We start from the raw sequence: 56958 nt of genomic DNA on the forward strand, positions 1-56958 counted from the left end.
CGCATACGGTTCGAACTGTCCGAGCGCGGCCTTCGCGACGACGATCGCCTGGTTCTGCGCATTCGCCCACGATTCGAGCCGCACGCGGCGCTTGAGCCATGCGCTCGGATGATTCGCGACATCGCCGCACGCGAAGATGCGCGGGTCGTTCGTCATGCCGTGTTCGTCGACGACGATCCCGTCGTTCACGGGCAAGCCCGCTGCTTCCGCAAGCGACGTGTGCGGCGTGAGGCCGATGCCGGCCACGGCGAAATCGGCGTCTATCGTGGAACCGTCCGCCAGCGTCGCGCGCACTTTGTTTGCTTCCTCAGGATGCGTATCGAGCGACGTGAGCGCGGCGGACAGCTTCACGTCCACGCCATTCGCGCGATGCAGGTCGAGCAGAAAGTCCGATACGGCAGGCGGCACCGAACGCGCGCACAGACGCGGCGCGCCTTCCACCACCGTCGCCGCGACGCCGAGCTTGCGCGCCGTCGCCGCCACCTCGAGGCCGATCCATCCGCCGCCGATCACAAGCACATGACTGCTCTCGCGCAGACGTTCGCCAAGCGCCGACGCTTCGTCCAGTGTCCGCAGATACGCGATGCGCTCCGTCTTCACGAGCGATGCGGGCAGCTTGCGCGCCGCGCCGCCCGTTGCGATCACGAGGCGGTCGTATTGCACTTCGCGGTCCGATTGCGTGCGCACGATGCGCCGTTCGCGATCGATCGCAACGGCCACATCCGGCTGCCATGCTTCGACGTTCAGCGACGCGAAATCGTCGGTGGCGAAGAGGCGAACGGTGTCGATACCGGCGTCGCCGGAGAGCACTGCTTTCGACAGCGGCGGCCGCTCATACGGCAGATGAATTTCATCCGCGATCATCACGAGACGGCCTGCAAAGCCGGTTTTGCGCAGCGTTTTCACGACCCAGCCCGCCGCCTGCCCGCCGCCGATCACGACGATGGTTTGCGGCGTGTCGGCAGCATCGGGTGCATTCGAGATTGCGGCGTCAGTCATGTTTGCGCTCCGTCATGAATTTGCCTTCCGGCGCCTTTGCGTTCTTCTGACGGCGCGTGTTGCCGTCGATGCCGCCTTCGATCGCCCACTCTGCGAACACGGTCGGGCCCGGTTCGAAATCGCGCGGCTGCCATTCAGGCGTCAACTGGTCTTCGTCCGCGTAGTACTCGATCAGGCCGCCAGCGGGATTCTGGAAATACCAGAAGTACGCTGATGAAACGGGATGACGCCCCGGCCCGAGTTGCGTTTCCCAGCCGCAGCGGCTGATATGCATGCCGCCGCCGAACACTTCGTGTATGTCGCGCACCGTGAACGCAACGTGATTCAGGCCGCGCTTGCCCGTCGGCAGTTGCAGCAGGAAGAGGTCGTGATGGCCACCGTGCGGCGCGCAGCGCATGAACGCGCCGCGGCCCGGATAACGGTCCGACGTTTCGAAGCCGAGACGCTCGTGATAGAACGCTTCCTGCTCCGCGAGACAGTTCGTGAAGAACACGACGTGCCCCACTTCGACGGGCTCGGCGCGTTCGTAGACCGGGCTCGGCGTATCGACGCGCAGCGTTTGGCCCCACACGTTCGACGGCGAGCCATGCACGTCGACGGCACGCTTGCGCGTCACTTCGATGCGGATCGCCATCCCGTTAGGATCGGTGCAGCCGACGGCGTCATCGTTCGAGTAGTAGCCCTTCGCGCCTTTGAGGCTTTCGCGGTACTTGTCGAGATCAGAAGAAGTCGCCACGCCCCACGTCACTTCGCGCAGCGTCGGGCCGTCTTCGAATGCGGGTGGCAGCGACGGATCGTCGGCGATGACTGCGAGCACAGTGCAGCCGTTCAACGTTTCGAAGCGCGCGCGCGTTTCGTCGTGCGCCGTTTCCTTCATGCCCCAATCGGCGAAAAAGCGCCGACAGGTCTCCAGATCCGTCACGCCGTACGTGATCTGTTCAATGCCGAGAATGCTCATATTGCGTGCCTCTTCAGTTCGCCCACGCGAGCGGGGCGTCGTTCAAGCCCCAGTAGAGGCTCTTCTGCTGCATGTATTCACGAATGCCCAGGCGGCCCTTTTCGCGGCCCATGCCGCTTTCCTTCCAGCCCGAGAACGGCGTCGAAATCGAGAACAGCTTGTACGTGTTGATCCATACCGTGCCCGCTTCGATTGCGCGCGCGACGCGCCATGCGCGCTTGTAGTCGCGTGTCCAGATGCCGGCGGCGAGACCGAACACGCTGTCGTTGGCTTCTTCGATCAGCGACGCTTCGTCGTCGAACGGCATCGCGACGAGCACCGGTCCGAAGATTTCTTCCTGGCAGATGCGCGCGCTGTTCGACAGTCCTTCGAGAATCGTCGGCTGATAGAAGAACCCTTGCTCGCGGTCGTTGCCCACGGGCCGCTCGCCGCCGCACAAGAGACGCCCGCCTTCCTCGAGTCCGAGCGCCACATAGCGCTCGACCGACTCGCGATGCTTCGCGGTGATCAGCGGACCCATTTGCGTGTCCTCGCTCGCGGGATCGCCGACGCGCAACTGGCGCGCGTTCTCCGTCAACCGCTTGATGAAATCGGAATAGATCGAGCGCTGCACGAAAAGACGCGAGCCCGCGATGCACGCCTCGCCCGATGAACTGAAAATGCCGTACAGCACGCCGTTGACGGCATGATCGAGATCGGCGTCTTCGAAGACCATCGTCGGCGACTTGCCGCCGAGTTCCAGCGACACAGGCATCAGCTTTTCAGCCGCGATGCGCGCGATGCCACGGCCCACTTCCGTGCCGCCCGTGAACGACACTTTCTTCACGAGGGGATGACGCACCAGCACGTCGCCGATCACCGAGCCCTTGCCCGGCAGCACGCTCAGCACGCCTTTCGGCACGCCTGCTTCCTCGCAGATGCGCGCGAGCGCAAGCGACACGAGCGGCGTCACTTCGGCGGGCTTCAGCACGACGGCATTGCCAGCGGCCAACGCGGGCGCGAGCTTTTGCGCATCCGATGCAATGGGCGAATTCCATGGCGTGATTGCAGCGATCACACCGATCGGCTCGTGCACGCTCATCGTCAGATAGTCGCCGCGCGAAGGCGTCACCTCTTCGTCCAGCGTTTCGAGGCACGCCGCGAAATAGCGGAACGTGTTCGCCGCGCTCGCGACGAGCACGCGCGTTTCGCCGATCGGCTTGCCGTTGTCGAGGCGCTGCAATTGCGCGAGCGCTTCGTGCTTCGCCATGATCAAGTCGGCGATGCGATACAGAATGAGCGCGCGCTGATGCGGCTTCAAACCGGACCAGTCCGGCTTGCGCCATGCGATGTCGGCGGCTTCGATGGCTTCGCGCGCGTCGTCGGGATCGGCCGTCGTAGTCTCGGCATTCACCGAGCCGTCAGCGGGATAGACGCTCGCGTAGAGCGCGCCACGGCCGCGCTTCCACTCGCCGCCGACGAAGATATCGGCGGAAGGCACGAGACGCGAAACGATGTCGGAATGGGGCATGTCGTACTTCCCTGGTTTCAGATCACGCAGCGGGCCGCGCGGTTGCGCAGCGCACGGATCGCGCTGAACGCAGTCAGCGCAGAGGTCTTCGGGTTGTCAGGCAGCGGCTTGCCGCTCATCTCCAGCGACATCTCGCCGAATGCGCCGCGCGCGACGATCCGATGCACGTTGCGCGTGACGGCGGGATCGGCGATCAGACGAACCGTCGTCTGATCGAGGCCGAGGCCCGCGAGCGCGACAGTGGCCGCGACGTTCGCGTTCTTCGGATAGAGATGCGCCGCTTCGCGCGCGCTGCCTTCGAAAATCACGCGCGCTTCCGTCAGCGCGTGCAGATCGCAGACCTGTTCGGCGGGCGTACCGAGCCAGCCCGTGGGCGGCTTTCGGCCGATGTATTGCACTTCGTCGAGACCGCCGAGCTTCGCCGCAGCGAGCGCATCGATGCCGCCGATCGCACCCGACAGCAGTGTCAACGTCGCATGGCCTTCATCCGCGGCGGCATTCAGCGCTTCGAGCAGGCTCAGATCCGACAGCGCGCCGATCGACGCCACCGCGCAATCGGTGCCCGCCTTCAGCAACGGCACGACGTGGCTCACGAGCGCGCCGTGTCCCGCGCATTCCAGTGCGAACTGCGGGCGCGACTTCAATGCATCGACGGACCACACGACATCGACATCCGGTCCCACCTGCTCGCGCACGGCGCTCGCCTGATGCTCGGGCACGATCACATGCGACACATGCACTTGCGGATCGGAAGCCACGGCGCGATACACCGTCTGACCGATTGCGCCGAAACCGATCATCGCGATGTCCATGGACGCGTGATTCATACCGGCACCGTTGGCAGCATGAATGGCATCACGCATGTTCGGGCTCCTGCTTGCGCACGGGAGGACCGGCAAAGGCGGTCGCGAACTGGCCAACCGACAGCATGTCCACTTCGACCATCACGGGGCCCGTCTTCGACATGCCTTCGCGCACGATCTCGTCGGCCTGATCGAGCGACGTGATGCGGTAATGCGTGAGGCCGAAGCTCGCGCAGAACTGCGCGAAATCCGGTTGATGCAGTTGCACGTAGCAACGGCGTCCACCGTAGTGCGCGTCCTGAATGTTGCGGATCACGCCGTAGCATTGATCGTTCATCAGCACGATCATCACGTTCGCGTTTTCCTGCACGGCCGTCACCAGCTCGCCGACGTTGACCATCAGGCCGCCGTCGCCGACGAGGCATACCGTCTTCGATGCCGCGTTCGCGAGCGCCGCACCGATCGCCATCTGAACGCCCTGGCCGATGCCGCCGCCCAACGCATGCACGCCCGCACGCGGCTGGAAGATCTTCAGCATGCGGTTGCCCCACGTGCTGTTTGAGATCGTCACGTCGCGAACCCAGTTGTAGTCGCGGCCGACTGCGTGTTGGAGCACATCGACGAGGCGCTTGTACGGCCCGAGCCCCTTGCCTGTTTCGGCGACGGCCACTTCGCGCGTCGCAGCGAGGTCGCCGGCGAATGCGGGGTCGATCTGTATGCGGCCTTCGAGCAGCGTCGCAAGCTGATCGAGCACGGCCGCCGAGTCGCCATGAACGAAGAGTTCGTTGCGATAGCCGCGATTGTCGGCGAGCGCATCGGCATCGACGCGATACAGCGGTTGCGGCAGCGCGAGCTTGTACTTGAGCGTCTCGTTGCCGCGCAGACGCGAGCCGACCACGAGCAGCGCATCGCACGTCTTGTAGAACTTCTCGACGCCCGGCTGCACGTTGAAGGCACCAAGCGTCGCGGCATGATCTTCGGGCAGCACGCCGCGTCCCTGCACGCTCGTCACGACGCCGAAGCCGAGCTTCACGAGGCGCTCGACCTGCGCGCGTGCGTGACGCGTACCACCGCCGAGCCACAGCAGCGGACGCTTCGCCTTCGCGAGTTCGGCGGCGAGCTGCTCGACGCGCTTTGTGTCGTGCGTCATCGTGTCGATGTGCGGCGCGGCTATATCCGAGGGCCATTCGGTTTCCGCCGCCTGAATGTCGATCGGAATCTCGACGCTGACGGGACCGCTCGGCGCAGTCTGCGCGACGCGCACCGCTTCACGCACGGTCGCCAGTGCGGTTTCGACGGAACGCACGCGGTACGCGGCCTTCGAAATCGACGAGAGCATCGTCAGTTGATCCGGCGCTTCGTGGATGTACGCCAGGTCCTGGTCTAGATACGTCGATTCGATCTGACCGGTGATGTGCACGAGCGCCGTGCCCGCTGTCAGCGCTTCGACCATCGCGCCCGCCGCGTTGCCCGCAGCCGTGCCCGTGCTCGTGAACGCGACGCCGAGGCCGCCTGAAACACGCGCGAGACCATCGGCCATGTTCAGCGCGCCCGCTTCGCCGCGTGCGCCGACATAGCGGATATTGCCGCGCGTGTTGATCGCATCGAGGATCGGCATGTTGTGAATCGAGATCACGCCGAAAGCAGTCTTGACGCCGCACTGCTCGAGAAAAGCGGCGATCAGTTCGCCGACGGTGGTTTTGTTAGACATGACGTGCAACGCCTCCGGAGACATCGATATGGCTTCCCGTCGTGTACGACGACAGGGGTGAAGCGAGATAGAAGAGCGCTTGCGCGGCTTCTTCGGGGCGGCCGAAACGGCCGAGCGGAATGTTCTTCTTGCACGCAAGTTCGCGGGTCCAGTCTTCCCAGCTTTGGCCCGGCTGCGCCTGTGTCTGATAGCGGCGGCGCCATTGACCCGACTCGACGATGCCGATCAGGATCGAGTTCACGCGTATGCGCTGCGGCGCGAACTCGACGGCCAGCGACTTGATGAGGTTCTGCACGCCCGCGCGCGCCGATGAGGTCGCGACCATATGCGGCTCGGGCTGCAATGCGAGCAGCGAATTCACGCAGACGATCGAGCCGTGCCCCTGTTGCGCCGCTTGCGTGAGCATCGGCAAAAATGCGCGCGTCGGACGGATGATGCTGAAGTACTTGAGGTCGAGTTCTTCGCGCCATGCTTCGTCGGTGGTGTCGGCGAACGTCGACACGCGGCCCTGGCCCGCGTTGTTGACGAGCATGTCGGTGCGGCCGAAGCGTTGCTGCACTTCGTTCGCGAACTTCGTGACTTCGTCCGCGTCGAGCACGTTGCAGCGCGCGGCAAGCAGTTGGGCTTGCGGATGTTGCTTGCGCAGCGATGCTTCGGCGCTGGCGAGACGATCGGTATCGCGTCCGCAGATGGCAACCGATGCGCCCGCGCGCAGAAAGAGTTCGGCGGTTGCGAGACCGATGCCGGACGAACCGCCCGTCACGACTGCAACCTGTCCTGTCAAATCGATTTGGATCATCAGAGCCCCAGTGCCTTCATGTATCTGCTTTCCGCGGGCGGCCGGTAATTCAGCCGCAGCGACAGTTGCCCGGCCGCGTCGCGCACCTTGTCGACGAGTCCGCTGTCGAGCAGCGATGCATCGATATGCGAGCGCGGAATCGTCGTCGTGATGACAGCGGCGATCCGGCCCGTGTCGTTGCGCACGGGCGCGCTGATCACGGAGATGCCGTTCTCGAACGACGACTCGCTGATCGCATAGCCGCGCGCGGCGTCGTCCTTCACGCGTTCGTAAAGCTCTTCGACAGTGGCGGGCGTCTGCTTCGTGAAGCGCTCGAGCATCTTCTCGGGATACAGCGCGCGCAGTTCGTCGAGCGACAGATCGCCCATCAGCACGTGGCCGTGCGTCGTCGCATGCGCTGGCAGGCGCGTGCCGACGTTGACCTTCACCGAGCTGAACACATGTGCATGGCTTTGCGCCTTCGCGACGAACACTACGTCGCGGCCGTCGCGGATCACGATGTGCGTGCTCAGGCCCGTCTGATCGCGCAACGCTTCGATCAGCGGCAAGCCGAGATCGGTGAGTTCGAGCGAGCTCAGATATTCGAAGCCGAGTCGCAGCACGGCGACGCCGAGCCGGTAATTGCGATCGCGATCCGCGCGCTCCAGAAAGCCCAGCGATTCGAGCGTCTGCAACAGACGAAACACCGTCGTGCGAGGAATGCCGAGTCGCTTCGACAATTCGGGTGCGCCGAGCACGGGCTCGCGCGGCGAAAATTCCGTGAGAATGCGCAGGCCGCGTTCGAGGCCAGGCACGCGATAGCTCGCGTCGCCGCGGTCCTCTTCCGCTTCGGGCGCGGTGCCCGTCATTTCAGGGGTCATGCTTTGCTCCATTGGCCGTCGCTTGCGCGGCAAAAAGCGTCGATGAGCGCGCTGTACGCAGCGCTCGCTTCGATATAGCCCGCGTGCCCCGCGCGAGGAATGACCTGCAAGCGCGTGCGCGCCGCCTGTGCAATCCGCTCGCATGACGACGGCGGCGTGATCGCGTCTTCCGCGCCGACCGCGACAGCGACACGGCCTGTGTACTTCGCGACATCGCTGGCAAGGTCCGCGTTGGCGAGCAGATGCGTCGCCTGCGCGTAACCTTGCGGGACGATGCGCGACATGTTCCAGCGCACCCACTCGCGCGACGCTTCGTCGGCATGCGGCGATAGCATGTTTGCGCTGCGCTTGTCGGCGAGACCTTGCGGGCCGAGTTCGGCGAGCATCGCAAGACGGCTGTCGCGCTTCGATGTGCGCACGTCTTCGGGCGCTGCGGCATAGCCCGCTGCGGGCGAGATCAGCAGCAAGCCCGCGATACGTTGTGCACGCGCCGCCGCAAACGATCCTGCGATGATCGCGCCGAGCGAATGCCCGACAACGACACAGCGTTCGATGCCGAGCGCGTCGAGCCATTCGTTGAGCGCACTCGCATATTCATGCGCTTGCGGCGACGGCGATGCGACACAAGTCGATTCGCCATAGCCCGGCGCATCCCACGCCAACACGCGGCGCGCAGTGCCGAGCGCTTCGAACTGCTGGACCCACGAAGCCGCGCCCGAGCCGATGCCGTGCAGCAGCACGAGCGGCAACGTGCCGACGCGCGCCGCGCCCGCTTCCCGATAGCCGATCGCGCGTTGCGGCGCAGTCGCGATCCGCTGTGCCGGGAAGTGCGAGAGGCGTGTTTCCAGCGTGGCGGTTCGATCGGCAGTTGTGGGCAAAGCTGCGGACATGGGCGTGACTTCGTGAGTGGTGGATCGTTGGAACGGCAAGTTACTTCGCGAGATCGCGCTTGATCTTCGCGAGCGGCGAATCGGGCGGATAGGTCGGCGTAATCGGCTTCGGCGAACCGAGCATCACGCACATCAGCGCGTCCTCTTCACCGATGTTGATTTCCGTGCGATACACGCCCGGCGGCACCGAGATCAGATCGCGTTCGCCGAGCACGGCTTCCCACGTTTGGCCATCACGCTCGCAGATCACTTTCATCTTGCCGCGCAGCACGAAGAAGATTTCTTCCACGTCCATATGGATGTGGCTCGGGCCGATGTTGCCGGCAGGAATCACCATCGTCGAAAACGTGAAGCCGCCCGCGGGCACGGTGTTCATGTCCTTCGCGACGCCCGTGCCGCCCGTGCCGACATAGCGCATCTGCGCACGGCGGTACTTCGGGTCGTAGTCGGCCTGGAACTTCAGTGCGTCCCAGTCATAGCGGCGCGTTTCGAACCGCGCGACGCGCGAGTCCATCCATTGTTCGAAACTTGCGTCGGCGGGTTGATCCCACGATTTGCTTTCGAGATCGGCGTCGGCCATTGTGTTCTCCATGTGGTTTGCCTGTTCAGGCAAGGTCAATTCATCACGAAGCCGCCGTTCACGGGCAGCAACTGGCCCGTCACGAAGCGGGCGGCGTCCGTGAGCAGGAACAGCACGGGGCCCGTCACGTCGTCGGGCACTTGCGCGCGCGTCAATGCGCGGCCTTTCAGGTAGTACTCGTGGCGCTCGGCGGGGACGTACGCGGTGGCTTCGACTTCCGTGAGGCCCGGCGCAATTGCGTTCACCGTGATGCCGTGCGCGCCGAACTCGCGTGCGAGCGAGCGTGTCATCGCGATCACCGCGCCCTTGCTCGCGACGTAGGCGAGCAGCTTCGGCGCACCCCAGATCGCCGTGTCCGATGCGATGTTCACGATCGCGCCGCGCTTCGAGTCGCGCAGATGCGGCAGGGCTGCCGTGCACATCAGCCACGTGCCGCGCACGTTGACGTTCATCACGGCGTCCCACGTTTGCGTGTCGAGGTCCTGTGCGAAACGTCCACCCGAGTTCGTGATCGCGGCGTTGTTGATCAGCGCGTCGATGCCGCCCATCTGTTGCGCGGCGTGCGCGACGAAAGCGCCGATGCTGTCGGGACTCGCGAGATCGAGCGGAAAGAAGCGCACGTTCGCGCCGAGCTTCTCCGCGAGCGCGCGGCCTTCCGCTTCGAGCACATCGCCGAATACGACCTGTGCCTGCGCTTTCGCGAGCGCTTCGATGAACGCCGCGCCGAGACCGCGCGCGCCGCCCGTCACGACGACGCGCCGTCCGCTCAATCCGCTCGGGCTGAAGGGCGTGACTTCAGGCATGAGCGTGCCCCGTCGACGATTGCGCACCCGCTTCCGCCTGCTTCGCGTTGAATGTGTCGAGATCGGCGATATGCTGTTGCGCGCGTTGACGCAGCATGCGGCGCACGCGCGTCACGCCGACATCGTGCTGATAGAGAAATTCGTGATCGCGTGCATTCGGCGCGAGGCTTTCGAGTACATAGCGATCCTGTTCGAGCACCGCCCAATGCAAACCTTCGAGGCGGTTGCGATACAGGAAGCGCCATGCGTCGCGCTGCCAGCCGCTCACCTTGCGCGTGCGCCAGAAGTAGACCTGGCAGTTGTCGTTATCGACAGGCACCGCAAATCCGACAATGCCGAAGCTGCCACCCGGCCCGAACTTCTTCTTGTACGGAATCGCAAGGCGCATCCACAGGCAGCCCGTCTCGCCGAGTTCGACCCAGTCGAAATTCACGTCGCGCTGATTGACCTTCTCGAACATGAGGCCAGTCTCAGTTTTGCGCACGCGCATGTCGGCCTGCTTGTCGCCTTCCGCCATCGAGTGCGAAGTCGCGTGCAGATACGCGCCATGCATCGGGTCCATCACGTTGTCGATCGCGTACTGATAGTTGCACTTCCAGTTCGACACGCACAGGAACTGCGCGTACTCGGGCGCGACCAGGTCGTCGGGCAGTACGAGAGGCGCCGGCTCCTTGTGCGCGTCGTCGCCGAACCACAGGAAGATCGCGCCCGCATGCTCTTCGACGGGATACGACTTCACGCACTTCCGACCTTCGAGCGGACACGCCGACACGGCAGGCACTTTCTGCACCTTGCCCGACCCGTCGACTTCGACGCCGTGATACCAGCACGCGACGCGATTGCCGAGATTCCAGCCGAGCGACAGACGCGCACCGCGGTGCGGACAGCGATCTTCGAGCGCGTGGACTTTGCCGTCCTGATCGCGCCATAGCACGATCTGCTCGTTCAGACGCGTGAGGCCGATGGGCGCGTTGCTCACCTGCCAGCTCGGCGCAACGGGATACCAGTAGTTCTTCAGGCCGCGGTCCAGATACGCCTGGACGGTATCGGCTGCGGGGCTCGTTGTATTGAGGGACGTCATGGGGAAACTCCGTGTTCGCTTGGGTCGTGCGCCTGGTCGTCGGCTTGCTTGTCGGCGTGGTCGTCCGCGAGGTCGTAACCTCGCGCGGCGCTCATTCGGCGAGCAGCCGCAGTTCCGCAGCGAGACGCTCTTCGCTCCACTGCGCGCCTTCCGGCGTGCGAAAGCCGATCGTGTCGAGCCCGGCCACCACTTCATGCAGTTCGACCGCGCCCGCTTCGAACACCTGCTCCAGCGCATCGCCGAAGTCGTTCTCGTATTGGGTCGGCTCCGCTTTGCGCGTCTGCCAGATCATGTTTTCCACTTCACCCGGCTTCTCGATGACGCCCTTGCCCGCGACATTGTTCGGCTGCGGCGCGAGCCACGGCTTCAGAAAGGGATTGAAGTTCACGACGGCCTCTTTCATGTCATTCCACCTTGATCTGGATTTCTTCACCCGCAAGGCGCACGGCGTACGTCTTCAGGTCGCGGCCGCCCGGCTCTTTCAGACACTTGCCGGTCGGGATATGAAAAACGGCTTCGTGCAGCGGACACTCGACCGTGTCGCCGTCGACGAAGCCTTGCGTCAGCAGCGCATACGCGTGCGGGCAGACGTTCTCGAGCGCATAGACCTCATCGCCCACCTTGTAGATGCCGATTTCCTTGCCGTCGTCGAGCTTGAACTCGACGGGCGAGTCTTCGGAAAGCGCACCGGCATGTCCGGCGCAAAGCCACTGTTCACTCATCTCTCACCTTCTCCCGTCCACTGCATGTTCCATATACGGAACGTCAGTTTATGTATGGTCATTATAGGAGCGCGTTTGGACGAACGAAATAAAAATCGCGCGCCTCCAGGGAAAACACCGAAAGACGTATTTCTACCCGTCAGGGCCCCGTAAAACGGGCCACAACGCCCGCTTGATGCGCATAAAGGTCGCGCGGGTAAGGCATCGATTGCCGTCAGACCAATGAGGGTTTTCACCGTCGCAAAAACTTTTTCGTTCGCTCAATTGACTCTCTATACTTTCCATAGGCGATACATATGCCCATAGATGGAACAAAGACGGAAAGCCTACGCAGTAGAAACCCATCGGGCGATCCACATAGGTGACAGGCAAAGGACGAAAAACCGGCGTGGCCGGCTATCGACCACACGATCAGGAGTACCAAGGGTGAAACGCATCATTGCTGCCGGCGCGGCAGGACTTGTGGTGACATCGACTGCGTGGGCGCAGAGCAGCGTCACGCTGTACGGGAGTCTGGATGCGGGCATTGCTTATGTGAGCAATGTCGGCGGCCATACGAAGTGGATGGAGGAACAGGGCAACATGCAGCCTGACCGCTGGGGCCTGCGCGGCGTCGAAGATCTGGGCGGCGGCCTGCACACGATTTTCCAGCTGGAAAACGGCTTCTATACGAACACGGGCAACTTCGCGAAGGCGGGCACGCTGTTCAACCGCCAGGCGTTCGTCGGCTTGAGTTCCGATCAGTTCGGCCAGGTCACGCTCGGCCATCAGACGCCGTTCAACTTCGACATGCTCGGGCCGCTCAGCACCGGGTATCTCGCGGCGAGCTGGTTTGCGTTCCACCCCGGCAATATCGACGAACTCGCGGACACGGGCGTCGTGCCCTACGACAACTCGGTGAAATACCGCTCGGCCACGTACGCGGGTTTTACGGTCGGCGCAATGATGGGCCTCGGCAATACGACGAACTTCTCGACGGGCAAGACGCTGAGCTTCGGCTTGAGCTACGCGAACGGCCCGTTCAAGGCGGCCGCCGTGTACTCGAACGAGCACAACCGCACGCCGTCGATCGTCACGATGGGCATCAACACGTTCCAGAGGATGCCCGCCGCGACCTATTCCGCCGACAAGGTCGAGAACATGGGCGCGGGTCTGTCGTATCAGTTCGGCAAGCTGCTCGTGCACGGGCTTTACACGCGCGTGAAGCTGCAATCGAACGGCTTCTCGGACACCTATCAGAGCTGGGACGCGGGCGCGAACTACCAGTTCACGCCCGCCAACACGCTCGCGGGCGGCGCTGCGACGACGACGCTCTCAGGCCGCCGCTGGACTCAGTTCGAAATCGGCGATATTTACGCGCTGTCGAAGCGTACGCAGGTCTACGTGAACGTGCTGTACGAGCATGCGAACGACAGCGCGAATGCTGCATTCTTCACGGCGGGCGTTTCGAGCGGACGCAATCAGGCGATCGTGTTGACGGGCATTCACCACTCGTTCTGAGCGGCGACCTACGCATGAAGCGAAACAGGCGGCTCGAGGCCGCCTGTTTTGCGTTGTGCTCGCGCGCGTGTCCGCGCTAGCGATTCGATTTGATCTGCGTCTACCGGCGCGATTGCGCCAACGTGGGATCGTCGGCGGCCGGCCGATAGTTAAGACGCGCCGACAGATCGAGCGCCGCGCTGCACACCATCGCGACGAGCGGCGCGCGCTCTTCGTCGCCGCCGATATCGGAGCGCGGCACGGTCGCCGTCAGCGCCGCGACGACCTTGCCCGACTGATCGCGCACGGGCGCGCTCACCACCGAAATGCCGCGCTCGAACGAGGCCTCGCTGACGGCATAACCTTGCACCGCCGTTTCGCGGATACGTTCATACAGCTCGTCGACGGTCGCGGGCGTGCGATCGGTGAAGCGTTCGAGCTGCGATTCCGGATACAGCTCGCGCAATTGCGTGAGCGTCAGGTCGCCCATCAGCACCTGGCCGTGCACCGTCGCATGCGCGGGCAGCCGTGTGCCGACGTGCACCTTCACCGAACTGAACATCGGATCGTGCGTCTGCGCCTTCGCGACGAACACCACGTCGCGTTCGTCGCGTATCAGCAGATGCGTGCTCAGGCCTGTCTGGTCGCGCAGCCGTTCGAGAATCGGCGTGCCGAAGTCGGTCAGTTCGAGCGAACTCAGATATTCGAAGCCGAGGCGCAGCACGGCAACGCCAAGACGAAAGTGCCGGTCGCCATTTGCGCGCTCGAGAAAGCCGAGCGCTTCGAGCGTTTGCAGCAGACGAAACGTCGTCGTACGCGGAATGCCGATGCGCTTCGACAGTTCGGGCGCGCCGAGCACGGGCTCGCGCGCCGAAAACTCGGAAAGGATGCGCAAGCCGCGTTCGAGGCCCGGAACGAGATAGGTCGAGCTGCCGCCCGACTCCTCGTCGGGAGAATCCGTGACGACCGTGTCCTCGTTGACCGATGCGCGCCCGGCCTGCGGCCCGGCAGCCCGGCGTCCCACTCCTGTCGTATTTTCTCTTGCCATGTCCGGCTGGTGTCGTTGAACTCCGAAGATAGAGATGATAGCGCGAAGGGTTGGAGGCGATGACTCTGCCGTCAGCACGCTACCGCATGTCCAAAGCCTTGCCGGGACGTTACTTGCCGAAGGTCATCCGATGCAAGCGCAATCCAATGCCTCCATGAAGCACAGCAGCGATGACGCCCGACATTGCTTGAGGATTCCTGCTGAGATTCCCGTAAAGAGTCCCGCGCCCCCTCGTGAAAACCCTATCTCCTTGTGAAAATTTATTTTCTCCGTATACATTCGATGTAAATTTACTTACATTCTCGAGCACGCACACAACCAGCACTACCCGATGCCCCGTCACCCGACGCCCTCTGCCGCCTCCGAGCCGGCCATCGCCGCGCGCATCACGGCCGCGATGCCGATCCTCACGCCCGTCCACCGGCGCATGGGCGAATTCGTGCTGGCCAACCAGTTTCGCGCGGCGACCATGCGTATCGACGAACTGGCGACGGCCGTCGGCGCATCCGTCGCGACGGCTAATCGCTTTGCGCGCGCGCTCGGTTTCGACGGCTATCCGGCGTTTCGCGAAGCGCTCGTGCGCGGTTTCGAAGCAACGCTCGCGCCCGTCGAACGCTTGCGCTCGGCGCAGGAGTCGCAGACCAATGGCGACGAACTCTTCAGCGCGTCGCTGGAGCAAGCCGCCACGAATCTCGGCACGACACGCAACGCGATCGACAGCGCAGCCGCCGAAGCCGCCGTCGAAGCGATCATCGGCGCGCGGCGCGTGTTCATCGTCGGCTCGGGCGCGAGCGCGTTTCTCGCGAGCCTGATGGAGCACAACCTGCTGCCCTATCACGACAACGTGCAGTCACTCGCGCTGATCGGCGGACCGACGCACGCGGCGCGCCGCCTCTTCAATGCGCGCAGCGGCGATCTGTTGATCGCGATTGCGTTCCCGCGCTATGTCGACGACACGATCGAGCTCGCGCGCCGCGCCGCCAGCCTCGGCGCCGGCGTGCTCGCGTTGACGGACGGCCCGGCCTCGCCGCTCGCGGCGCTGGCCACGCGCTCGCTTTTCATCCGCGCGGAGCGGCGTCTTGCCGCGACGTCCGAAGCGACCGTGCTCGCGGTGATCGAAGCGCTGTGCGACGCCGTCGCGTATCGCGCGAAGCGTTCGGCCCGGGCCGCCGCCGACATGACGGAGTTCGTGCTGCCCTGGCTCACCGGAACGTCCGCGATGCAGGCCAATCCGAAGACGATCACGCGGGCAAATACGCGGCCGATCCCGCGACCACCCCCTAACCGAGCGAAGAAAAAGCAATGACGTCCAACGCGGTAATCGCGATTCATGGTGGCGCGGGCACGATCGTGCGCGCGTCGATGGCCCCCGATGCGGAAGCCCGCTATCACGCCGAATTGCGCGCGGTGCTCGCCGCCGCGCAGCGCGTGCTCGCCGACGGCGGCAGCGCGCTCGACGCCGTCACGCAAGCCGTGCGGCTGCTCGAAGACTGTCCGCTCTTCAACGCCGGACACGGCGCCGTATTCACATCGGCGGGCACACACGAGCTCGACGCGTCGATCATGGACGGCCGCACGTTGGAAGCGGGCGCCGTGTCGTGCGTGAAGCGCGTGCGCAATCCCATCGTCGCCGCGCGCCACGTGCTCGAATACAGCGAACACGTGATGTTCACGGCCGACGGCGCGGAAGCGTTCGCGCAAGCCCAGGGCCTCGAATTCGTCGACCCGTCGTACTTCCACACCGACGCGCGCCATCGTCAGTGGCAGCTCGCGCACGAACAGCAGCGCGCGATGCTCGACCACGACGGCGCGACGCTCGCCGCGCAAACGCCAGCGGCGCAAGCCAAAGACGATGCGCTGCCCCACGAGCCGATCGACCCGAACAAGAAGTTCGGCACGGTCGGCGCGGTCGCCGTCGATCTGTACGGCCACGTCGCGGCCGCCACATCGACGGGCGGCATCACGAACAAGCAGTTGGGCCGCGTCGGCGACGCACCGCTGATCGGCGCGGGCTGTTATGCCGACGACGCCACCTGCGCCGTGTCGACCACGGGCTCGGGCGAAATGTTCATGCGCATGGTCGCCTCCTACGACGTCGCCGCGCAGATGGCGTATCGCGGCGTCTCGCTGCAAGAAGCCGCGAACGACGTCGTGATGAACCGTCTGCCGCGCATCGACGGACGCGGCGGCCTGATCGCCGTCGACGCGCACGGCAACGTCGTATTGCCGTTCAACACGGAAGGCATGTATCGCGGTTATGCGCGCGTCGGCGAAGCGCCCGTCACGGCGATCTATCGCTAGACACAACTTGCCGCATGCCTTCATTGCCACAGACGCCAGGAGAAATCATCGTGACGAACATGCCGAGCCAGCGACGTCCGCTCGATAGCCTGCCGCCGCAACGCGTCGTCGATATCGACCGCCTGTCGGTCTCGTTCCGTCGCGGCGAAAGCACGTTCGACGCGGTGCGCGACCTGTCGCTCACCGTCGATCGCGGCGAGACGCTCGCGATCGTCGGCGAATCGGGTTCGGGCAAATCGGTGACATCGCTCGCGCTGATGCGCCTCGTCGAACACGGCCGCGGACGCATCGCGAACGGCAGCATCGCGTTCCGCCGCCGCAACGGCAGCGTGCTCGATCTCGCGCAAGCCTCGCAAGCGACGATGCGCGGCATTCGCGGCGCTGACATCGCGATGATCTTCCAGGAACCGATGACGTCGCTCAATCCCGTGTTCACGGTGGGCGACCAGATCGGCGAAGCGATCGCGCTGCATCAGAACATGAGCCGCAGCGACGCGCACGCGGAAACGTTGCGTCTGCTCGATCTCGTGCGCATTCCCGAAGCGCGCCGCGTGGCCGCGCGTTATCCGCATCAACTGTCGGGCGGCATGCGGCAGCGCGTGATGATCGCGATGGCGTTGTCGTGCAAGCCGTCGCTGCTGATCGCCGATGAGCCGACCACCGCGCTCGACGTGACGATCCAGGCGCAAATTCTCCAGTTGATACGCGGCCTGCAGGACGAGATGAACATGGGCGTGATCTTCATCACGCACGACATGGGCGTCGTCGCCGAAGTCGCGGATCGCGTGCTCGTGATGTATCGCGGCGAGAAAGTGGAAGAAGGCGAATCGGGCGCGCTGTTCGCCGCGCCCGCTCATCCTTATACGAGAGCGCTGCTCGCCGCCGTGCCGAAGCTCGGCGCAATGCAGGGCACGAATGCGCCCGCAAAGTTTCCGTTGCTCACACTCGATGGCGAGCACGCGCAGCCTTCGAGCGAAGCACGCGCTGCGCAAGCTGAAGCCACGCACACGCAACACGCACAGCCGATACTCCGCGTGCGCGATCTCGTCACGCGCTTTCCCGTGCGCAGCGGCCTGTTCGGTAAGCTGACGGGCCGCGTGCATGCCGTCGAGCGCGTGAGCTTCGATCTGCATGCGGGCGAAACGCTCGCGCTCGTCGGCGAATCGGGTTGCGGCAAGTCGACGACGGGACGCTCGCTGCTGCGTCTCGTCGAAAGCCAGAGCGGCAGCATCGAATTCGACGGCAAGGACATCAGCTCGCTCAGCGGTCCTTCGTTGCAGGCGTTGCGACGCGATATCCAGTTCATCTTCCAGGACCCGTTCGCATCGCTTAATCCGCGTCTGACGGTCGGCTTCTCGATCATGGAGCCGCTGCTCGTGCACAACGTCGCAAGCGGCAAGGCGGCGCAAGACCGCGTCGCGTGGCTGCTCGACAAGGTCGGCCTGCCCGCCGATGCCGCGCGCCGCTATCCGCACGAATTCTCCGGCGGCCAGCGTCAGCGCATCGCAATTGCGCGCGCGCTCGCGCTCAATCCGAAAGTCGTGATCGCCGACGAATCGGTGTCGGCGCTCGATGTTTCCGTGCAGGCGCAGATCGTCAATCTGATGCTCGATTTGCAGCGCGAACTCGGCGTCGCGTATCTGTTCATCTCGCACGACATGGCCGTTGTCGAGCGCATCAGTCATCGCGTCGCGGTGATGTACCTCGGACAGATCGTCGAGATCGGCCCGCGCCGCGCGGTGTTCGAATCGCCGCAGCATCCGTACACGAAGAAGCTGATGGGCGCCGTGCCCGTCGCCGATCCGGCGCGCCGCCACGCGAAGCGCATGCTCGCCGCCGACGAACTGCCGAGCCCGATTCGCACGCTCGACGACGAACCCATTGTCGCGCCGCTCGTCGCCGTCGGGCCGGATCATTTCGTGGCCGCGCATCGGATCGGCGGCGCTTACTAGCTTATTGATCAGGCAAGCAAGGCCATTCACGCATTACCGCAGCACGCAGAAGCCGCGCGGACCAGCGGCATGACAACAAGCAGTTCCTTTGCTCAGTGGAGTTCAGAACCGATGACTACGCCCTTGATGTTTCAACCGTTGCGCCTGCGTTCGCTCGTGACGAGCGGTGCGCTGGTCTTTGCGATCCTCGCATCCGGTGCCGCGCATGCGGCGCAGACGGCCGTGATGGCCGTCGACTCGACGTTCACGACGCTCGATCCATACGACGCGAACGACACGCTCTCGCAAGCCGTTTCGAAGTCCTTCTACCAGGGCCTGTTCGGCTTCGACAAGGACATGAAGCTCGTCAACGTGCTCGCGACGAGCTACGAAGCGAGCCCGGATGCACGCGTCTACACGTTCAAGCTGCGTCAGGGCGTGAAGTTCCAGGACGGCACCGACTTCAACGCAGCCGCCGTGAAGGCGACGTTCGATCGCGTGACCGACCCGGCGAACAAGCTGAAGCGCTACAACATGTTCAGCCGCATCGAGAAGACGGAAGTGGTCGATCCGTACACGGTGAAGATCACGCTGAAGACGCCGTTCTCCGCGTTCGTCAACGTGCTCGCACATCCGTCGGCCGTGATGATGTCTCCCGACGCGATCAAGAAGTACGGCAAGGACATCGCGTTCCATCCTGTCGGCACGGGCCCGTTCGAGCTGGTGAAGTGGGACCCCGCCGGCGATCTGACCGTGAAGAAATTCGGCGGGTACTGGAAGAAGGGCTATCCGAAGATCGACGAAATCGACTGGAAGCCGGTCGTCGACAACAACACGCGCGCCGCGCTCGTGCGCACGGGCGAAGCGGACTTCGCGTTCCGCATTCCGTTCGAACAGGCAGCGACGCTGCAATCGAGCCCGAAGGTCGACGTCATCGCGACGCCGTCGATCATCAACCGCTACGTCAGCCTGAACACGACGAAGAAGCCGTTCGACAACCCGAAGGTGCGTGAAGCGCTCAACTACGCGATCAACAAGGAAGCGCTCGCGAAGGTCGCGTTCTCCGGTTATGCGATCCCCGCCGACGGCGTGATTCCCGAAGGCGTCGACTACGCGACGAAGCTCGGCCCGTGGCCCTATGACCCCGCTAAAGCGCGTGCGCTGCTGAAGGAGGCAGGCTATCCGAACGGCTTCGAAACGACGCTCTGGTCGGCGTACAACAACTCGACGTCGCAGAAGACCATCCAGTTCGTGCAGCAGCAACTTGCGCAAGTCGGCGTGAAGGCGAGCGTCGAGGCGCTCGAAGCAGGCCAGCGCGTCGCCAAGGTGGAAAGCGCGCAAGACCCGGCGACGGCGCCTGTGCGCATGTACTACATCGGCTGGTCGTCGTCGACGGGCGAAGCGGATTGGGGCATCACGCCGCTGCTCGCGTCGTCGTCGTTCCCGCCGAAGCTCGTAAACACGGCTTACTACAAGAACGATACCGTCGACAGCGATCTGTCGAAGGCGCTCGAAACGACGGACCGCACGCAGAAGGCCGCGCTCTATGGCGACGCGCAAAAGCGCATCTGGGCCGACGCGCCGTGGATCTTCCTCGTCAAGGAGAAGATCGTCTATGCGCGCAGCAAGCGGCTCTCGGGCGCGTATGTCGCGCCGGACGGCTCGTTCAACTTCGATGAAATCGCCGTGAAGTAAGCGCGCGCAACGCGGGTCCCGAAGCGCGCGTTTCGGGACCCATGTTTTCGCTTCACGCCGCGCATGCTCTTCGATAGCGGATCGCTCTCATGCTGAATTTTCTCGTCAAACGCCTGCTGGGCCTGCTGCCGACGCTCGTCATCGTCGCCGGCCTCGTGTTCCTGTTCGTGCACCTGCTGCCCGGCGATCCCGCGCGTCTCGCGGCCGGCCCCGAAGCCGACGATGCGACCGTCGCGCTCGTGCGCGCCGATCTCGGTCTCGACAAGCCGATGCCGCAGCAGTTCGTGAACTTCTTCGTGCGCATCGCGCATGGCGACTTCGGCATGTCGACGCGCAGCAAGCGTCCCGTTGCCGCGGAGATCGGCGAGCGCTTCATGCCGACGCTGATGCTCACGCTCGTCAGCATGGTGTGGGCCGTGATCTTCGGCATGGCGATCGGCATCGTGTCGGCTGTGTGGCGCAACAAGTGGCCCGACAGGCTCGGGATGACGCTCGCCGTGTCGGGCATTTCGTTCCCCGCATTTGCGTTCGGCATGCTGCTGATGGAAGTGTTCTCGGTGCAGCTCGGCTGGCTGCCCATCGTCGGCGACGGGTCGTGGCGCAGCTACGTGCTGCCGTCCGTCACGCTCGGCGCGGCCGTCGCCGCCGTGATGGCGCGCTTCACGCGCGCGTCGTTCGTCGAGGTGCTGAACGAAGACTACGTGCGGACCGCGCGCGCGAAAGGCGTCGCGGAGCAATGGGTCGTCATCAAACACTGCCTGCGCAACGCGATGATTCCCGTCGTCACGATGATGGGCTTGCAGTTCGGCTTTCTGCTCGGCGGCTCGATCGTCGTCGAAGTGGTGTTCAACTGGCCGGGCATGGGACGCCTGCTCGTGGACGCCGTCGCGATGCGCGACTATCCGGTGATTCAGGCTGAAGTGCTGCTGTTCTCGCTGGAATTCATCGTCATCAATCTGGTCGTGGACGTGCTGTATGCCGTCATCAATCCGACCATCCGTTTCAAGTGAGGCACGCATGAGCACGACCGCCGACAACACCCGCGCCGTCGCGTCCCCTCACGGCGAACGCGCGATCCGCACGCCGTGGAGCGAGTTCTGGCGCAAGTTCCGCAAGCAGCATGTCGCCCTCGTGGCGGGCGTGTTCGTGCTGCTGCTCGTCGCCGTTTCGATTGCGGGCCCGCACATCGTGCCCTACGACCCCGAAAACTATTTCGACTATGACGCGCTGAACGCAGGGCCATCCGCTGCGCACTGGTTCGGCGTCGACTCGCTGGGCCGCGATATCTTCAGCCGCATCGTCGCGGGCACGCGCATCTCGCTGGCGGCGGGGTTTGTGTCGGTGGCGATCGGCGCGATCGTCGGCACGTTGTTCGGGCTGCTCGCGGGCTATTACGAAGGCTGGTGGGACCGCATCACGATGCGCGTCGCCGATGTGCTGTTCGCGTTCCCTGGCATCCTGCTCGCGATCGGCATCGTCGCGATTCTCGGCAACGGCATCGTCAACGTGATCTGCGCGGTAGCCGTGTTCAGCATTCCCGCGTTCGCGCGGCTCGTGCGCGGCAATACGCTGATGCTCAAGCATCTGACCTATGTCGAAGCGGCGCGCAGCATCGGCGCGTCGGACTGGACGATCATCATGCGGCACATTCTGCCGGGCACGATCTCGTCCGTCATCGTGTATCTGACGATGCGCATCGGCACGTCGATCATCACGGCCGCGAGCCTGTCGTTTCTCGGACTCGGCGCGCAGCCGCCGACGCCCGAGTGGGGCGCGATGCTCAACGAAGCGCGCGCCGACATGGTCACTGCGCCGCATATCGCGCTCTTCCCGAGTCTCGCGATCTTTCTGACGGTGCTCGCATTCAACCTGCTCGGCGACGGCTTGCGCGACGCGCTCGACCCGAAGCTGGACCGGCCATGAACACGCCGCGGATGCCGCATATCGGCGTGTTGCCTTCGGGTGCGCTTGGCACGATCGCCGATGTGTCCGGTGTGACCGTCGGTCATTGCACGCTCGATCAAGGCGCGATACAGACGGGCGTGACCGTGATCCGCACGCATCGCGACGATCCGTATCGTCACAAGGTGCCGGCTGCCGCAAGCGTGATCAATGGCTTCGGCAAGAGCATCGGCCTCGTGCAGATCGAAGAACTCGGCGTGCTCGAAACGCCGATTGCGCTGACCAACACGTTCGGTGTCGCCGCCGTCGCGCAGGCGCAGATTCGCGCCGCCATCGCGGGCAATCGGCAGATCGGGCGCGAATGGCCGACCGTCAATCCGCTCGTGTTCGAATGCAACGACGGGTATCTCAACGACATTCAGGCGCTCGCGATTCACGAGACGCACTACGCGCAGGCGCTCGATGCGGCGGCCGCTTCGTTCGATCGCGGTTCGGTCGGCGCGGGGCGCGGCATGTCGTGCTTCGATCTCAAAGGCGGGATCGGCTCTTCGTCGCGCGTGGTCAGCGTGGCGGGCCGCGATTTCACGGTCGGCGCATTGGTGCTCGCGAACTTCGGCCGTCTGCCGATGCTGACCATCGACGGCGTGCCGCTTGGGCGTGAACTCGCGCAGCGCAAATCCGCGAGCACTACGGCTTCCGTTTCGAAGCCCGAGCAAGGCTCGATCATCATGATCGTCGCCACCGATGCGCCGCTCGACGCACGCCAGCTCAAGCGTCTTTCGATGCGCGCTGCCGCCGGTCTCGCGCGCACGGGCTCGGTCTATGGACACGGCAGCGGCGACATCGCGCTCGCGTTCTCGACGGCCTGGACCGTTGCGCATGAGGGCGATTACATCGCGACGCCGCCGCTCCTCAACGATGCGCGCCTCGATCCGCTGTTCCATGCGTGCGCCGATAGCGTCGAGCAGGCGATCGTCGATGCGCTATGGTCCGCCACGTCGGTCACGGGCCGCGACGCCCACACACGTCGGTCGCTGCGCGATGCAGTGCCCGATCTCGAACAACGGCTCAAGCAATCCAGCGCATGAAAGTCCTGATCTCCGTCGATATAGAAGGCGTCGCAGGCGTCGTCAATCCCGAGCAGACTCGCGCGGGCAACAGCGAATACGAACACGCCCGCCGCTGGATGACGCTCGAAGCAAACGCCGCGATCGAAGGCGCGTTCGCAGGCGGCGCAACGCACGTGTGGGTCAACGATTCGCATGGCGGCTTTCGCAATCTGCTGCCCGACATGCTCGATGCGCGCGCGAACGTGATACTCGGCAAGCCGCGCACGCTCGGCATGATGGCGGGGCTCGAATACGGTCCGCAGCTCGTGTTCATGATCGGCTATCACGCGATGGCGCAAAGCCGCGGCATGCTCGCTCACACGATCAACAGTTCTGCGTTTGCTCGCGTGACGATGAACGGACGCGACGTAGGCGAAGCGGGACTTTACGGGGCGCTGGCAAGCGAGTACGGCGCGCGCGTCGCGCTGCTTTCCGGCGACGATGTGTTCGCCGAAGAAACGAAGCCGTTGTTTCCCGAAGCGATATTCGTGGTCACGAAGCACGCGACCGGTTATGCGAGCGGCTCGACGCTAACGCCCGAGCGTGCGTGCGCAGCGATCAGGCAAGCAGCGATGGATGTGGTCACGAGCCACGCAGGCCGCGACGCCGCGCAACGCGCGATGCCCCAGCCCGTTGACATCGAACTGCGCGTGCAAACCACTGCGCTCGCGGACCTGTTCGCTCAGATGCCGTCGCTGGAACGCGTGGACGGCGTCACGCTGCGCTTTTCGACGCCATCCGTCGAGCACGCGGTGCGCACGCTGAACTGTCTGTCGGCGATGTCGTTCATGCTGCGCTGAAATCAGCGCCGATGTCGGGCCAGCGCAAACGCGCCTTTCGCCGGCGCTAATCGTAAAACGCCTCGACCTCCTGACGACTGCCAGGCAGAAATGCATCGGCCACAAGCCGCAGCGGACGCACGTTTCGCGCACGAAGTCGTAGCACGCGAGCCCGCTCACGAATTAGCCAAACCCCCTGCGCCGCAGCATCCGGTCGCGGTCTTTGATTTTCAAGAATCAGCCCATATGCAAGCCGGAAGGCAGCGCAGCAACGCAATCCCGCCGATGCAAGCGGTGTCGCGGCTGCGCAACTCACGTCACGCGGTACGCGCCGGTGTCTGCGTGTCGATGCCGAGAATCGTATCGGCGTCGGCGCGCGCGTTTTCGAGCTGCACGAGACTTGCCTGACGCGCGGCGAGGGGATCGCGGTTCTGGATCGCGGTGAGAATCGCTCTATGGCGCGGCAGCGACAGCGCGTATGTGTCGGGATGGCGGCTCGTCAGCTTGATCGACTCCGACAGCGCCAGCGACATCATGTTGCCGATATACCCGAGCATGTCGTTGTGCGTCGCAGCCATGATCGCGCGATGAAACTCCAGGTCCGGCTCGAGCAGATCGCCGGCCGTTTGCGCGCGTTCCATGCGCTCATATGCGCAGCCGATGCGCGCGAGGTCTTCGTCGCTTGCCGCCGTTGCGGCAAGCGCGGCCGCCGCCGGTTCGATGATGCGGCGCACCGTCATCAGCGACAGAAAGAACTCGCCTTCGGGGATGCTGTTGAGCGTCCAGTAAAGCACGTCGGGGTCGAGCATGTGCCACTCTTCGCGCGGCCGCACGACGCTGCCCACACGCGGCTTCGAAATCACGAGGCCCTTTGCCACCAGCACGCGCGTCGCTTCGCGCAGCACGGGGCGGCTCACGCCGTATTTTTCGCAGAGCGTCGCCTCGGCGGGCAACCGTTCGCCCGGCAGCAGCCGGCCGCTGACGATCTCAATGCCGAGCTCCTGCACGATCCGCGCATGCAGGCTTTTGCGTTTCTGAAGATGCCGGTAGTCCATGATCTATTTGTTTTAACCGTGCGTATGCGGATGGCCGGACCGATCCCGTTGCGGCGCGCCATCGACCAAGGCTCGCGCGATCGCTCCGTATGGGCCATGCAAGCATAGCATGGGGGACACGCGCCACACTGTGCTCCGACGATGCTCGCGCGGCGCGCGCCATGTCGACGGGCGCATGTCGTCACACATGCGGTCAATGGGGTTGGGTTCATTTTTTGCTTGATCGTCATCTGCGAGACTGCTTTACTCGAATCGAACGCAAGCAGCGCCAGCGGCCACCCTCAAACCGGGTGACGAGAGGCAACGAGCGCATTCACCTCGACACGGACCACGGCAATGAAGCTGACATCACTCGTCTTCCTTGTTGCATGCGTGGCGGCGGCGAACGGCGGGACGGCTGCCACGCGCGACGAACAGACCAAGGCCTGCAAGCACGACGCGATCAAGTTCTGCGCGATCCACATCCCGAACAGGCAGAAGATCGAAGCGTGCATGAAGGCCCACTACGACAAGCTGTCGCCGCAATGCCAGGCGATGTTCGACGCCCCCGACGAAGGAGACTCGCCCTCTAGCCAAACGGGCTCCGACGGGTCGTAGCGGGTTCTAGCGGACCTTGCTGAGCGGCAACGCCACTTCGACGCGGCCCGTTTCGAGGCCGACCGTATTGCGCATGGTTCGCAGGCGGAACGGATCGAGCGCGCGATGCTGCGCTTCATCGCCGATACCCAGTTGCGTCAGCAGTTGCGCGACGATCGCATAGAGAATCGTCGAGTTGCCGTCCTCCACCTTGACGGCGATGCCCAGCGCGCCCTTCGCGCCGAGCTTCGCCGTCTGCGCCGAAGCCCGCACGCCGATCGCATAGCTCGCGTCGGCGCCGAACTTGCCGACCAGTCCGCCCTCGTATGCGCGCATCAGCGCCGTGCAGAACCGCCCCTCGCCCGCGACCATCTCCGGATGCGATGTCATCGCGCGATAGATGCGGGCGAGCGCCTCGTCTTCGCGCGCACCCGACGACGCCTGCGCGTCGGCCGCGCGCGCGAGCTTCATGTAGAGACGCGCGAGGCGGTCGAGCGCGAAGGCGGGCGTGGGCAGATTGCAGCCGTCGATGGCCCATTGCACGTCGTCGTCGGGCAGATCGCACGCTTGCGCGACGGTGCGCTTCACGCGCTGCTGCAACGGATGTCCGGCGAGGTGATAGTCCGCGAGCGCTGCGCCGATCGCCCGCGCGCCCGCCAGCATGCCCGCGTGCTTGCCCGAGCAGTTGCTGCACACGGGGCCCGGCACGAAGTCGCGCCTGATCCATTCGCGATAGACGTCGTCCGAAATGGGCGGGTGGCCGCCGCAACGCAGATCGGCCTCGGTGGCCTGAGCCTTCGCGAGCATGCTGCGCGCGCGTTCGATGTGCCGCTCCTCGCTGTTATGCGAGCCGCACATCAGCGCGAGGTCCGCTTCGTCGAAGCCGAAGCGTTCGAGCGCGCCCGTTTCGACGACAGCCAGCGCCTGAGCCGGCTTGGCCGCCGACCTCACCAGCGTGACGCGCGACGGGTCGCCGCACGAAGCGAGCAGCCGTCCCTCCGCATCGACGACGGCAACATGCGCGGCATGCGTGTTCTCGACGATGGCGCCGCGATAAACGGTGGCAGCAATGGACATCGGGTCTCCTTTCGATTTCGGTGGTGTCCGCGCAAAAACAGCGCGACAGGTCCGCCCGATTCTACCGGGACGATCAGGGCCCCCTTCCAGGCGCGATCCCTGCGTGTCGGATACATTGGACCAGCCGGATCGGCGTGTCGTCCGACGTGAGAACAGCAACCACCTTCCATGGCACAGGAGAAAGAAATGCACATCGCGAGAAAACTGATCGTCCTCTTCGCCTCGGCCTCGCTGGGAGTCGGCGCGGCCGTGCCTGCGTTCGCGCAAAACACGGACGCCTCGGGCGGCACGGACACGGCGGGCGCAGCCGCGTCGGCCGCGAAGCCGACCAAGGCACAGCAAAAGCAGGCGCGCAAGGAAGCGCGCGCGAAGCGCAACGCCGAATTGAAGAAGCTCGAAGACGCGGGTTATAAGCCGTCTCACAACGATCCGAACTACCCGCAGGATCTGCAAAACGCGCAAAAGAAGGCGGGCATCGGGCAAGGCGCGAGCCAGTAACCGTCGTTCAGTTCACAGGGCCGCACGCGGTACTTTTTGCGTGCGGTCTCGCGATTGCGCGGTGCAACGCTGTCGCAAATCGCATCGCCATCTCTCCTCGTTGCCAGGTTCAACTCCGGCACGTATTTTTCCGTGTGATACTTCGGACGCTTGACCACGCAACAGATTGCGTGCTGAATCATGCACGTAGCCGTGCAGCCGCATGTTCTGGCCAAAATTAAAGACGCCACCGCTTTTCAAGTCAAAAATGCCGAACCCATCTCACGACACCGCCGGCCATCGGGAAAAAATGACCGGCGTCGACGCTGTCGATCGAATCGCCTTTCGTCGCGTCCTCCGCCGCAATATCGCGCTGCCGCTCGCGCTCGGACTCGTCACGATCGCGCTGTTCGTCGGGTTGACCGCCTACCTCGTCAATACGATCAGCTCGGTCGAGCATTCGGAGCGCGTGATTGGCGATGCGAACGAAATGCTGCGGCTCGCCGTCGATCGCGAGTCCGCGATGCGCGGCTTTCTGATCACCGGCGACGAGACCTTTCTCGCGCCGTACCAGCTCGGCAAGCCGCGCTTCCGGGCGCAGATCGATTCGCTGATCCAATCGGTGTCCGACAATGCTTCGGAGGCCGAGCAGCTCAAGCGCATTCGCGCCGTGCAGCAGCGTTGGGACCAGTACGCGGAGGAAATGATCGATCTGCGCCGGCGCAATATGGACTACACGGCCGACGTGAAAAGCGGACGCGGCAAGGTCGAATTCGAAGAGACGCGCCGGCTGTTCGGCGAGTTCCTGTCGGTCGAAGAGACGTTGCGGCAGCAGCGTTCCAGCGACGCGCGCAGTGTCACGGCCGTTCTGGTCGGCGTGTTCCTCCTCGTCAGCCTGTCGATCAGCGGTCTGATCGCTTATCGCGGGCGGCGCGATCTGTTGACCCTGTCCGAGTCGTACGATGCCGTGCTTGCGCGCCAGGCCGAACACACCGACGTGTTGCAGCAGCAGATATGGCTGCGCTCGGGGCAGCGCCTGCTCGCCGAGAAGATCGTCGGCCAGTCGAGCCCCGCGCTCGTCGGCCGCGCGATCCTCGACTTTCTCGCGCAGTATCTCGACGTCGTCGTCGCCGCGTTGTACGTGCGCGAGCGGGCCACGGCCAGCCTGAAGCGCATCGCGACCTATGGCTTCAGCGAGGAGAGCGAGCAGGCTGCGCGCTCGTTCCGCGAACCCGAAAGCCTGATCGGCCAGGCGGCCGTGTCGCGCCGCACGCTCGTGTTGAACGACGTCCCTGACGATTACGTGAAAGTAGTGTCCGGCACGGGCATGAGCCCGCCGCGCAACCTGATCGTGATGCCCATCGAAAACGACGGTGCCGTGAACGGCGTGGTCGAGCTCGGCTTCATGCGCAGCATCTCGGCGCGCGACCACGAGTTCCTGCAACTGATCGCGAACAGCATGGGCGATTTCATCGAGGCCGCGTTGTATCGCGAGCGCCTGCAAGACGCGCTCGCCGAAACGCAGCAACTGAACGAAGAGCTGCAAGTGCAGCAGGAAGAACTGCGCGTGTCGAACGAGGGACTCGAAGAGCGCGGCCGCGCGCTCGTCGAATCGCAAGCGCGCCTCGAAGCGCAGCAGGCCGAACTGGAGCAGACCAACGTGCAGCTCGAAGACTACGCGAAGCGTCTGGAGCGCCAGAAGGCCGATCTGCTCAGGGCGCAGGACGAACTCGCCGCGAACGCCGCGCGTCTCGAACAGTCGAGCCGCTACAAGTCCGAGTTCCTTGCGAATATGTCGCACGAACTGCGCACGCCGCTGAACAGCTCGCTGATCCTCGCGCGTCTGTTGCAGGAGAACCGCTCGGGCAACCTGACGGAAGAACAGGTGCGCTATGCGGAAACGATCCATGCGTCGAACAGCGATCTGCTGGTGCTGATCAACGACATTCTCGATCTGTCGAAAGTCGAAGCCGGGCAGATCACGATCGAAGACGAAACGGTGCGCATCGAATCGATGCTGCAATCGCTGCACGAAATGTTCGAGCCGATGGCGGCCGCGAAGCATCTGAAGTTCTCGGTCGAATGCTCGCCGGGCGTGCCCGATACGATCGTCACCGACAGCCAGCGCGTCACGCAGATTCTGCGCAACCTGCTCGCGAACGCATTGAAATTCACCGGGCACGGCGAAGTCGCGCTGACGGTCGCCGCAGGTGAAGCGGGCACGCTGCGTTTCGACGTGCGCGACACGGGCATCGGCATCGCCGCCGACAAGCTCGAACTGATCTTCGAGGCGTTCCAGCAGGCGGACGGCTCGACGAGCCGCCAGTACGGCGGCAGCGGCCTCGGCCTGTCGATCTCGCGTGAGTTCGCGCGGCTTCTGGGCGGCCACGTGAGCGTCGCGAGCGAGCCCGGCAAGGGCAGCGTGTTCACGTTGTGGCTGCCGGTGCAACGGTCGGGCGACGCGCACGCTGTCGCATCGCCGGCTGCCGAAGCGCTGACTGTTCCGCTGACGCATTCCGCAAGGAGAGCGCCGCCGCCCTCGCCCGTCGCCAGGCCCGCGCAGCAGCGCGTCGAATCGGCGCCGATCAGTACGCCGATCAACAACGCGCCGCAGACGATCGCCGACGACCGCGCGAACCGCCGCCACGAAAATCGCCTGATACTCGCGATCGAAGACGACATCCCGTTCGCAGAAATCCTGCGCGACCTCACGCACGAGCTCGACTTCGATTTCGTGCACGCCGTCGACGGGACGACCGGCCTCGCGCTGGTGCGCGACATGCAGCCCACGGCCGTGCTGCTCGACGTCGGCTTGCCCGACCGCTCGGGGCTGACGGTGCTCGAATGGCTGAAGAACGATCCCGCCACGCGGCACATCCCGATTCACATCGTGTCCGCCACCGATCACGCCGAGAAAGCGCTGCATCTGGGCGCCGTCGGCTACACGCTGAAGCCCACCGCGCGCACGACGCTCGAAGCCGCGATCCGCCGCCTCGAAAGCCGTCTCCAGCAACGGATGAAGCGCGTGCTGGTGATCGAGGACGACGCGGCGATGGGCGAAAGCATCCGCGCGCTGCTGCAAAGCGCGACGACGGAGATCGTCGCCGCCGCGACGCTGGCCGACGCACTCGACCATCTGTCGTCGACGCGCTTCGATTGCGTCGTGACCGATCTCGCGCTGCCCGACGGCACCGGCTACGATCTGCTCGAACAACTCGCCGCCGACGTCACGCATCAGACGATGCCCGTCATCGTCTACACGGGCCGCATGCTGTCGGGCGATGAAGAGCACCGGCTGCGCCGCTACTCGAAATCGATCATCATCAAGGGGGCGAAGTCGCCGGAACGGCTGCTCGACGAAGTGACGCTGTTCCTGCATAGCGTCGAGTCGTCGCTTGCGCCGGAGCAGCAGCGCATGCTGCGCACCGTGCGTCAGCGCGACAACCAGTTCGAGGGCCGCACGATCCTGCTCGCCGAGGACGACGTGCGCAACATCTTCGCGCTCTCGCATGTGATCGAGCCGCTCGGCGCGACGCTCGCCATCGCACGCAACGGCCGCGAGGCGCTCGACGTGCTCGACAACGGACGCGACGTGGATCTCGTTCTGATGGACATCATGATGCCGGAGATGGATGGCCTGACGGCAATCGGCCGCATTCGACGCGACGCGCGCTTCGCGCATCTGCCCATCATCGCGCTGACCGCGAAGGCGATGGCGGAGGACCGCATGCGTTGCCTCGAAGCGGGCGCCGACGACTACATCTCGAAGCCGATCGACGTCGACAAGCTGATCTCGCTGTGCCGCGTGTGGCTGCGGCAGCGATAGCGCGCGGAGCCGCCACGATGAGCCGTTTCTCGTACGACGATTCGCCGCAAAGCGCGCACGACTTCGACATCGAGTTGAAGCTGCTGCTGGAAGCGATCTATCTGAAGTATCAGCATGACTTCCGCCACTATTCGAAGTCTTCACTGCGGCGGCGGGTTGCGCTCGCGCTCGACGAGTTTAGCGTCAGGACGCTGTCGCAGTTGCAGGACAAGATCATGCGCAGCGAGACTGACTTCACGCAGCTCTTTCGCTTCCTGACGGTGCAGGTCAGCGACATGTTCCGCGACCCGCCCTACTTTCTCGCGCTGCGCGACCACGTGCTGCCCGTGTTGCAGACCTATCCGTCGATCAAGGTGTGGGTGGCCGGTTGCAGCACGGGCGAGGAATTGTGGTCGCTCAAGATTCTCTTCGACGAAGCGGGCCTCACCGAGCGCACGCTCTTCTACGCGACCGACATCAATCCCGACGCGCTTTCGCGCGCCGAAGCGGGCATCTACGCGCTTGACCGGATCGCCGGCTTCACGCGCAACTATCTGGCTGCGGGCGGCAAGCGCTCGCTCGCCGACTACTATCACGCGGCGTATGGCAGCGCGCGCTTTGCGGGGTCGCTGAAAGAACGCGTGGTGTTTGCGGATCACAGCCTGTCCACCGACGAAGTCTTTCTCGAAGCCCATCTCGTGTCGTGCCGGAATGTGCTGATCTATTTCGATCGCGGCTTGCAGGACCGCGCGCTCGGCCTCTTCAGGGACACGCTGGTGCGGCGCGGCTTTCTCGGTCTGGGCAGCAAGGAGAGCTTGCGTTTTTCGAACCAGTACGATGCGTTCGACGAATTCTGCGATCGCGAGCGCATTTACCAGAAGCGTTAGCGTGTACACCGTCGCCGTCCAACTTCGATCTATCGACGCCGCATGAACACATCTCGTCCGCCTTCCGCATTCAGCGCAACCGCGCCGACGGATGCCCGCGCGTTCGACGCCGTCGCGATCGGCGCGTCGGCGGGCGGCATCGATGCGTTGAACGTGCTATTGCCCGCGCTGCCTGCCGGGTTCGGCGCGGCAATTCTGATCGTCACGCATGTGCCCGCCGATGCGCCGAGCTATCTGCCCGAAGCATTCGGCTATCGCTGCGCGCTGCCCGTCATCGAGCCCGATGCAGGCGAGACGGTCTTGCCGGGACGCGTGCATCTCGCGCCGCCCGGCTATCACATGCTGGTCGAAGACGACGGCACCATCGCGCTGTCGCTCGATTCGACGGTGTGCTTTTCGCGGCCGTCGATCGACGTGCTGTTCGAATCCGCCGCGCACGTCTATCGCGAGCGGCTGCTCGGCATTCTGCTGTCGGGCGCCAACGACGACGGCGCGCACGGCCTCGAAATCATCCGCGCGATGGGCGGGCTCGCGTGGGTACAGGACCCCGATACGGCCGCCTCCACGCCGATGCCGCTCGCGGCCATCCAGCGCGGCGCGGCCGACGAAGTGCTTTCTCCAACCCTGATGGCCCGGCGACTTGCCGGTTTGCCAGCCACACACTAGAACGATGACATGACGAATTCACCCGTCAACATTCTGATCGTCGACGACATCGCCCATAACATCACGGCGCTCGAAGCGTTGCTCGCGCGTCCGGGCGTCGAGCTGCTGGTCGCGAACTCGGGAACGGCCGCGCTCGATCTGCTGCTCAAGCACGAAGCCGCGCTCGCGATTCTCGACGTCAACATGCCCGGCATGAACGGCTTCGAGCTCGCGTCGCTGATGCGCGGCAGTCCGCGCACGTCGCACGTGCCCATCATCTTCCTGACGGCCACGGCCGAAGACGCATCGCGCACGTTCCGCGGCTACGAAGCGGGCGCCGTCGATTTCCTGCACAAGCCATTCGATCCGCGCATCCTGCAATCGAAGGTCGATGTGTTCGTGCAACTGGAGCAGCACAAGCGGCAGCTTGCCGATCAGCTGCTGACCACGCGCCAGCTGCTCGAAGCAAACGAAATGCTGATGGCCGTGCTCGGCCACGATCTGCGCACGCCGCTGGGCACGGTGCTCGCGTCGGCGGAATATCTGGCGCGCAATGCGCCCGACGAGCAGTCCGCCACGGTCGCGGGCCGCATCAAGAGCAGTTCGATGCGGATGTCGCGGATGGTGCATCAGCTGCTCAATCTCGCGCGCCTGCAAGGCGGACGCATGCAGCTTCAACCGCGCGCGGCCGAACTGACAGCGCTGTGCCGGGGTGTGATCGAGGAGTTCGCGACACACGAGCGTGCCGGCCAGATCACGCTGAACGCACGCGGCAATTCGACGGGAAGCTGGGACACCGATCTGCTTTGGCAGGCTATTTCGAATCTGATCAGCAACGCGTTGCATCACGGCGACGACGACAGCGCGATTGCCGTCGACGTCGACGGCGAAGCGCCGAACTGGATCAAGCTGACGATCAGCAATCGCGGCGTGATTCCCGCGGGCGTGCTGCCGCATCTGTTCGAGGCATTCGGCTCGAACGGCGTCGGCGAACGGTCGCGCGAAGGCCTCGGGCTCGGGCTGCACATCGTCCACAAGATCGTGCACATGCATGGCGGCAAGGTGACGGGCAAGTCGGATGAAATCGTCGGCACGGTGTTCTCGCTCGACCTGCCGCGCGTTGCGCAAAGCTGGGTGCGTTGAACGCTGCGCTCGCGCATCGTGCCGCGCCGCGCGGCTTTCGAAATCGTTCCTCTTGCACTGGCGAACGGCTTGCTGCCTTGTGCGGCGCGGGCAGGCGTCCGCGCCCCGTTTTACGTGCATTGCGTCGTCTGTTGTGGCATGTGTTGCGCACCGCACGATCATCGCTGTCTGTAACAACGGCCTGGCTGAAACCGCACTACAATGCTTGCCGTCCGACGTCTCGTAGTCCGCTTTTTTCGCCCATGTCCAGCCGCCCGTCCCGAGTCGCTCTCGCTCTAACCCTGCCCGCGCTTGCCGTGCTCGCCGCGTGTTCGACGCCGCCCAAAGCGAAGCTTCAGGAAGACTTCGTCGACGGCAGCGCAAGCCCCTATACCCGCACGTTCCAGGTGGGAAGCACGGAAGCCTGCGAAGGCGCGCGCCGCGCGCTGTTGAGCCAGGGCTACATGACGACGCTGGTGCGCCCCGATACCGTCGACGCGACCAAGAACTTCCAGCCCGCCAGCGACTCGCATTTCACCGTCGAATTTCATATCGTCTGCACGGCGGGCGACGATGCGACGAACAGCAGCATCGTCTATGCGAACGCGGTGCAGAACGGCTATGCGCTGAAGAAGAGCGATACGTCGGCGAGCGTGGGGTTGAGCGTGCTCGGCTCGCTGTCGCTGCCGATCCGCTCGAACAGCGACGCGATGGTGAAGATCTCCAGCGAGACGATTCAGTCGGGCAAGTTCTATAACGGCTTCTTCGATCTCGTCGGCCACTATCTTGCCAACGTGGTGCGCAGTTCGCCCGTGCCCGGCGATACCATCAGCGCCACGCCGCTGCCGATGGCCCCCGCTGCGCCCGCGCTCGTCGTCACGCCGATGCCCGCGACGCCGGGCGGCAACGCGGCGCCCGTCATCACGCCTGCGACGCAAGCGCCAGCGGCAGCAACTGCAACACCCGCAGCGCCCGTTGCGGCTCCCATCGCACCCATGACACCCCTTGTCCCCGCCGTCCCGATGATGCCCATGCACGAAACGACGGCACTCGGCAGCACGCCCGCGATTGCAGCGTCGCCGGCATCGGACGCAGCCGCGTCGACGCAGTAGCCGCAAGCGCGCCTTCGCTGCATAAGTCCGAATCGAAAATCGCCGCGGCCACGCGGCGATTTTGTTTCCGATGGCTCGCCTAAGGAAACGATCGCGCATGGCGTTTCACCTTGCGACACACTAACGTCACCCTTTGAAGAATCGCCCATCGTCACGGGTCTCTTCGACGCTATTCACGCGACTGTTTTTCGCAACTTCCGCGCATTTCTGATATTGGTTGAAGCAGCGCGGCTGTCGGGTTTCCGTACGTCTCCACACCCGAACATCCTTCGCTGATGTACCACTTCGATCGACTGTTCCCGATCGTCATGCCAAAGCCACGAGGGTCGAGCGCTTGAGATCAGGAGGACCGCACGCGTGATCGCGAATGCACGCCGCGATGCGCGACGTGTCGCGGGATGCGCGAGATCGCGCGTGCAAATGTGCATTTCCCTCAATGCTTCATACACGGAGAACGACAATGCAAAGAAGACACTTCGTAACAGCAAGTGTTGCTGCCCTCGCGTACGGCGGTCTGATGCTGTCGGGTTGCAGCACCACCACGAGTAGCGGGGAATCGGCCGCTACGGACATGTCCAAGCGCCAGTCGATCGATGCGAGCGTCGACGGCACGATGGCGAAGCTCTATACGAGCGTGCAGGGCTCGCGCGAACTGGTGGCGAAGGCGCGCGGCGTGCTCGTGTTTCCTTCCGTGCTGCAGGTCGGGTTCGTCGTCGGCGGGCAATATGGCGAGGGTGCGCTGCGCGTCGGCGGCAGCACGGCGGGCTACTACAGCACGATCTCCGGATCGTTCGGCCTCACGGCGGGCGCGCAGTCGAAGGCGCTCATCTTCCTGTTCATGACACAGGATGCGCTGGACACATTCCAGAACTCGAAGGGCTGGTCCGCGGGCGCGGATGCATCGGTGGCGCTCATCAAGGTGGGGGCGAATGGCGCAATCGATACCTCGACGGCGACTGCGCCCGTCGAAGCCATCGTGATGACGAACTCGGGGCTGATGGGCGACGTGTCGCTCGCGGGCACCAAGGTCTCGAAGCTGACGATCTGAACGGCTGGATGCGCGCGCCGCGGGCTGTTGGTGCGCAGCGGCGCGCGTGAATATCGATGACGTGATGGCGGGCCATCACTCGATCCCCCGCGTCATCCGTTGAATCGCCTGCGGCGGCTGGCCATACGCACGCAAGAACGCTCGGCGCATGCGCTCGCGATCGCCGAAGCCCGTGTCGCGCGCGACCACATCGACGCCATGCCGTCCCGTCTCGAGCATCAGGCGCGCCGCCTCGACGCGCAAGCGCTCGACCGCTTTAGCCGGCGTCTGCCCCGTTTCCTCCCTGAATGCGCGCGTGAACTGACGCGGGCTCAGATGCGCGGCGTCCGCGAGCTGCTCGACGGAAAGCGGTGTGTGCAGATTGCGCCTCGCGTACGAGAGCGCCGTCTGGATGCGGTCGGACTTCGGCTCCAGTTCCAGCAGCGCGGAGAACTGCGATTGCCCGCCCGCGCGCCGGTGATACAGCACCAGCTTGCGCGCGACATGACGCGCAAGCTCGACGCCCGCGTCCTTTTCGACGAACGCGAGCGCGAGGTCGAAGCACGCCGTCATGCCCGCCGACGTCCACACGTCGTTGTCGATGATGAAGATGCGGTCCTCTTCGACTTTCACCGCGGGGTAACGCTTGCGCAGGTCGTCCGCGTAGAACCAGTGCGTCGTGGCGCGCCGCCCGTCGAGCAGCCCGGCCTCGGCCAGATGGAACGCGCCCGTGCACGCCGCCGCGACGCGCCGCGCGGACGGTGCCACGCGCTTCAGAAACTCGATCAGCGACGGCGTCGACGGCAGCAGGTCGTTGTCGCCGACGATCAGAATCGTGTCGAAGCGGCTGTCGTCGAAAGGCTCGGTCGTCACCGTAAAGCCCGACGAGCAGGGCACCGGCCCGCCGCGCTCGGAGAGCAGCACGAACTCGTACAACGGCTCGCTCACCTCGCGGTTGGTGAACTCGAACACCGTCGTCATGCCCAGATTCATCACCTGAAAACCGGGGAACAGAACGATTCCGACGCGCAGCATGGCTTGACTCCAGCGATGTCCTAAAAAGTGGCATCTATGACATTGAGGCCATGTGAGTATGCACCTAATCTTGCCGACATGCAGCCGACGCGACGTCGAACCTGCTTCCCCATCCTCAGGAGCATTGTTATGTCGAATTCTTCGAATCCGGATTCTTTGAACCCAAGCCTCGGCACGGCCGTTGTCACGGGCGCCTCGTCGGGCATCGGCGCCGTGTACGCGGACCGCCTCGCGCGCCGCGGCTACGATCTGATCGTCGTCGCCCGCAACCGGGCGCGTCTCGAACACCTGGCCCAGCGCATCACGAACGACACCGGCCGCTCGGTCGAAATCATCACCGCCGACCTCAACGACGACGCCGACATCCGTCGCGTCGAGAACGTGCTGCGCACCGACGCGAGCATCACCACGCTGGTGAACAACGCGGGCTTTGGCGCGGCCGCACCGCTGCTGGACACGGACGTCGATACGATGGAATCGATGATCAAGCTGAACGTCGTCGCGCTGACGCGGCTCACCTACGCGATCGCGCCCGCGTTGGTCGCGCGTGGCGGCGGAAACATCATCAACATCGCGTCGATCGTGGCGATTGCGCCGGAGATCCTGAACGGCGTCTATGGCGGCACGAAGGCGTTCGTGCTCGCGTTCACGCAATCGCTGCACCACGAACTGGCGAGCAAGGGTGTCAAGGTGCAAGCCGTGATGCCCGGCGCGACGCGCACCGAGTTCTTCGATGTCGCGGGCGTGCCCATCGGGATGCTCGAAGAGCAAGGCATCGTGATGTCGGCGGAACAGATGGTGGATGCGTCGCTCGTCGGCTTCGACCGTGGCGAACTGGCGACGATCCCGTCGCTGCCTGACTACGCCGACTGGCAGGCGTTCGAATCGGCCCGCGCGGCGCTCGGGCCAAACCTGTCGCGCAGCGTGCCCGCTGAGCGGTTCAAAGTGGCTTGACGCAGTGCCGCGGCACGCGGCGCGAGTCTTTAATCGCGCTGCGTGCCGCGTCCCCCGCACGGCGAGTTAATGCGCCTAAACACTCGCGCCCCGGGATTCGGCAACCTCGCCCGGCAATCGTCGCGACGGTCCAAGGGCTGTTCGAGTCGCTGCATCTCGTGAGCGAAACGGATTGCCTGTCGCTGGAAGCATCGGTGGTCACGAAGCACGGGCCGTTTGCACGCGTGCTGACGACGATCGACGTGCGCGAGCGAGCAGCAAGTGTGCATGCTGCAGCGCGCCGCTCACGCCCGCCGCGCAGGAACTCGCGACGTGGATCGCGTCGTACACGCGCACCGTGCGCGTGCGGAACAGGCACGCGTGATTCGCTTCGAAAGCGCCGCGAAGCTCCCGTAAATCCTCACCTGACGCGCCATCGGCGGACGTTGGCAGAAAACCGCGCGCGGTTGGCAGCATCGCGCGTATCAATGCTTTTGCCGCGCACAAGGGCTCTCCCTACACTTTGGTCACACGCCGCTCGCTCGCATCGGCAAAGCGAACGGCCACCGCCGATCACGTTCTGGAGAACCCGAAATGAGCGAAATCATTGCAGGCATCAAGATCCCCGACAGCAAGATGGCGCGCGAAGCGACGCAGCTCGTGCGCGACACCGAAACCGATCTGCTCTATCACCATTCGCGCCGCGTGTTTCTGTTCGGCGCGCTGACGGGCGAGCGCAAGCAGCTGAAGTACGACCCGGAACTGCTGTATATCGGCGCGATGTTTCATGACATGGGCCTGATGGAGAAGTACAGCAGCAAGCACGATCGCTTCGAAGTCGACGGCGCGAACACTGCGCGCAATTTCCTGCAAGGCTATGGCATCGACGAAAACGACATCGACATGGTGTGGGACGCGATCGCGCTGCATACGACCCCGGGCATTCCCCAGTACAAGAAACCCGTGGTCGCGCTGGTGACGGCAGGCGTCGAGATGGATGTGCTGGGTCTCGCGTACGACGAGTTCTCGTCCGAGGACCGCAAGCTGGTCGTGGCGGCGCATCCGCGCGGCGAGAGCTTCAAGGAGAACATCATCGAAGCATTCGCGAACGGCACGAAGCACAAGCCGCTGACGACGTTCGGCAACGTGAAGGCCGATGTGCTTGCGCTGAAAGACCCGGAATACAAGCGCCTGAACTTCTGCAGCATCATCCTGGGCTCGGCGTGGAACGACTCGAACGTGCAGGTCGGCGCGTGCCGCAATCCGGCGCATAACCATGCCTAAGCGCGTGCCGGCAGCTTAAGCACGAAAGACCGCTCTCTCCTCGTCAAGGTCTGTTGACGATCAAGCCGCTTGCAGTCTCCGCTCAAGCGTGCGTTTGAATCCGCGTTCGTGCGAGCGCGGATTCTTTTTTCGCGCGATCACTTCGCGTTTCGCGCGACCGCTTCGCGCGAGTGGCCGCCGGTGGATTTAACAGCGAGCTAGCGGCTCTTCGCCGCCTTCACAAGACTCTCCGACAGCTTGTCGAAGTGCTTGAGCGCCGCCTGTGTGAGTTCGATCTGCTTGCGGCGCGTGTCTTCTAATCCATAACTATGAGAAGCCGATCGCGTAAACCGGATTGCGCCATTTCGTGTGCGTTCATGCGCTCTGCTTCGACGTTTTGCAAAGGCTCCGAAGGCCCGAAAAGGAACGGGCCAACGTCATCGCGTGATGGACGCGCGTGACGATCGCCGCGCCGTCTGCGAAGGCAATTCGCCGAACTGCGCCTTGTACGCATTGGCGAAATGCCCGAGGTGCACGAACCCCCATTGCACGGCGGCGTCGCTGACCGACAAATCGGCCTGCCGCGTATCGAGCAGCAGACGCCGCACCTGCGAGAGACGCAGCGAGCGCACATACGTCAACGGGTTCGTCTGCACGACGGCCTGAAAACTGTTCTGCACCGTGCGACGGCTCACGCGCAATTGCGTGCAGAGGCTTTGAATGTCGAAGGGCTCTTCGGGATGCTCGATCACGAAGTCGTGAATGCGCCGCACGATATCGGACTGGCATGCGTGCGTGAGCCGGTTCGTCGATGCCGGCACGTGATACGCGAGCAGATCGACGAGCACCTCGCCGACACGGCTGCGCAGCGCTTGTTGTGCGCGCGCGTCGTCGAATGCATCGGGCTGCGCGAGCACGCTTTCGAGCAGCGCCGCGATCTGCAAGCCCGCGCGTGCGCAGGCGGCGTTCGGAATATCGACGACGGTGCGTCGAAAGAGAGCGTCGGTCAGATCGACGCCCGCGCTGTCGGCGATCCCTTGCAGCATGTCCGAGCCGATCACGACGCCGACCAGCGACATCTCATCCGGCGAGTGAAACTCGAATGGCTCGCCGCCCGGCGCCATCACGAATGCGCCGCGATCGATGCGCGCGCCGCCGAACGTGAACGCACCCGCGCCCGTGAGCGGAACGCCGAAGGTCATCTGATCAGGCGGCAAGTGTCCGCGCTGCACGACGCGCAAATTGGCGGACTCGTGAAAGAGGTGCACGCCGTTCAGCTCGATCTGCTTCACCGCGCTGCGAAACGCGCCCGGGCCGATCTGGTCGTAACGCTGATCCCAGCCCCGCAGCGCGGCCGCGTGCTGATCGGCATCGTCGAAGAACTGGTGATGGACGAACACAATGCCCCCAACTATCCGGGAAAAACAGCGAAGTTTCGTAGAATAAACCGACCGCATGGTCGGGGATAGATATCCAAGGGTATTTCCTGGGCCGTTTGCGGTTTGGCGGTTTGGCATCGTACGGCGCCACTTCCGTCGACGTCACGCGGCAGCGGGCCCAGCGATTGATTGTAGCCAGCGTCAAAATAGCATTGGAGGTTTCAAAACCGGTTTGTGCCACTGTCGTGCGGGCCGCTTTACTTATATCCTAGCGAATCGCTTTTTCTGGCTTCGACATCGACGCTCATGACCGGCTCCCGCACTCCCTCGCCGCGCCCGATGCATCGCAATCTGCCGATGCTGCTGTTGCGCGCGCGCGAACTCATGATGGCGCGCTTTCGTCCGCTATTGACGGCGCAGGGGCTCACCGAGCAGCAGTGGCGCATCATTCGCGCGCTGCACGAAAACGGTCCGCTGGAGCCGCGCCAGTTGTGCACGCTCTGCACGATTTCGAGCCCGAGTCTCGCAGGCGTGCTGGCGCGCATGGAGGATCTCGGTCACGTGACGAAGGAGCGCTTCGAAGACGATCAGCGGCGCGTGCGCGTGTCGCTGACGGCGCAGAGCGCGGAGATCGTCGAACGGATGGCGCCGCTTCTGGAGGCCGAATATCGCGCGCTGGAAACACAGGTTGGCGCGAAGATCGTCGACGATCTGTATGTGGCCGTCGATGCACTGATCAACGAACTGGCGAAAGGCGAGGAAGGCGAGCCGGAGTAGGCGGCGTGCGGCCGCCGCTCGATGCCACAGCGTAACGCTTCACCGACACGGTTTAGTTTTCCGGGCGCCTGTCCAGCCGCCCACGACCACCCGCGCGGCCGATCAGGACGCCTGCAAGAATCGAAACAGGCGTCACGCCCCAAACGACGTCCGGCAAGAACGCCTCGCCGCCGAGCGCGCTCACGTCGATGCACCACCAGGCCACCATCTCCACGCCGATCACCCAGATAAAGGCCGCAGCCAGTATTCCCCTGGCCATGCTATTTGTTATTGCCCTGCGCGGCATGCGCCAGTTGAATCGCGGTGACTTCTACTTCTTTCATTCAATCGTGCTCCTGGTGCTTCCGGACTGCCAATGATCTGGATGGCCCCCGAATTGGGGAAACACCCGGGCACGATTGTATTGAAGAGGCCCCGCCCAAGATCTCAAAAACGGGCGGCCTTTATTCCCCCATCCCTTCGCTCGCCGCATCGATCAGGCTCAGCGACACAGCCGGATCATCGACCTTTTGGATCGCCAGCAACGCAAAGCGCGCGAGAAACAGCGCCGCATGCGCCTCGCCCAGTTGCGTCATCGTCTTGCACAGCCGCGTGTAGACGACATCCAGTTCTGCATCGGTCATCGCGTTCTCCATTCGTTCAGTCAGTTGATCAGGACAGCGCGCGCGTGATCGCCGCTTCGATATCGGCGGCGCGCGCATTGCGCCAGCGGCCCAGCACGTGGCCATCGGGACGCACCAGATACACGGTGCCCGGCTTCGCGTCGTAACGCTCGAACAGACGGCCCGTGTGATCCCACGCATGCACGCCGTTCGTCTCGGGATGCAGGCGCGCGCTCAGCGGCACGATCCTGAACGGCACGCCGCGTTCGCGCATCGTTTCGGCAAGCCCGGTGAATCCGGCAGGCACACCGCCTTCGTCGCTGAAGCACAGCGCAGTGAAACGCGGGCTGACGAGATCGGTCAGATGCGCTTCGCGCGCATGGCCGCCTTCCGCGATCGTCACGGGATACTCGGACAGCACCGCGCCCGGCACAGGCCCCGCAGCGTACGCATCGGCATCCGCAACATTCAGCGGCGAGTTCACGTATGTGATCGCCGATGTCTGCCGCGGATTGATCAGCGAGCGCACGCCCGGATGCCTGACGGCAAGACTCAGCACGGCGTTGCGCATCAGGTCGAACGCGAACGAAGGCGGTGCCATGAACTCGGTGCTCTTCGTGCCGTAGCTCAGGTTCTCATGCGTCGCGGCGACGCGTTCGTCCGAATAGCTGTCGAGCAACGCCGGCGATGCGAGTCCCTTCACGACGAACGCGAGCTTCCACGCGATGTTGTCCGCATCGTCGATGCCCGAGTTCGCGCCACGCACGCCGAAGATCGGCACGAGATGCGCGGCATCGCCCGCGAACATCACGCGGTTGTGCCGATAGCGTTCGAGCGTCAACGCATTGGCCTTGTAGATCGTGATCCAGATCGGCGCCCACGCGCCCTTCTCGCCCATCATGTCGAGCAGGCTTTGCACGCGCGGCATCACGTTTTCAGGCTTCACGGCCTGCTCGGCGTCCTCGCCGTCGCGCAACTGATAGTCGATGCGCCACACGTTGTTGGGCTGCTTGTGCACGAGCACGGTCGAGCCCGGATTCGACGACGGATCGAAGTAAGCGAGCCGTTCCGTCGGACGATCGCTGTCGAGTTCGATATCGACGATCACATAGCGCCCTTCGTAGCTCGTGCCCTGCAATTGCAGCCCGAGCGCTTCGCGTATCGTGCTGCGCCCACCGTCGCACGCGACGACCCAGTCGGTGTCGAGCGCGTAATCGCCATCGGCTGTCGAGAGTTGCAGCGTGGCGCCGTCATCGTGCGCATCGATCGACTTCACGCGCGTCTGCCAGCGAATGTCGATCAGATCGGCGCGCTTTTCCGCTGCATCGAGCAGGAACTGTTCGATGTGATATTGCGCGAGGTTGACCATCGGCGGCAGCTTCTGGTTTTCATCCTGCGGCATTGTGAAGTGCAGCACTTCCGTGTCGCGGTAGAAGCTGCGTCCGCCCGTCCACGGCAAGCCCGTGTTGAGGAAGCCTTCGACGGCGCCGAGCCGCTCGATGATCTCCAGGCTGCGGCGCGAAATGCAGATCGCGCGGCTGCCGTAGCAGACGGAATCGTCCGCTTCGATCAGCACCGATCGCACACCATGGTTCGCGAGTCCCAGCGCGACGGCGAGGCCAACGGGCCCGCCGCCGACGATCGTCACGGCATGACGCTTCGCGTCCACGCCCTGCTTCAGTTCGGGCACACGCGCCTTGTATTGCTTCGCGGTGAACGGATAGGGTTTGAATTCCTTGTTCATGTGATGCTCCAGATTCAATACCTTCAGGCGGCACGCGTACGCGGCGCTTCGCGTTTGTCCATCGGCAACAGCATCACGACGATCGCGCCGATCACGAGCAGCGCCGCCGAATACAGCAGGCCCGCCGAGAAGCTGCGCGTCGCGTCCTTCAGCCAGCCAACCACAAGCGGATTCAACGCCGAGCTGATGTTGCCCGTCGCGTTGATGACGGCAATGCCGATGGCCCGCGCGCGGAAGCTCAGCACATGATCGGGCGTAGTCCAGAAGATCGACATCGCCGTGTACGAACCCGCCGACGCGAGGCACACGCCGAGCATGCGCAGCGCCGGATTCGGCGACCAGGCCGTGCACAGCCAGCCCGCAGCGGAGAACAGCATCGGCAGCATCAGGTGCCACTTGCGTTCCTGCTTGCGGTCCGAACGCCGGCCCCACCAGATCATCGCGACGATCGTGCACACCTGCGGAATCGCCGCGAGCAGGCCGATCGTGCGATTGCTCGCATCGGCGCTGAAGCTCTTCACGATGAGCGGCGTCCACACGGCGACCATCGCGAGCGTATTCACGAGGCAGAAGTAGGCGATTGCAAACTTCACGACGGCGGGCGACAGCAGTTCGCTGACGATGCTTTTGTCGTGACCCGATTGCGCGGGCACGGTCGGGTCGGTGCGGTGCTCGGCGGCGAGCGTCGCTGCGAGCGTGCGCTTTTCTTCCGCGTCGAGCCAGTGCGCGTCTTGCGGGCTGTCGTGCAGATACGCGTAGACCACAAGACCGAGAATCGCCGACGGCAAGCCTTCGAGGAGGAAGAGCCACTGCCAGCCCTTCAGTCCGAACGTGCCGTCCAGTCCGAGGATGAAGCCCGACAGCGCCGAGCCGACGGCCGCCGTCACGGGCATCGCGATCATGAAGAGCGCGTTGGCGCGTGCGCGGTACGCGGCGGGGAACCAGTAGGTCAGATACAGCAGGATGCCCGGCAGGAAGCCCGCTTCCGTCACGCCGACCAGCACGCGCAACACGTACAGCGTGCCGGGGCTCGTTGCGAACATCGTCGCCGTCGACGCGAGTCCCCACGCGATCATGATCGTGCCGATCCATCGACGCGCGCCGACGCGCGCAAGCACGACATTGCTCGGAATGCCGCACGCGATATACGCGACATAGAAGAGCGTGGTTGCGAGGCCGAACTGCGTGCTGGTGAGCCCCAGGTCCTTCATCATCGTCAGGCCGGCGAAGCCGATGTTGATGCGATCGAGGAACGAGAAGAAGAACAGCACGAACAGGAACCACAGCAGATGCCGCGATACCTTGGCGATCACGGACTGTGGCTGCGCTTGCTGCGCGTGGGTTGCCGACGATGCATCCAGTGCACCGGCTCGCGAGGTGGATTCCATACTGATGTCTCCGATGGTCACGCTATCTCGGACACCAACGGCCCGATGCAATCGCTTCAACGGACCGCTATTCGAAGATTGGCGACACGTGGCGATGCGTCGCAGTATGGAGCGCGGCGTTGCGCCGCCTGTCCTCAAATTGGGTACAAGTCACGCCCCGCGCGGGCCTGGGGAAAACGCGGATAGGTCAGCGGAAAATAAGGTCTTTCGCAGATTTCCCGAGGCACGCAACGGTCGGGTTGCATTCGGTCATCCACGGCCATTCGAAGACGTGCACCCGCCGACGTTCAAATGGCCGTTCCGTGGTAGCCAGCGGACTCTCCCTCATCATTTTCTCTTGCTGATCCCCGGCACCTGGGCGGCTAGTCTGGTTCACTGTCGAACGGGATCGGCCAGCGCCCAGCTGTGGTCGAAAATCGCCGGCTCTGGTCCATAGAAGCGGAAAACAGCGAACCATTCCTTGCCTGGTGCGATGTAGATCCAGTTGGATGCCTTGCCCGAGGGAGGCTGCGAGCCGAAGTAGAGATCGATCGAGCCGTCGGCATTGCGTTGCGCGTCGGTATCGTACGAATCGAGATTCACGCGCGGCGAGTGCTCGATGAACCCGGCGCTATTCACGTCGTAGACCGTCACGGCCCAAAACTGCCGCGCGGGCACGTTTGGCGGTACGCGCAGCCGGTAGGTTCGCTCGCCTCGCAGCTTCTGGCCGCTGGCGTCGTGCCACTCGGTCAGATAGAAGCTTGCCTTGCCGAGTTTGACGGGCGGCGCATAGGCGAGGTAGTAGATCGCGCCGCGCTCGTCCACATCGAGATAGTCGGCGGTCTGGAACGTGAAGCCCGTCTTCGTCGCCACGCCCTGGCCACCGACGCCCCAGTGCGCACCGGGCCACCAGAGCTTGCGGTTGTCGCGCATCGTATCGATGAACTCTTCATGCGCTTCGCCGACCGCGGCACGCAGGATGGACTGTGTCGCGGTGCTGGGCGCAAATGCGCTGCCCTTTTCGATGCCAACCGAGCGCAGCTGATTCATTGCCACGAGATCGCGCGACGCGACGGGTTCCTCGTTCACCATCCGCGCGAGCCGCGTATAGAACGTCTCGTCGTAGCGAACAATACCGTCGAAAAGCTTGCCCGCCATGTCGATGTGGCGCTGCTTTGGTGGATTGGCGGCCTGCACGAGCGGATAAACCCGTTGCTCGCGAATCGACGCAAGCGCGGACGCGACGTCCGGGCCGGTGAGCGTCTTCGGAATCACGCGGATCAGCGCATAGCCGTTCAAGGTCGAGCTGTGCACGGGAATATAGCCCGCAGGTGCTTCACCGCTGAAGCCCGGTGGCAGCAACAGATAGCGTGCGCCCTTACCGGCATCCTGTCCGGACGTACCTACGTCGGTGAGCGGCTCCTGCCATGCGTCGAGCAGGCTGCCAAAGGTCGCTGCCCCGTTCGACGGCGGGAGGTCGAATACGACAGGGCCGTCCTTCAGGTTGAAGTTGAAGTAGACGTAAAGCGTCGACGAATTGGGCGTCGTCGTCTGGTTCATCCAGTCGGCGGGGCGCGACCAGTAGACGATATCGTTGTAGTGCGCATGGGCATCGCGGAAGAAGGCCTCGCGCATCGCGTCCACGCTCACGATCGGCATGCCCCAGATCGCAGCCTCGACCGCGCGCCGGTAGAGAATGCCCTGAGTGGCGGGGGCCGACTGTTCCTGGGGTGGAGACGGGGCAGCGGCGTTTGCGGGCAGAGTAATGGCGAGTGCGGCAGCAGCGAGCAGAATACGCATTCCGTTGCGGTTAAGCTGAACTGTGGTGTTCATGATCTGGTGTTAGCTCCTTAAGGCGCAGTCGCGCTCGTGCTCGTGCTCGCGCCAACGGAATAAGCCTGCGGAAAGGACCAGCTGCCCTCGAGCGCCTCAGCGTGCGGCCGATACAAACGCACCATGTAGTTCCAGTCCGGAGGAACCGGCAGGCAGTTCGGGACCTTGCTGTCGCAGCCGCCGAACTGGATCGCGATGGTGCCGTTGCCGGACTTTTTCGCTGTGATGCTGTTGAGCGTGTAGGCATCGAGAGCGTTGGGCACGAAATAGCCGTGGGCATCGTAGACGCTGATCGACCAGAAACCGTCCACCGGCACGTCCTTTATGTTCATGCGGTAGATCGTCGTGCCGTCGTTGTGCGCGGGCGTCACGTTCAGATAGATCGCATCCTTGTCGGGATTGCCGCCCCAAGCCATCGCCGTGCCTATCAGGTGACGGACGGGATCAACCCGCCCGGGCGCACCGAACGCACGTCGCAAGTCAGGCAGCGTCGCGCCTAGCGACACTAGCGCATCGCGCACCTTCTTCTGGCTAACGGGGTCCCAGTCGGGCACCTCAAAGCGGCCGGGGTCACCCGGCTGGCTAACCGCGATCGCGTCCTGCAGTGCGTGTGCGCGGTCGACATCGGAAGGATCGGCCATATCGACCAGTGTGCGAACGGCAACGAACAGATAGCGTGTGCCGGCCTTCCCCTTTGTATAGGTATAAGCGCCCCCGCCGTAGCCTACGCTCAGTACGTCGTGGTCCTCGTTGACGGCCATGATCGACATGAAGCGCCTGTCCGCCTCCGGCATGGTGATCGACACCGGTCCGGCATCAAGGTCGAAGACAGCCTCGGAATAAAGCGTGTCCCGATTGGGACGCACGCCCGTGCCCTTGATCGGCGCGAGATCGCGGAAGTGATAGAACCGGCCGAATGCGCCGCGCTTCACGAAAAGGCGCAGGTACATGTCCGTTTCGGCACGGGGGAAATTGTCCACCGTCACGGCATTGAAAGCAGGTGCAGGCTGCGTGTCCGTCTGCGCCCACAAGGCCAGCGGCGCAAGTGCGAGGACGGGTGCCATCAGAGAGCCCAGCACGTTCGAACGTTTTGTCATCTCCTCTCCGTTCTTTCAGCCACGCTCGCGCGCGGCGGGTTCGGCTTGCTGGCCGGTGCGGCGGTGCCGGCATGCCTCACCGTCGAGCGTAGAGCGATACGGTCGGCGCGCACCCCTGTCCACACGGGGGGCGCCCGTCACGACGGACCACATGACGCAGGAATTGATGCGGTGCAATACCCCCTCAAAAGGCGAGGTGCCGACCGTCGGCGCGGCTGCCTATCATCGTCCTTAGCCATCGACGGCATATGGTGAAAGTACGCAGTCGAAGCCGCTGTCAGTGCCGATCGAATTCTTTATCCAGCACACCTTGAACCGGATGCCGTCATGTCGCTGATACTTTCCCGCCGGGATCTGAATTTCCTGCTCTACGAATGGCTTGGCGTCGAGCAACTCGCGCAAATGCCGCGCTACGCCGACCATTCGCGCGAAACGTTCGACGCTGCGCTCGATACCTGCGAACAGATCGCCACCGAATTGTTCGCCACGCACAACAAGAAGAACGACCAGCACGAACCGCACTTCGACGGCGAGCGCGTTCATGTGATTCCCGAGGTCAAGACGGCGCTCGATGCGTTCTGCGCCGCAGGTCTCATGGCCGCCGGGCAGGACTACGATCTCGGCGGCATGCAGCTTCCGCTCGTCGTCGAAAAGGCGTGCTTCGCCTGGTTCCTCGCCGCGAATATCGGCACGGCCGCCTATCCGTTCCTGACCATCGGCAACGCAAACCTGTTGCTCGCGCACGGAACGCCAGCGCAGATCGACGCATTCGTGCGCCCGGAGATGGAGGGTCGATTCTTCGGGACGATGTGTCTTTCCGAGCCGCAAGCGGGTTCGTCACTCTCCGACATCACGACGCGCGCCGAATACGAGGGAGAGTCTTCGCTGGGCGCGCAGTACCGCCTGCGAGGAAACAAGATGTGGATCTCTGGCGGTGAACATGAACTCGCCGAGAACATCGTGCATCTGGTTCTCGCCAGGATTCCCGGCGCGGACGGCAAGATGACGCCCGGCGTCAGGGGTATTTCGCTCTTCATCGTGCCGAAGTACTTGCCTGGCGAAAACGGCGCGCCTGGCGAACACAACGACGTGGTGTTGGCGGGCCTCAATCACAAGATGGGCTATCGCGGCACGACCAATTGTCTCCTGAACTTCGGCGAAGGGACGAAGTACACGCCCAGCGGGCGCGCGGGCGCGATCGGGTATCTCGTCGGCAAACCCGGCGCGGGACTCGCATATATGTTCCACATGATGAACGAGGCGCGCATCGGCGTGGGTCTTGGCGCGGCGGCGCTCGGCTACACGGGTTATCTGCACGCGCTCGACTATGCGCGCAACCGGCCACAGGGACGCATTGCGGGCGCAGCCGGAAAAGACGCCGCCAGCCCGCAAGTAAAGCTCATCGAGCACGCCGACATTCGCCGCATGTTGCTCGCTCAAAAGAGCTATGTGGAAGGCGCGCTCGCACTCAATCTCTATTGTGCGAAGCTCGTCGACGACGCGCGCGCGTCCCAATCGGACGACGACGCACACGCGGCACACGACTGTACGCTGCTGCTCGACATCCTCACGCCGATCGCCAAGAGCTGGCCGTCGCAATGGTGTCTCGAAGCGAACAATCTCTCGATCCAGGTGCACGGCGGTTATGGCTACACGCGGGAGTACAACGTCGAGCAGTTCTGGCGCGACAACCGTCTCAATCCGATCCACGAGGGCACGCACGGCATTCAGGCGCAGGACCTGCTGGGCCGCAAGGTCACGATGCAGGAGGGCGCCGCGCTGCGCCTTCTGCTCGGTCGTATCCGCGCGACGATCGCACGGGCGGCCGGAGAAGACGCCGCGCTCGCCGAATGGGCGCAAAGCCTTCACGCGATGATCGCGCGTCTCGAAGAAGTCACCAGCGCGCTGTGCTCGACCGATGATCGGGCTCTGGCGCTCGCCAACGCATCGGTGTATCTGGAGGCATTCGGCCATGTGACGCTTGCATGGATCTGGCTCGAACAGGCGCTCGTCGCGCAGTGCGCGATCGACAAAGACACATCCGGCGAGCGCCCGGAGTTCTACCGAGGCAAGCTCGCTGCCGCTGGCTGGTACTTTCGCTGGGAATTGCCGCGTGTGGCAGCGCAGTTCGACCTGCTCGCATCCCTCGACAGCACCACGCTCGACATGCGGGATGCGTGGTACTGATCACCCTCGTCGATGAAAACATGAACCACATACAACGACTGTTCGATCTCACGGGCAAGACGGCCGTAATCACGGGAGGCTCGCGCGGGCTCGGTCTACAGATCGCCGAGTGCCTCGGCGATCTGGGCGCGCGGCTCGTGCTCAGCGCGCGCAAGGCGGACGAACTGGAGGCTGCGCGGACGCATCTCGCAACGCGCGGCGTCGAAGCCGAATGGATCGCCGCCGACGGCGCACGCGAAAGCGACATCGGCCGCCTCGCCGATCAAGCTCTCTCGCGCCTGGGCCATGTCGACATTCTCGTGAACAACGCTGGCGCCACCTGGGGCGCACCGGCCGAAGCATACCCGCTCGACGCCTGGGACAAGGTCATGAACCTGAACGTGCGCGGACTGTTTCTGCTCACGCAGCACTTCGGCAGGAAATCCATGATTCCGCGCCGATACGGCCGCATCATCAACATCGCTTCAATTGCGGGGCTATCGGGCAATGCGCCAGGCACCATGCAGACGATCGCATACAACACGTCGAAGGGCGCTGTCGTCAACTTCACCCGCGCGCTTGCAGGGGAATGGGGCGTGTACAACATCACCGTCAATGCGCTCGCGCCGGGCTTCTTCCCTTCGAAGATGACGCAAGGGTCGCTCGACCGGCTTGGTGTAGAGAGCATGTGCACGGGTGTGCCGTTGCAACGCCTCGGTGACCACGAGGACCTAAAGGGCGCGGCAGCCCTGTTTGCAAGCGACGCGGGCAAGCACATTACGGGGCAGATTCTCGCTGTGGACGGTGGTATCAGCGCCGTGTGAGCGGATTTGCATCGTCCCTTTTCGATTCGGTGACCCTATGGCGATCTATCAGCTTGGCAAGCACAAACCGGTGATCGATGTCGATGCCTACGTCGCGCTCGAGGCCACACTCATCGGCAACGTCACGGTTGGCGCGCGTGCGAGCGTGTGGCCGGGCGCGGTCCTGCGCGGGGATAACGACGCTATTGTTGTCGGAGCGGGCAGCAGTGTGCAGGAAGGCGTCGTGCTGCATACGGTTCACGGGTGCCCGCTCGTCGTCGGCAAGCACGTGACAATCGGGCATCAGGCCGTGCTGCATGGTTGCACCATCGAGGACGGCGCGCTGATTGGAATTGGCGCGGTCGTGCTCGATGGCGCCGTGATCGGCCGGGAGTGTCTGGTCGGCGCCCGCGCGCTCGTGACTGAAGGAAAAGTTTTCCCGCCTCGTTCGCTCATTCTCGGCGCCCCGGCACGTGTTGTCCGTGCGCTGACCGACAACGATATCGCACGGCTGCATGAGGGCGCAGCGCACTATGCAGAGGGGCAAGCGACCTACCGTACGGCGCTTCAGCGGATCAGCTAGCGATTTCCATGGTCAGGCGCGATTGCAGCAAAGCTTCTGCTCAAACGTCTGCTCGACCTCAAAATGAGCCATTGATGCCTCGCCGCTGCTTCGGACTGCGGGTCGCTAACCGCCGTTTCCGTCGGTAGGAAGGCAAGCAGAAAGCCCTCAGACCTTGCCCGGCCCGACGCACAGCGCGAACAGTTGCCGCTGGCTCGAAATGCCGAGCCGCCGGAACGCGCGCTTCTGATACGTGACGACGCTCGTCGCCTTGATCCCCATCGTGTCGCCGATTTCCTGCGCGGTGCGTCCTTCGAGCACGCCCGTCAGCACGTCGAGTTCGCGCTTCGACAGCTCGGGGCAGATGCCGCGCACGCGCGCGAGCATCAGGTGCGAGATCGCCAGGTCGCGCTGCCCGCAGATCGCATAGTGATGCTTCGCCGCGTGCGCGATCAGCGGCGCCATCGCTTCGATCAATGCGATTTCGCGCGGATGGTAATTGCCGAAGCGGCGGTCGCGATACAGATTCACCGACAGCCAGATATCGGGTGTCGGCTGCACGAGCAGCGACACCCGGTCCGACACGTTCGGCTGCTGATAGCAGGCGGCCCGGTATGCTTCGTTGAGAATGTCGTCGCTCGTCTGCTGATGCAGCACGAGCGTCGAGCCAGGCCTGTCGTTGCGCGCCGACGAGACGATCTTCTGGTTGCCGTCGAGCGCATAGAAGTGGCGCGCGTAAGTATCGGCGACATCGCGCAGAAAGCGCCCGCCGCGATGGTCGGCCACCGACACCGTGCGCGGCCGATTGCCGAACTCGTACGCGAAGATCGTGCACTGCGAAATCGCGGCGATATCGCCGAGCAGCTTCAGCACTTCGGCGGCGAGCGCGTTCGAGTCGTCGCTGCCGATCGACGACACGAGCCCCGTCGCGCGGCTGAGATCCAGCTGCCCTTGCGAGACGGGACGGTCAAGGCGCCATGAACGCATGATCGATTGCTACCAGAAGCGGCGGGAAATGACGGAGTAATCACATCATTTTAATCCGCGCGCCCCGCGCGCATGCGCGAACGCGGCTATCGCGTCCGATCCGCTGCGATCGCGGCCGCCGCGCTCGCCGTGCGCGCACAAAAAGCCGGTCCGAAAGCGAATGAACTCACGCGTCGCTTTTAAATTGCCTACAGTGAAAACCTCGCACATGCACGCCGCCGTTTTTTTGTAGCCGGCGCGCATGCATCGCGTGCCGCATCGCAACATCCTTCGGAGAGTGAGATATGGCGACCTGGAAACCCGATCCGACCTTCTATCCTTCCGCTCGCATGGCGGGCAGCGCGCCGAAGGAAACCGTCGCGTATGTGGCAAGCTTCGATCCGTCGCGCGAAACGCCCGACGAGCTCGCCGTCGTCGATGTCGATCCCGACTCGGCGGACTACGGCCGCATCGTCAGCAGCGTGCCGATGCCGAACACGGGCGACGAGCTGCATCACTTCGGCTGGAACGCGTGCAGCTCGTGCCTGTGCCCGAACGCGCCGCATCCCCATACGGAGCGCCGCTATCTTGTCGTGCCTGGGCTGCGCTCGTCGCGCATCCACATACTCGATACGAAGCCCGACAAGCGGAATCCGCAGATCGTGCGCGTGCTCGAACCCGCCGAAGTCGCGGAAAAAGCGGGCTATACGCGGCCTCATACCGTGCACTGCGGGCCAGCCGGCATCTACGTGGTGTCGCTCGCGAACGCGCAGGGCGAAGCGCCCGGCGGCATCTTTCTGATGGACCACGAAACGTTCGATATTCGCGGCCAATGGGAAATCGATCGCGGCCCGCAGCAGATTTCGTACGACGGCTGGTGGCATCTCGGCTACGACACCGTTGTGACGAGCGAATGGGGCTTGCCCGCGACCTTCGAAAACGGCCTCGTGCCGGAAGTGCTGCTCGGCGGCCAGTACGGGCATCGTCTGCACTTCTGGGACATGAACACGCGCAAGCACAAGCAGGTCGTCGACTTCGGCGCGGAGAACCAGTTGGTGTTCGAACTGCGCCCCGCGCATGATCCGACCAAGGCCTATGGCTTCGTCAATTCGGTGATCAGCCTGAAAGACCTGTCGGCGTCGATCTGGACGTGGTATCGCGAAGGCGATCAATGGGCTGCGCGCAAAGTCATCGAGATTCCCGCCGAACCCGCCGATGCGTCGCAGCTTCCGCCGATGCTCAAAGGCTTCGGCGCGGTGCCGCCGCTTGTCACCGATATCGCGCTGTCGCTCGACGACCACTTCCTGTACGTGTCGTGCTGGGGCACGGGCGACCTGAAGCAATACGACGTCTCCGATCCGATGAGGCCCGAACTGACGGGCACGGTGCGCATCGGCGGCATTGCCGCGCGCGCGACGCATGCGGGCGCGGGCGGTCGTCCGCTGAACGGCGGCCCGCAGATGGTCGAAGTGAGCCGCGACGGCAGCCGCGTGTACTTCACGAACTCGCTGTACGGCGCAATCGACGAGCAGTTCTACACGGAAGGCATCGACGGCTGGATGGTCCGGCTGAATGCGGACAAGAGCGGCGGACTCACGGTCGCGGACGACTTCTTCGTCGACTGGCCAAAGTCGCATCGTCCGCATCAGATACGGCTCGAAGGCGGAGACGCGTCGTCGGATTCGTATTGCTATCCGTGAGCGCAGGCGGCAGCGAAAGGCGAGCGCGATGAACGGCGTATGGGCAACTGTGATCGGCAGCGGGATTTTCCATGGCGTGAATCCCGCGATGGGGTGGCTCTTCGCCGCCGCGCTCGGGCTTCAGCACGGCAGCCGCAAGGCGCTGCTGATGGCGTTGCCGCCGCTCGCGCTCGGGCACGCCGTCTCCGTCATGTTCCTTACCACGTCGGCCGTCGCGCTCGGGCTCTTCACGCACACCGAGCATCTGCGCGTGTTCATGGGCGCGCTGCTGATCGCGTGGGCCGCGTATCACCATTTCTACGGACACCGGCAGCGCGTGCGCATCGGCATGACGGCGGGCTTCGTCGGACTGGCGCTGTGGTCGGCGGCCATGGCGACGATGCACGGCGCCGGCCTGATGCTGCTGCCCGCGCTGTTGCCGATGTGCGGCGCGGGAATGCCCGTCGGCAGCTCGCTCGAATCGGTCGGACAGGTCACGGCCGTGCACACCCTCGTGACGCTCGCGACGGCGGGCGCGATCGCGCTCGCGGCCTATCAGTACCTGGGGCTCGGCATGCTGCGGCGTGGCTGGATCAATTTCGACTGGCTCTGGTGCGGCGCGCTGACCGTCACGGGCGCGCTGCTGATCGTCACCGGCTAACCGTTCGGCACTGCGCGGCCGTGTCCCGAAAAACCTCACCTTTAGCGACAGTGCCGTGCGGATTGTGGGGCAACTCACCATCGCGCGGCTCCCGAATAGCCTCACACAAGCACATTCGTGAGCGCGTTGGCATCGGGCAGACTCACCGTTGCGACAATTGTCAAAGGCTCCCGTATTTCCTCACCTCAAGACGGGTTTGCCCCTTTTCTTCGCGCAACAGGTCGAGCGGAACGCTACTCGTACTCGGAGTATTTGCGCGAATCGCCGCGCACCTTGTGCGCCGGATACTTCGCGCGATTCAGCTCGATCTTCTCCAGCACGGCCACATACAGATCAACGTCGAGACGATCGGCGAGCATCACGAGGTACGCGAGCACATCGGCCATCTCGTGACGGATCGCGGTGAGCTTGTCGTCGGCGAGTTCGCTCTTTTCGCCCGACTCCAGCCACTGAAACGGCTCCAGCAGTTCGCTCGCCTCGACGCTCAACGCCGTCGCCAGATTCTTTGGCGAATGAAAGCGCGACCAGTCGCGCTCGCTGACGAACTGCCGCAACAGATCGCGCACCGCGACGAGATCGCTGCTGCGTTCCTTCTCCATACGCTCACTCCACGAAAATCTTCAATATAGCGATCATTGTCCGGCACGGCCGAGCGTCAGCCGATGCACGGGCGTGCCCGGCAGAAACGAGGTCTTCGCGCCGCGCACCCACGCTTCGTGACCCGCGAGGAAATACGGCGAAAGCGGATTGCCCGACTGTCCGCCCGGCATCTCGAAGATGCCGGTCTGCTCGCGCCCCGGCGACACGATCATGCGTTCCGATGCACCGAAGCTCGGCGCCTGCACGCGCGGCATGTTGATGTCACCGGGCAGCGGATCATGCGGCGCGCCGAGCCAGCCGCGCAACCACGGCAGCCACGCAGGCACCATGCGCGCGAACGGGTGCTCGATCGCGGCGCGGTTGCGTTCGCCCCAGCGCGCATCGTCGATCGCAACGTCCGCGGGCAACTGCGCAATCGCATGATCGATCCGGTCGAGCATGAACGAGCGCCAGTCGATAAACCCATCGGGCACCCATGCGTGATGCTCGGCGAGCGTCTCCATCACGGCTTCGTAGCGCGAGTTCGCGACGCGCAAGCCGAGCGTCGCATTGCCATCGCCACCGCCTGGCATCGCGCTCGCGAGATCGGCGTCGAGCCTGCCGAACCACGCGTCGTACAGCGAGAAGAAGAAGCCGCGCGTGAGGCGGTAGCCGACGGCATCGGCATCCGCGCGGCCATTCCACGCGAGCAGTTGCTGCCGGAACGCGAGACGCTGCGGATGGCCCGCGAGCGCGCTGGCGTCGAGCGCTTCGAGCGCGACGCGCCGCCACGCGTCGATCCATTGAGCGCGGTCGTCGGTCTGGATCGACAGCATCGCGCGTTCGTCGGGGCTCGGCGCCGCGAGCAGATCGTCGCGAATCTGCGACGCGCGCGCGCCCAGGTCCGCGCCCGCATCGCCGATCAGCGCCGCTTCGTTCGACATCAGCACGCGATTGTTCGCCGTCCACAAGCGGCCGAGCGGCGGATCGATCCGCTTCGGATACGACGCGGGCGGCAGATAGTGCCGCCAGCCTTTGTACGTCGCCGAATCGTATGGCGTGTCGCTGCCGGGGCCGCTTTGCGCGTCGCTCGCGTCGCGTTGCGGCAGCGGACCCGCCAGCGTCCAGCCGATGTTGCCGCGCGCGTCGGCGACCATGAAGTTCTGGGTCGGGATGCCGCTCGTCTGCGCGACGTGCAGCGCGTCGTCGATCGTCTTCGCGTCTTCGAGCCTTTGCAGATTCAGGTTCACGGCCTCCCGGTCATGCGCGACCCAGCGCAGCGCATATGCGCGCGCGCCGACGTCGATCTGCGGCCCCCAGCGCGTCTCGATCACGGGCAAGTCGACGCTCGCGCCGCCCTTCACGCCGATCATCTCGTGATGGACATCCGCGCGCGCCCATGCGCCATCGGGGGCGCGGTACTGCAACGGGTCGGCGGGATTGCGATGCAGCTCGATCAGATCGATGTAGCGCCCGTAGCTGTTCGTGAAGCCCCACGCGATCTTGCCGTTGCTGCCCGCGATCACGAGCGGCGTGCCCGGCAGGCTCACGCCCGTCAGCGCATGCATCGGCTGGCCGTCCTCCGCGGGCCACGTCAGCGACACGCGATACCAGATGTTCGGCAGCGACAGCCCGAGATGCATGTCGCTCGCAAGGATCGCGCCGCCATGCGCGCTGTGCGCGCCGTCGACGACCCAGCCGTTGCTGCCCACAGCCGACCCGTTCGCGCCCGTGTCGTCGAGCCCGTCGCTCGTGTCGCTCGTGTCTCT

At 64.3% G+C, this 56958-nt stretch carries 53 protein-coding genes and 1 pseudogene (2 of these 54 running past the window's edge); 25 read left to right on the top strand and 29 right to left on the bottom strand.

Annotation, left to right across the window (positions count from 1 at the left end):
- The 13 genes from BN2476_RS23250 to BN2476_RS23310 form a co-directional block, all read right to left on the bottom strand.
- A protein-coding gene (locus tag BN2476_RS23250; RefSeq protein WP_087736514.1) for an NAD(P)/FAD-dependent oxidoreductase crosses the window boundary here: on the bottom strand, nt 1-999 show its 5' portion. It extends 258 nt beyond the left edge of the window; 999 of the gene's 1257 nt are visible here — the first part of the coding sequence; it begins with the start codon at nt 997-999; its stop codon lies beyond the left edge, outside the window.
- A complete protein-coding gene (locus tag BN2476_RS23255; RefSeq protein WP_087736515.1) occupies nt 992-1957 on the bottom strand; it encodes a VOC family protein in 966 nt (321 codons plus the stop codon). The genes BN2476_RS23250 and BN2476_RS23255 overlap by 8 nt, the downstream gene beginning before the upstream one ends.
- Nucleotides 1958-1970: 13 nt before the next feature.
- Nucleotides 1971-3467 (bottom strand): aldehyde dehydrogenase, encoded by a 1497-nt coding sequence (locus BN2476_RS23260; protein ID WP_087736516.1) that lies wholly within the window; start codon nt 3465-3467, stop codon nt 1971-1973.
- Nucleotides 3468-3484: 17 nt separating this feature from the next.
- The gene (locus BN2476_RS23265; RefSeq protein ID WP_087736517.1) at nt 3485-4330 is read right to left on the bottom strand and encodes an aspartate dehydrogenase; all 846 of its coding nucleotides are present in this window, start codon (nt 4328-4330) and stop codon (nt 3485-3487) included.
- Nucleotides 4323-5981 carry a thiamine pyrophosphate-binding protein gene (locus BN2476_RS23270; protein ID WP_087736518.1) on the bottom strand — a complete coding sequence of 553 codons (1659 nt, stop codon included), beginning with the start codon at nt 5979-5981 and terminating at the stop codon, nt 4323-4325. Before BN2476_RS23270 ends, BN2476_RS23265 begins: the two co-directional genes overlap by 8 nt.
- Nucleotides 5974-6780, bottom strand: coding sequence for an SDR family oxidoreductase (locus BN2476_RS23275; protein WP_087736519.1), 807 nt, complete (start codon nt 6778-6780; stop codon nt 5974-5976). The genes BN2476_RS23270 and BN2476_RS23275 overlap by 8 nt, the downstream gene beginning before the upstream one ends.
- Nucleotides 6780-7640: an IclR family transcriptional regulator gene (locus BN2476_RS23280; RefSeq protein ID WP_173819654.1), complete on the bottom strand. Its 861-nt coding sequence runs from the start codon at nt 7638-7640 to the stop codon at nt 6780-6782. Before BN2476_RS23280 ends, BN2476_RS23275 begins: the two co-directional genes overlap by 1 nt.
- Nucleotides 7637-8530, bottom strand: coding sequence for an alpha/beta fold hydrolase (locus tag BN2476_RS23285; protein ID WP_087736520.1), 894 nt, complete (start codon nt 8528-8530; stop codon nt 7637-7639). The genes BN2476_RS23280 and BN2476_RS23285 overlap by 4 nt, the downstream gene beginning before the upstream one ends.
- A gap of 40 nt (nt 8531-8570) precedes the next feature.
- On the bottom strand, nt 8571-9110 hold the full coding sequence (locus BN2476_RS23290) for a cupin domain-containing protein (RefSeq protein WP_087736657.1): 540 nt from the start codon (nt 9108-9110) through the stop codon (nt 8571-8573).
- Between the two features lie 35 nt (nt 9111-9145).
- Entirely contained in the window at nt 9146-9913 is a 768-nt protein-coding gene (locus BN2476_RS23295) for an SDR family oxidoreductase (protein WP_087736521.1), read from the bottom strand.
- Nucleotides 9906-10994 (bottom strand): aromatic ring-hydroxylating dioxygenase subunit alpha, encoded by a 1089-nt coding sequence (locus BN2476_RS23300; protein WP_087736522.1) that lies wholly within the window; start codon nt 10992-10994, stop codon nt 9906-9908. The genes BN2476_RS23295 and BN2476_RS23300 overlap by 8 nt, the downstream gene beginning before the upstream one ends.
- A 91-nt stretch (nt 10995-11085) precedes the next feature.
- Nucleotides 11086-11397 (bottom strand): recombinase-like helix-turn-helix domain-containing protein, encoded by a 312-nt coding sequence (locus tag BN2476_RS23305; RefSeq protein ID WP_087736523.1) that lies wholly within the window; start codon nt 11395-11397, stop codon nt 11086-11088.
- 1 nt (nt 11398) lies between these two features.
- The gene (locus BN2476_RS23310) at nt 11399-11716 is read right to left on the bottom strand and encodes a non-heme iron oxygenase ferredoxin subunit (protein ID WP_087736524.1); all 318 of its coding nucleotides are present in this window, start codon (nt 11714-11716) and stop codon (nt 11399-11401) included.
- A gap of 426 nt (nt 11717-12142) precedes the next feature.
- On the opposite strand from BN2476_RS23310, the gene BN2476_RS23315 reads away from it, so the two are divergent.
- Nucleotides 12143-13216 (top strand): porin, encoded by a 1074-nt coding sequence (locus BN2476_RS23315; protein ID WP_087736525.1) that lies wholly within the window; start codon nt 12143-12145, stop codon nt 13214-13216.
- A gap of 100 nt (nt 13217-13316) precedes the next feature.
- Here the strand turns inward: BN2476_RS23315 and BN2476_RS23320 are convergent, their stop codons facing one another.
- A complete protein-coding gene (locus tag BN2476_RS23320; RefSeq protein WP_087736526.1) occupies nt 13317-14243 on the bottom strand; it encodes an IclR family transcriptional regulator in 927 nt (308 codons plus the stop codon).
- 331 nt (nt 14244-14574) lie between these two features.
- Between BN2476_RS23320 and BN2476_RS23325 the strand changes: the two genes are divergently transcribed.
- The 8 genes from BN2476_RS23325 (at nt 14575) to BN2476_RS23360 (ending at nt 23981) form a co-directional block, all read left to right on the top strand.
- Nucleotides 14575-15549, top strand: coding sequence for a MurR/RpiR family transcriptional regulator (locus BN2476_RS23325; RefSeq protein ID WP_087736527.1), 975 nt, complete (start codon nt 14575-14577; stop codon nt 15547-15549).
- On the top strand, nt 15546-16544 hold the full coding sequence (locus tag BN2476_RS23330) for an isoaspartyl peptidase/L-asparaginase family protein (protein WP_087736528.1): 999 nt from the start codon (nt 15546-15548) through the stop codon (nt 16542-16544). Before BN2476_RS23325 ends, BN2476_RS23330 begins: the two co-directional genes overlap by 4 nt.
- Nucleotides 16545-16603: 59 nt before the next feature.
- Entirely contained in the window at nt 16604-18496 is a 1893-nt protein-coding gene (locus BN2476_RS23335) for a dipeptide ABC transporter ATP-binding protein (RefSeq protein WP_087736658.1), read from the top strand.
- Between the two features lie 111 nt (nt 18497-18607).
- Nucleotides 18608-20170 (top strand): glutathione ABC transporter substrate-binding protein GsiB, encoded by a 1563-nt coding sequence (gene gsiB / locus BN2476_RS23340; RefSeq protein WP_087736529.1) that lies wholly within the window; start codon nt 18608-18610, stop codon nt 20168-20170.
- 89 nt (nt 20171-20259) lie between these two features.
- Nucleotides 20260-21180, top strand: a complete 921-nt coding sequence (gsiC, locus tag BN2476_RS23345; protein WP_087736530.1) for a glutathione ABC transporter permease GsiC — start codon at nt 20260-20262, stop codon at nt 21178-21180.
- A gap of 7 nt (nt 21181-21187) precedes the next feature.
- Nucleotides 21188-22093, top strand: coding sequence for a glutathione ABC transporter permease GsiD (gene gsiD, locus BN2476_RS23350; RefSeq protein WP_087736531.1), 906 nt, complete (start codon nt 21188-21190; stop codon nt 22091-22093).
- A complete protein-coding gene (locus tag BN2476_RS23355) occupies nt 22090-23160 on the top strand; it encodes a DmpA family aminopeptidase (protein ID WP_087736532.1) in 1071 nt (356 codons plus the stop codon). The genes gsiD and BN2476_RS23355 overlap by 4 nt, the downstream gene beginning before the upstream one ends.
- Nucleotides 23157-23981, top strand: a complete 825-nt coding sequence (locus BN2476_RS23360) for a M55 family metallopeptidase (protein WP_087736533.1) — start codon at nt 23157-23159, stop codon at nt 23979-23981. The genes BN2476_RS23355 and BN2476_RS23360 overlap by 4 nt, the downstream gene beginning before the upstream one ends.
- Nucleotides 23982-24277: 296 nt before the next feature.
- Here the strand turns inward: BN2476_RS23360 and BN2476_RS23365 are convergent, their stop codons facing one another.
- Nucleotides 24278-25015, bottom strand: a complete 738-nt coding sequence (locus tag BN2476_RS23365) for a FadR/GntR family transcriptional regulator (protein WP_087736534.1) — start codon at nt 25013-25015, stop codon at nt 24278-24280.
- Between the two features lie 336 nt (nt 25016-25351).
- On the opposite strand from BN2476_RS23365, the gene BN2476_RS23370 reads away from it, so the two are divergent.
- Entirely contained in the window at nt 25352-25612 is a 261-nt protein-coding gene (locus tag BN2476_RS23370) for a hypothetical protein (protein WP_087736535.1), read from the top strand.
- Between the two features lie 6 nt (nt 25613-25618).
- Here the strand turns inward: BN2476_RS23370 and BN2476_RS23375 are convergent, their stop codons facing one another.
- On the bottom strand, nt 25619-26668 hold the full coding sequence (locus tag BN2476_RS23375) for an asparaginase (protein WP_087736536.1): 1050 nt from the start codon (nt 26666-26668) through the stop codon (nt 25619-25621).
- A 186-nt stretch (nt 26669-26854) separates the two neighbouring features.
- On the opposite strand from BN2476_RS23375, the gene BN2476_RS23380 reads away from it, so the two are divergent.
- The 7 genes from BN2476_RS23380 (at nt 26855) to BN2476_RS23410 (ending at nt 35764) form a co-directional block, all read left to right on the top strand.
- Entirely contained in the window at nt 26855-27166 is a 312-nt protein-coding gene (locus BN2476_RS23380) for a hypothetical protein (RefSeq protein ID WP_087736659.1), read from the top strand.
- 289 nt (nt 27167-27455) lie between these two features.
- Entirely contained in the window at nt 27456-30971 is a 3516-nt protein-coding gene (locus tag BN2476_RS23385) for a response regulator (RefSeq protein ID WP_087736660.1), read from the top strand.
- A 17-nt stretch (nt 30972-30988) separates the two neighbouring features.
- The gene (locus BN2476_RS23390; RefSeq protein ID WP_087736661.1) at nt 30989-31837 is read left to right on the top strand and encodes a CheR family methyltransferase; all 849 of its coding nucleotides are present in this window, start codon (nt 30989-30991) and stop codon (nt 31835-31837) included.
- A gap of 42 nt (nt 31838-31879) precedes the next feature.
- Nucleotides 31880-32503: a chemotaxis protein CheB gene (locus BN2476_RS23395; protein ID WP_087736537.1), complete on the top strand. Its 624-nt coding sequence runs from the start codon at nt 31880-31882 to the stop codon at nt 32501-32503.
- 9 nt (nt 32504-32512) lie between these two features.
- Nucleotides 32513-33625, top strand: a complete 1113-nt coding sequence (locus tag BN2476_RS23400) for a hybrid sensor histidine kinase/response regulator (protein ID WP_087736538.1) — start codon at nt 32513-32515, stop codon at nt 33623-33625.
- 242 nt (nt 33626-33867) lie between these two features.
- Nucleotides 33868-34716 carry a DUF2242 domain-containing protein gene (locus tag BN2476_RS23405; RefSeq protein WP_087736539.1) on the top strand — a complete coding sequence of 283 codons (849 nt, stop codon included), beginning with the start codon at nt 33868-33870 and terminating at the stop codon, nt 34714-34716.
- Between the two features lie 460 nt (nt 34717-35176).
- A complete protein-coding gene (locus tag BN2476_RS23410) occupies nt 35177-35764 on the top strand; it encodes a BPSL1445 family SYLF domain-containing lipoprotein (protein ID WP_087736540.1) in 588 nt (195 codons plus the stop codon).
- Nucleotides 35765-35839: 75 nt separating this feature from the next.
- Here the strand turns inward: BN2476_RS23410 and BN2476_RS23415 are convergent, their stop codons facing one another.
- Nucleotides 35840-36778, bottom strand: coding sequence for a GlxA family transcriptional regulator (locus BN2476_RS23415; RefSeq protein WP_087736541.1), 939 nt, complete (start codon nt 36776-36778; stop codon nt 35840-35842).
- Nucleotides 36779-36907: 129 nt separating this feature from the next.
- Here BN2476_RS23415 and BN2476_RS23420 point away from each other — a divergent pair, with 129 nt between their 5' ends.
- Entirely contained in the window at nt 36908-37732 is an 825-nt protein-coding gene (locus BN2476_RS23420; protein ID WP_087736542.1) for an SDR family NAD(P)-dependent oxidoreductase, read from the top strand.
- Between the two features lie 573 nt (nt 37733-38305).
- Entirely contained in the window at nt 38306-38995 is a 690-nt protein-coding gene (locus BN2476_RS23430) for an HD domain-containing protein (protein WP_087736543.1), read from the top strand.
- A 197-nt stretch (nt 38996-39192) separates the two neighbouring features.
- Here the strand turns inward: BN2476_RS23430 and BN2476_RS48360 are convergent.
- Nucleotides 39193-39291, bottom strand: a pseudogene (locus tag BN2476_RS48360) (winged helix-turn-helix domain-containing protein); the annotation flags it as partial.
- Between the two features lie 120 nt (nt 39292-39411).
- Nucleotides 39412-40374 carry a helix-turn-helix domain-containing protein gene (locus tag BN2476_RS23440; RefSeq protein ID WP_087736544.1) on the bottom strand — a complete coding sequence of 321 codons (963 nt, stop codon included), beginning with the start codon at nt 40372-40374 and terminating at the stop codon, nt 39412-39414.
- A 285-nt stretch (nt 40375-40659) separates the two neighbouring features.
- On the opposite strand from BN2476_RS23440, the gene hpaR reads away from it, so the two are divergent.
- Nucleotides 40660-41130 carry a homoprotocatechuate degradation operon regulator HpaR gene (gene hpaR, locus BN2476_RS23445; protein WP_235850932.1) on the top strand — a complete coding sequence of 157 codons (471 nt, stop codon included), beginning with the start codon at nt 40660-40662 and terminating at the stop codon, nt 41128-41130.
- A 52-nt stretch (nt 41131-41182) separates the two neighbouring features.
- On the opposite strand, the gene BN2476_RS23450 is transcribed toward hpaR, so the two are convergent.
- From BN2476_RS23450 to BN2476_RS23475, 6 genes are all read right to left on the bottom strand, one after another.
- A complete protein-coding gene (locus tag BN2476_RS23450; protein ID WP_087736545.1) occupies nt 41183-41389 on the bottom strand; it encodes a hypothetical protein in 207 nt (68 codons plus the stop codon).
- 184 nt (nt 41390-41573) lie between these two features.
- Nucleotides 41574-41753, bottom strand: coding sequence for a hypothetical protein (locus BN2476_RS23455; protein WP_087736663.1), 180 nt, complete (start codon nt 41751-41753; stop codon nt 41574-41576).
- Nucleotides 41754-41781: 28 nt separating this feature from the next.
- Entirely contained in the window at nt 41782-43476 is a 1695-nt protein-coding gene (locus BN2476_RS23460; RefSeq protein ID WP_087736546.1) for an FAD-dependent oxidoreductase, read from the bottom strand.
- 23 nt (nt 43477-43499) lie between these two features.
- Nucleotides 43500-44864: a 4-hydroxyphenylacetate permease gene (hpaX, locus tag BN2476_RS23465; protein ID WP_087736547.1), complete on the bottom strand. Its 1365-nt coding sequence runs from the start codon at nt 44862-44864 to the stop codon at nt 43500-43502.
- Nucleotides 44865-45236: 372 nt separating this feature from the next.
- Nucleotides 45237-46676, bottom strand: a complete 1440-nt coding sequence (locus tag BN2476_RS23470; RefSeq protein WP_087736548.1) for a DUF1254 domain-containing protein — start codon at nt 46674-46676, stop codon at nt 45237-45239.
- Between the two features lie 17 nt (nt 46677-46693).
- Complete coding sequence (locus tag BN2476_RS23475) at nt 46694-47773, bottom strand: DUF1254 domain-containing protein (protein WP_235850933.1); 1080 nt, start codon at nt 47771-47773, stop codon at nt 46694-46696.
- Between the two features lie 327 nt (nt 47774-48100).
- On the opposite strand from BN2476_RS23475, the gene BN2476_RS23480 reads away from it, so the two are divergent.
- From BN2476_RS23480 to BN2476_RS23490, 3 genes are read left to right on the top strand one after another with little or no spacing between them, the layout of a single operon-like run.
- Complete coding sequence (locus tag BN2476_RS23480; protein WP_087736550.1) at nt 48101-49960, top strand: acyl-CoA dehydrogenase; 1860 nt, start codon at nt 48101-48103, stop codon at nt 49958-49960.
- 20 nt (nt 49961-49980) lie between these two features.
- Nucleotides 49981-50763 (top strand): SDR family oxidoreductase, encoded by a 783-nt coding sequence (locus BN2476_RS23485; RefSeq protein ID WP_087736664.1) that lies wholly within the window; start codon nt 49981-49983, stop codon nt 50761-50763.
- Nucleotides 50764-50800: 37 nt separating this feature from the next.
- On the top strand, nt 50801-51325 hold the full coding sequence (locus BN2476_RS23490; protein ID WP_087736551.1) for a gamma carbonic anhydrase family protein: 525 nt from the start codon (nt 50801-50803) through the stop codon (nt 51323-51325).
- A gap of 147 nt (nt 51326-51472) precedes the next feature.
- On the opposite strand, the gene BN2476_RS23495 is transcribed toward BN2476_RS23490, so the two are convergent.
- Together BN2476_RS23495 and BN2476_RS45640 are read right to left on the bottom strand one after the other, a co-directional pair.
- Entirely contained in the window at nt 51473-52291 is an 819-nt protein-coding gene (locus BN2476_RS23495) for a helix-turn-helix transcriptional regulator (RefSeq protein WP_087736552.1), read from the bottom strand.
- A 45-nt stretch (nt 52292-52336) separates the two neighbouring features.
- On the bottom strand, nt 52337-52534 hold the full coding sequence (locus BN2476_RS45640) for a hypothetical protein (RefSeq protein ID WP_143811024.1): 198 nt from the start codon (nt 52532-52534) through the stop codon (nt 52337-52339).
- Between the two features lie 41 nt (nt 52535-52575).
- On the opposite strand from BN2476_RS45640, the gene BN2476_RS23500 reads away from it, so the two are divergent.
- Both BN2476_RS23500 and BN2476_RS23505 read left to right on the top strand, forming a co-directional pair.
- Nucleotides 52576-53970 (top strand): selenium-binding family protein, encoded by a 1395-nt coding sequence (locus tag BN2476_RS23500; RefSeq protein WP_087736553.1) that lies wholly within the window; start codon nt 52576-52578, stop codon nt 53968-53970.
- A 28-nt stretch (nt 53971-53998) separates the two neighbouring features.
- On the top strand, nt 53999-54610 hold the full coding sequence (locus tag BN2476_RS23505; protein ID WP_087736554.1) for a hypothetical protein: 612 nt from the start codon (nt 53999-54001) through the stop codon (nt 54608-54610).
- Between the two features lie 233 nt (nt 54611-54843).
- Here the strand turns inward: BN2476_RS23505 and BN2476_RS23510 are convergent, their stop codons facing one another.
- Together BN2476_RS23510 and BN2476_RS23515 are read right to left on the bottom strand one after the other, a co-directional pair.
- Nucleotides 54844-55209 (bottom strand): nucleotide pyrophosphohydrolase, encoded by a 366-nt coding sequence (locus BN2476_RS23510; RefSeq protein WP_087736555.1) that lies wholly within the window; start codon nt 55207-55209, stop codon nt 54844-54846.
- Between the two features lie 33 nt (nt 55210-55242).
- Nucleotides 55243-56958 carry the 3' portion of a penicillin acylase family protein gene (locus BN2476_RS23515; protein ID WP_087736556.1) on the bottom strand. It continues 798 nt past the right edge of the window, so 1716 of the gene's 2514 nt are visible here — the last part of the coding sequence; its start codon lies beyond the right edge, outside the window — the gene reads right to left on this strand; the stop codon is at nt 55243-55245.

The organism is Paraburkholderia piptadeniae (assembly GCF_900007165.1).
GTDB lineage: Bacteria > Pseudomonadota > Gammaproteobacteria > Burkholderiales > Burkholderiaceae > Paraburkholderia > Paraburkholderia piptadeniae.

Coding starts and splice junctions, on each gene's coding strand:
- BN2476_RS23505 (WP_087736554.1), top strand. CDS start 53,999: ATGAACGGCGTATGGGCAACTGTGATCGGCAGCGGGATTTTCCATGGC.
- BN2476_RS23500 (WP_087736553.1), top strand. CDS start 52,576: ATGGCGACCTGGAAACCCGATCCGACCTTCTATCCTTCCGCTCGCATG.
- BN2476_RS23280 (WP_173819654.1), bottom strand. CDS start 7,640: ATGACCCCTGAAATGACGGGCACCGCGCCCGAAGCGGAAGAGGACCGC.
- BN2476_RS23450 (WP_087736545.1), bottom strand. CDS start 41,389: ATGGCCAGGGGAATACTGGCTGCGGCCTTTATCTGGGTGATCGGCGTG.
- BN2476_RS23485 (WP_087736664.1), top strand. CDS start 49,981: ATGAACCACATACAACGACTGTTCGATCTCACGGGCAAGACGGCCGTA.
- BN2476_RS23380 (WP_087736659.1), top strand. CDS start 26,855: ATGCACATCGCGAGAAAACTGATCGTCCTCTTCGCCTCGGCCTCGCTG.
- BN2476_RS23405 (WP_087736539.1), top strand. CDS start 33,868: ATGTCCAGCCGCCCGTCCCGAGTCGCTCTCGCTCTAACCCTGCCCGCG.
- BN2476_RS23255 (WP_087736515.1), bottom strand. CDS start 1,957: ATGAGCATTCTCGGCATTGAACAGATCACGTACGGCGTGACGGATCTG.
- BN2476_RS23335 (WP_087736658.1), top strand. CDS start 16,604: ATGCCGAGCCAGCGACGTCCGCTCGATAGCCTGCCGCCGCAACGCGTC.
- BN2476_RS23370 (WP_087736535.1), top strand. CDS start 25,352: ATGAAGCTGACATCACTCGTCTTCCTTGTTGCATGCGTGGCGGCGGCG.
- BN2476_RS23395 (WP_087736537.1), top strand. CDS start 31,880: ATGAACACATCTCGTCCGCCTTCCGCATTCAGCGCAACCGCGCCGACG.
- BN2476_RS23265 (WP_087736517.1), bottom strand. CDS start 4,330: ATGCGTGATGCCATTCATGCTGCCAACGGTGCCGGTATGAATCACGCG.
- BN2476_RS23385 (WP_087736660.1), top strand. CDS start 27,456: ATGACCGGCGTCGACGCTGTCGATCGAATCGCCTTTCGTCGCGTCCTC.
- BN2476_RS23420 (WP_087736542.1), top strand. CDS start 36,908: ATGTCGAATTCTTCGAATCCGGATTCTTTGAACCCAAGCCTCGGCACG.
- BN2476_RS23460 (WP_087736546.1), bottom strand. CDS start 43,476: ATGAACAAGGAATTCAAACCCTATCCGTTCACCGCGAAGCAATACAAG.
- BN2476_RS23455 (WP_087736663.1), bottom strand. CDS start 41,753: ATGACCGATGCAGAACTGGATGTCGTCTACACGCGGCTGTGCAAGACG.
- BN2476_RS23275 (WP_087736519.1), bottom strand. CDS start 6,780: ATGATCCAAATCGATTTGACAGGACAGGTTGCAGTCGTGACGGGCGGT.
- BN2476_RS23260 (WP_087736516.1), bottom strand. CDS start 3,467: ATGCCCCATTCCGACATCGTTTCGCGTCTCGTGCCTTCCGCCGATATC.
- BN2476_RS23475 (WP_235850933.1), bottom strand. CDS start 47,773: ATGACAAAACGTTCGAACGTGCTGGGCTCTCTGATGGCACCCGTCCTC.
- gsiB (WP_087736529.1), top strand. CDS start 18,608: ATGACTACGCCCTTGATGTTTCAACCGTTGCGCCTGCGTTCGCTCGTG.
- BN2476_RS45640 (WP_143811024.1), bottom strand. CDS start 52,534: ATGCGCGCCGGCTACAAAAAAACGGCGGCGTGCATGTGCGAGGTTTTC.
- BN2476_RS23300 (WP_087736522.1), bottom strand. CDS start 10,994: ATGACGTCCCTCAATACAACGAGCCCCGCAGCCGATACCGTCCAGGCG.
- BN2476_RS23470 (WP_087736548.1), bottom strand. CDS start 46,676: ATGAACACCACAGTTCAGCTTAACCGCAACGGAATGCGTATTCTGCTC.
- BN2476_RS23360 (WP_087736533.1), top strand. CDS start 23,157: ATGAAAGTCCTGATCTCCGTCGATATAGAAGGCGTCGCAGGCGTCGTC.
- BN2476_RS23480 (WP_087736550.1), top strand. CDS start 48,101: ATGTCGCTGATACTTTCCCGCCGGGATCTGAATTTCCTGCTCTACGAA.
- BN2476_RS23495 (WP_087736552.1), bottom strand. CDS start 52,291: ATGCGTTCATGGCGCCTTGACCGTCCCGTCTCGCAAGGGCAGCTGGAT.
- BN2476_RS23310 (WP_087736524.1), bottom strand. CDS start 11,716: ATGAGTGAACAGTGGCTTTGCGCCGGACATGCCGGTGCGCTTTCCGAA.
- BN2476_RS23490 (WP_087736551.1), top strand. CDS start 50,801: ATGGCGATCTATCAGCTTGGCAAGCACAAACCGGTGATCGATGTCGAT.
- BN2476_RS23415 (WP_087736541.1), bottom strand. CDS start 36,778: ATGCTGCGCGTCGGAATCGTTCTGTTCCCCGGTTTTCAGGTGATGAAT.
- BN2476_RS23510 (WP_087736555.1), bottom strand. CDS start 55,209: ATGGAGAAGGAACGCAGCAGCGATCTCGTCGCGGTGCGCGATCTGTTG.
- gsiD (WP_087736531.1), top strand. CDS start 21,188: ATGAGCACGACCGCCGACAACACCCGCGCCGTCGCGTCCCCTCACGGC.
- hpaX (WP_087736547.1), bottom strand. CDS start 44,864: ATGGAATCCACCTCGCGAGCCGGTGCACTGGATGCATCGTCGGCAACC.
- BN2476_RS23400 (WP_087736538.1), top strand. CDS start 32,513: ATGACGAATTCACCCGTCAACATTCTGATCGTCGACGACATCGCCCAT.
- BN2476_RS23295 (WP_087736521.1), bottom strand. CDS start 9,913: ATGCCTGAAGTCACGCCCTTCAGCCCGAGCGGATTGAGCGGACGGCGC.
- BN2476_RS23375 (WP_087736536.1), bottom strand. CDS start 26,668: ATGTCCATTGCTGCCACCGTTTATCGCGGCGCCATCGTCGAGAACACG.
- hpaR (WP_235850932.1), top strand. CDS start 40,660: ATGACCGGCTCCCGCACTCCCTCGCCGCGCCCGATGCATCGCAATCTG.
- BN2476_RS23325 (WP_087736527.1), top strand. CDS start 14,575: ATGCCCCGTCACCCGACGCCCTCTGCCGCCTCCGAGCCGGCCATCGCC.
- BN2476_RS23290 (WP_087736657.1), bottom strand. CDS start 9,110: ATGGCCGACGCCGATCTCGAAAGCAAATCGTGGGATCAACCCGCCGAC.
- BN2476_RS23305 (WP_087736523.1), bottom strand. CDS start 11,397: ATGAAAGAGGCCGTCGTGAACTTCAATCCCTTTCTGAAGCCGTGGCTC.
- BN2476_RS23390 (WP_087736661.1), top strand. CDS start 30,989: ATGAGCCGTTTCTCGTACGACGATTCGCCGCAAAGCGCGCACGACTTC.
- BN2476_RS23430 (WP_087736543.1), top strand. CDS start 38,306: ATGAGCGAAATCATTGCAGGCATCAAGATCCCCGACAGCAAGATGGCG.
- BN2476_RS23410 (WP_087736540.1), top strand. CDS start 35,177: ATGCAAAGAAGACACTTCGTAACAGCAAGTGTTGCTGCCCTCGCGTAC.
- gsiC (WP_087736530.1), top strand. CDS start 20,260: ATGCTGAATTTTCTCGTCAAACGCCTGCTGGGCCTGCTGCCGACGCTC.
- BN2476_RS23270 (WP_087736518.1), bottom strand. CDS start 5,981: ATGTCTAACAAAACCACCGTCGGCGAACTGATCGCCGCTTTTCTCGAG.
- BN2476_RS23330 (WP_087736528.1), top strand. CDS start 15,546: ATGACGTCCAACGCGGTAATCGCGATTCATGGTGGCGCGGGCACGATC.
- BN2476_RS23355 (WP_087736532.1), top strand. CDS start 22,090: ATGAACACGCCGCGGATGCCGCATATCGGCGTGTTGCCTTCGGGTGCG.
- BN2476_RS23285 (WP_087736520.1), bottom strand. CDS start 8,530: ATGTCCGCAGCTTTGCCCACAACTGCCGATCGAACCGCCACGCTGGAA.
- BN2476_RS23320 (WP_087736526.1), bottom strand. CDS start 14,243: ATGGCAAGAGAAAATACGACAGGAGTGGGACGCCGGGCTGCCGGGCCG.
- BN2476_RS23365 (WP_087736534.1), bottom strand. CDS start 25,015: ATGGACTACCGGCATCTTCAGAAACGCAAAAGCCTGCATGCGCGGATC.